This is a genomic window from Vibrio sp. Vb1755 (genome assembly GCF_033338635.1).
In the GTDB taxonomy this organism is placed as follows: domain Bacteria; phylum Pseudomonadota; class Gammaproteobacteria; order Enterobacterales; family Vibrionaceae; genus Vibrio; species Vibrio alginolyticus.
This window is the reverse complement of sequence record NZ_JAWOTA010000018.1, coordinates 1-57,671: the sequence shown is the minus strand read 5'-3', so window position 1 is coordinate 57,671 and position 57,671 is coordinate 1. Positions and strand designations below refer to the sequence as shown.

Genomic DNA, 57,671 nt, shown 5'->3' with positions numbered 1-57,671 from the left:
GGTTTAAACCAACTAGTATTAGTCGATCCACAATGTGAAGTGGATGAACAAACTCTTGCTTTAGCTGCGGGTGCTGGTGATATTGCTCAAAATGCAAAGATTGTCGGCACATTAGAAGAAGCGGTTGAAGATTGTGGCCTTGTTGTGGGTTCTAGCGCCCGCTCTCGTACATTAGAATGGCCAATGCTCGAGCCACGTGAATGCGGTGAGAAATTTGCAGTTGAAGGCCGAAAGCATCCGGTTGCGCTCGTGTTTGGCCGAGAAAGAACTGGTTTGACAAACGAAGAGCTACAAAAGTGCCACTACCATGTTTGTATTCCCGCTAATCCTGAGTACAGCTCGCTTAACCTAGCTATGGCTGTACAAACTCTCAGTTACGAAGTGCGAGTTGCACACTTGAACTTAGAGCAAAGCCAGTTTTCCCCAAATGAATCGGAAGAATACCCGCGTCATCGAGAACTCGAAATGTTCTTCGAGCATCTTGAAAAGGTGATGGTTGAGACCCAGTTTATTAACAAAGAGCAACCTGGACAGGTGATGAATAAGTTGCGCCGTTTGTTCTCTCGTGCTCGACCAGAAACCCAAGAACTTAATATTCTACGAGGCGTTTTGACTTCGATAGAAAAGAAGTTCTGAGTAAATAATAACCACTTTAGGTGTAAGGATGAATACCTGAGTAAAATGGTCAAATAAATACTTGACCAAATTACTCAGGTATGGAAAAATCTTAACCATTACAAACCATGTGGATACGGTGTGGTATGAAACTTACATCTAAAGGAAGATATGCGGTGACAGCCATGCTGGATGTGGCACTGCATTCGCAACAAAACCCTGTACCTCTGGCTGATATTTCAGAGCGTCAAGGGATCTCGCTCTCTTACTTAGAGCAGCTATTTTCAAAATTGCGTAAAGCAGGTCTCGTTGCCAGCGTTCGTGGTCCTGGTGGTGGTTACCGACTTGGTGCCGACGCTCACAGTATCGCTATTGGTACCGTGATTGCTGCCGTTGATGAGTCAGTAGATGCAACCAAATGCCAAGGTAAAGGAGATTGCCAAGGTGGAACACGTTGCCTTACTCACACGCTGTGGCGTGACCTAAGCTCTCGCATTAGTGACTTTTTGAATAACATCACTCTTGGTGAGTTGATGACAGACAATGAAGTACTCGAAATTTCTGATCGTCAGGACATTGATCTGGCGGTAACCCATGGGCTATCAAACAAAAATACAACCGCCGCGCCCATCGGTGTAAACGTCCGCTCTTAGCGGTCAGCTTTTTACATTGGAGTAGAGAATGAAACTGCCGATTTATCTTGATTATTCCGCTACATGTCCAGTTGATCCACGTGTTGCTGAAAAAATGGTTCAGTACATGACAATGGATGGCACATTTGGCAACCCAGCGTCACGTTCGCACCGTTACGGCTGGCAGGCAGAAGAAGCGGTCGATACTGCTCGTGAGCAAATTGCTGACCTTCTAAATGCAGATCCTCGCGAAATCGTATTTACATCTGGTGCGACAGAATCAGACAACCTTGCGATTAAAGGTGCAGCGCACTTTTACTCGAAGAAAGGCAAGCACGTAATCACTTGTAAAACAGAGCACAAAGCCGTTCTTGACCCATGTCGTCAACTTGAGCGTGAAGGCTTTGAAGTGACTTACCTTGAGCCAGAATCAAATGGCTTGATCGATCTAGAGAAGCTTAGAGCAGCCATGCGTGATGACACCGTGCTTGTGTCTATTATGCATGTAAACAACGAGATTGGTGTGGTTCAAGACATTACAGCGATCGGCGAACTGTGCCGTGAGCGTAAAATTGTTTTCCACGTGGACGCTGCGCAATCTGCTGGTAAATTACCAATCGACGTTCAAGAGATGAAAGTTGATCTAATTTCACTTTCTGCTCACAAAGTTTACGGTCCTAAAGGTATCGGTGCACTTTATGTACGTCGTAAGCCTCGTATTCGTCTTGAAGCGCAAATGCACGGTGGCGGTCATGAGCGTGGTTTCCGCTCTGGTACACTACCTACTCACCAAATCGTAGGTATGGGTGAAGCATTCCGCATTGCAAAAGAAGACATGCAAAAAGATTACGATCATGCTTTAGCGCTTCGTAACCGTCTTTTTGATGGCGTGAAAGACTTAGAAGCAGTGACGGTAAACGGTGACTTTGAGCAGCGTGTACCACACAACCTAAACATCAGTTTCGCATTCGTAGAAGGTGAATCACTACTAATGTCGCTTAAAGATCTAGCGGTATCTTCTGGTAGTGCTTGTACGTCTGCAAGCCTTGAGCCTTCTTACGTTCTTCGTGCCCTAGGCATGGATGACGAATTGGCTCACAGCTCGGTTCGTTTCTCGTTTGGTCGTTTCACGACTGAAGAAGAAATTGATTACGCAATTGAACAAATCCGCGTTGCAGTGACTAAGCTACGCGACATGTCTCCTCTATGGGATATGTACAAAGAAGGGATTGATTTGAGCACTGTTGAATGGGCTCACCATTAATCTCAGGGATTGAAATAGAGGATTCGAGGTAATTTATCATGGCATACAGCGAAAAAGTAATTGATCACTACGAGAACCCACGTAATGTTGGTTCATTCGATAAAGAAGATCCATCAGTAGGTAGCGGCATGGTTGGCGCTCCTGCGTGTGGTGACGTAATGAAGCTTCAAATCAAAGTGACACCTGAAGGTATCATCGAAGATGCGAAGTTCAAAACATACGGTTGTGGTAGTGCAATCGCATCAAGCTCACTAGTAACTGAGTGGGTAAAAGGTAAGTCAGTTGATGAAGCGGCAGCAATTAAAAACTCTGAGATTGCTGAAGAGCTAGAGCTTCCACCAGTGAAAGTTCACTGTTCTATTCTTGCTGAAGATGCAATCAAAGCAGCGGTTGCTGACTACAAGAAAAAACACCAAGAATAATTATTCCGTAATATAATGGGAGCTTTGACGCTCCCATTCCAATCGAAATTTAGACAGACTAAGGTGCAGTATGGCCATCACAATGACAGAATCAGCGGCAAGTCGCGTAAGAGCATTCCTAGATAACCGAGGCAAAGGTATCGGTTTACGTCTTGGAGTGAAGACGACTGGTTGTTCCGGCATGGCATACGTACTTGAGTTTGTTGATGAGCTCAATGAAGAAGACGAAGTATTTGAACTCTCTGGAGTGAAAATTATCATCGATCAAAAGAGCTTAGTGTACCTAGATGGTACTGAATTGGATTACGTGAAAGAAGGGTTGAATGAAGGTTTTGAATTCAACAACCCTAACGCGAAAAGTGAATGTGGTTGTGGTGAAAGCTTCAACGTCTAATTGATTGTCCTTCTGGGCAAACGAGTCCGGAAGGCTTTACTAGGACCCGAACTTAATGAATCACTTTGAATTATTTGGGCTACCAAGTCAGTTTAAGCTGGATGGTAGCCTTCTTTCTTCTCAGTTCCGAGAACTACAAAAACGCTTCCACCCGGATAACTTTGCAACGGGCTCAGAACGTGACCGTTTGATGGCGGTGCAAAAGGCGGCGCAAATCAACGATGCCTATCAAGTTCTGAAAAATCCTATTTCTCGCGCCGAGTATATCCTCGCTGAGCAAGGTGTTGAGATCCGAGGTGAACAGCAAACAATGCAAGATCCGATGTTCTTAATGGAGCAAATGGAACTGCGCGAAGAACTGGAAGAGATTGCTGACAACTCCGATCCTGAATCGGCGCTTTTTGACTTCGACTCTAAGGTCAGCAAAATGTACAAACAGCATCTGGCAAGCGTCGAGCAAGAGCTTGATGATGGTCTATGGGCTGAAGCCGCAGACCGAGTTCGTAAGCTAAAATTCATTGCCAAACTAAAGAACGAAATTGAGCTAGTCGAAGACAAACTCCTCGGCTAGTAAGCGTGACAAGGACCTATCATGGCACTACTTCAAATCGCAGAACCGGGCCAAAGCTCGGCACCTCATGAGCATAAGTTAGCAGCGGGTATCGACTTAGGTACTACCAACTCTTTGGTTGCTTCTGTACGTAGCGGCGATGCAACTCCACTTGCGGACGAGCAGGGCCGTACTATTTTACCTTCAGTCGTTAATTACGCTGAGGAAACGTTAACGGTCGGCCACGAAGCCAAAGCCAAAGCAGAGTTTGAACCAGAGAACACGATTATCTCTGTAAAACGTTTGATCGGTCGTTCATTAAAGGACATTCAGTCCCGTTACTCTTCACTTCCTTATCGTTTTAAAGAGAGTGAAAACGGCCTGCCAATTTTGCAAACACCTCAAGGTGACAAAAACCCGATTGAAGTATCTGCGGACATCCTAAAAGTATTGGGTAAGCGAGCTGAAGATACGTTAGGTGGTGAGTTAGCAGGTGTCGTTATTACCGTTCCTGCTTACTTTGATGACGCGCAACGTGCAGGTACAAAAGATGCGGCGAAATTAGCTGGTCTTCATGTTCTCCGTCTACTTAACGAACCAACCGCTGCGGCAATTGCTTATGGCCTAGACTCAGGTCAAGAAGGTGTGATTGCGGTTTACGATCTAGGTGGCGGTACTTTTGATATCTCTATCCTACGTTTATCGAAAGGCGTATTTGAAGTATTAGCAACAGGTGGCGACTCTGCATTAGGCGGTGACGACTTCGACCATTTATTTGCCGATTATTTAATGGAGCAAGCGGGTCTAGAAGCGCCGCTTTCTGCAGAAAAGAACCGTACACTGTTGAACATTGCTACTGAAGCTAAGATTGCTTTCTCTGAGCAAGACAGTGTTGACGTTGACGTTTTTGGTTGGAAAGGCACCGTGACTCGCGAGCAGTTCGAAGATCTGATTCGTCCGCTAGTGAAGAAAACACTGATGTCTTGTCGTCGCGCATTAAAAGATGCGGATGTCGACGCAGATGAAGTACTCGAGGTCGTCATGGTTGGTGGCTCAACCCGTACATTGCTGGTTCGTGAAATGGTAGGCGAGTTTTTTGGTCGCACACCCCTGACAAGCATTAACCCTGATGAAGTTGTTGCAATCGGCGCGGGTATCCAAGCAGACATTCTCGCGGGTAACAAGCCTGACTCTGAAATGTTGCTTCTTGATGTGATTCCACTGTCGCTCGGTATTGAAACCATGGGTGGTTTGGTCGAGAAGATCATCCCCCGCAACACTACGATTCCCGTTGCGCGTGCGCAAGAATTTACCACATTCAAAGATGGCCAAACGGCGATGAGTGTTCATGTGGTACAAGGTGAACGTGAAATGGTTGATGACTGTCGTTCACTTGCTCGCTTCTCGTTAAAAGGTATTCCTCCGATGGCAGCGGGTGCGGCACATATTCGCGTGACTTACCAAGTTGACGCTGATGGCCTTCTTTCTGTTACGGCAATGGAGAAGAGCACTGGTGTTCAATCAGAGATTCAAGTAAAACCTTCTTACGGCTTAAGTGACAATGAAGTGGCGGATATGTTGCGTGATTCAATGACGCACGCAAAAGAAGACATGCAAGCTCGTGCCTTAGCTGAGCAGCGTGTTGAAGCCGACCGAGTGATAGAAGGTTTGATTGCAGCGATGCAAGCTGATGGTGATGACTTACTATCAGAACAAGAGAAACAAAACTTGATTAAAGCCATCGAAGCCTTGATTGAGCTGCGTAATGGTGATGATGCAGATGCGATAGAGCAAGGCATTAAAGATACCGATAAAGCGAGCCAAGATTTCGCATCACGCCGTATGGATAAATCGATTCGAGCTGCGTTGTCAGGTCAATCAGTAGACGATATATAAGAGATAAGTAGTTATGCCTAAGATTATTGTATTACCACACGACGATTTGTGCCCAGAAGGTGCAGTGTTGGAAGCAAACTCTGGTGACACCGTTCTAGACGTAGCGCTAAAAAACGGTATCGGTATTGAACATGCGTGTGAGAAGTCATGTGCGTGTACTACCTGCCACGTAATCATCCGTGAAGGTTTTGATTCACTAGAAGAAAGTGAAGAACTAGAAGACGACATGCTAGATAAAGCGTGGGGTCTAGAGCCTGAGTCACGCCTAGGGTGTCAGGCGAGAATTGCTGATGAAGACTTGGTGGTAGAAATTCCTAAATACACACTAAACCACGCTTCAGAAGATCACTAAAACTATCTTCCCAATATAGGGAAGAAGCAAAAGGAAGATGAGCAATGAAATGGACAGATTCTCGCGATATCGCGATTGAACTTTGTGACAAGTTTCCAGATGTCGATCCAAAAACAGTGCGTTTTACCGATCTTCATCAATGGATCATGGAGTTAGATGAGTTTGACGATGAGCCAAACCGTTCTAATGAAAAGATTCTAGAAGCCGTTATCATGTGCTGGATGGACGAAGCGGACTAAGTCTGTAAAACACAGCCTAGTTAACAATTCTTACTAAAAAAAGCGGACCTTTAGGTCCGTTTTTTTATCCAATTGACATTTTTGCCCTACATAATGCTAACATCCGTGAGTTATTAAAAAGAAGCAGCGTAGGCAACGCTGCTATAAGACAAGGAGAAACCATGTCTACACAGATGTCTGTATTTTTAAGTCAAGAGTCGGCAGCACCACATTGGGGTGAAAAAGCACTGCTTTCATTCGCTGAAAACGGCGCAACTATTCACTTAGGTGAAGGTCATGATCTCGGCGCAATTCAACGTGCAGCTCGTCAGCTAGATGGCCAAGGAATTCGTTCTATTTTTCTTTCTGGTGATAACTGGGATCTAGAGAGCGTATGGGCTTTCCACCAAGGGTTCCGTAACCCTAAAAAACATGGCTCAGTTGAGTGGGCAGCATTGTCTGATGAAGATCAAGCAGAGCTTCAAGCTCGTATTACTTCGACTGATTTTACCCGCGATATTATCAACAAAACGGCAGAAGAAGTTGCTCCTCGTCAGCTAGCGACAATGGCTGCTGAATTCATCAAATCTGTTGCGCCGAAAGGCACGGTGACAGCACGTATCGTCAAAGACAAAGACTTGTTGGCAGAAGGTTGGGAAGGTATTTACGCAGTAGGCCGTGGTTCTGAGCGTACTTCTGCGATGCTTCAGTTAGACTACAACCCAACTGGTGACGAAAACGCACCTGTATTCGCATGTCTTGTGGGTAAAGGCATCACCTTTGATTCCGGTGGTTACAGCTTGAAGCCTTCTACCTTCATGAGTGCTATGAAAGCAGATATGGGTGGCTCGGGTACTATCACTGGTGGCCTAGGATTAGCTATCTTGCGCGGTTTAAACAAGCGCGTAAAACTGATCTTGTGTTGTGCTGAGAACATGGTTTCTGGCCGTGCCCTTAAGCTTGGCGACATCATCACTTACAAAAACGGCAAAACCGTTGAGATTATGAATACCGACGCGGAAGGTCGCTTGGTGCTTGCAGACGGTCTTATCTACGCCAGTGAGCAAAAGCCTGAGTTAATCATTGACTGCGCGACGCTAACAGGCGCAGCGAAGAATGCGTTAGGTAACGATTACCATGCGCTAATGAGCTTTGATGATGAGCTATCGCATCAAGCGCTTACGGCGGCAAGCCAGGAAAAAGAAGGCTTGTGGCCGCTACCACTTGCTGATTTCCATCGAGAAATGTTGCCATCTAATTTTGCCGATTTATCGAATATCAGCTCTGGTGATTATTCTCCAGGTGCAAGTACTGCAGCTGCGTTCTTGTCTTACTTCGTTGAGGACTACAAAAAAGGCTGGTTACATTTCGACTGTGCGGGTACGTATCGTAAAGCCGCTTCTGATAAATGGGCTGCGGGAGCAACGGGTATGGGTGTCCGTACACTTGCTCGTTTCCTCAATGAGCAAGCTGGAAAATAAGATTGATTGCAGCACTCTCTTGTTTGAGTGCTGCTCTTACCCAGTAAGTCACTTTAAAAGCACAACTATTATTACAAGTACAGAAAGGAAATTTTATGGCTCTAGAAAGAACATTTTCAATCATTAAGCCTGATGCTGTAGAGCGAAACCTAATTGGTGAAATCTACAATCGTATTGAAAAGGCTGGCCTACGTATCATCGCTGCCAAAATGGTTCACCTGACAGAAGATCAGGCAAGCGGCTTTTATGCAGAGCATGAAGGTAAAGAGTTTTTCCCTCCTCTAAAAGAGTTCATGACATCTGGTCCTATTATGGTTCAGGTATTGGAAGGTGAAAATGCGATTGCACGTTACCGCGAGCTAATGGGTAAAACCAACCCAGAGGAAGCGGCATGCGGCACTTTGCGTGCTGATTACGCACTCAGCATGCGTCACAATTCAGTTCATGGTTCCGATAGCCCTGAGTCTGCCGCTCGTGAAATTGAGTTTTTCTTCCCTGAATCAGAAGTTTTCTCTCGCTAACTCGTTCATGCATCACTTTTGCGTGATGATCTAGTTCGTAACAACCTCGGATTTGTCCGAGGTTTTTTATTCCGTGTTCTCCATTTCATCGGCGAGTTCATTCGTAAGTACTCGCGAAGACGTTGGCTAATCTGAGCACCTTACAGGGGGAAAGCTTAGTTACGTGTGTTTCTTCTCACTGCTTTCTCTGCACCACTTCTACGCTTTTGCTGTCGGTTGTCTAATCATTATTCTCACCGTAAAGTCTGATTAAAATTTAATCGTTTTTATTTTAATGCCTTAGCAAACTCAGGGTCTTACACCCCTTGTTGTAGCTGAATAAAGGCTGTACAATTCGCGCCCTTATTCTTGTTTCAGTCATTGAGAGGCAACATGACCACTGAAAAAATCAATCTACTCGACTTTGATCGCAAAGGCATGCGTCAGTTTTTCGCGGAAGAACTTGGCGAGAAAGCGTTTCGTGCCGATCAGGTTATGAAGTGGATCTACCATTTCGGTGTAGATGACTTCGAAAAAATGACAAACATCAACAAGAAGCTGCGCGAAAAGCTTTTACACAAGTGTGAAATTAAAGCACCAACTGTAGCAGAAGCTCAGCATTCTTCAGACGGCACGATCAAGTGGGCAATGAAGGTTGGTGATCAGGATGTAGAAACGGTTTACATTCCAGAAGATGATCGCGCAACGCTTTGTGTATCTTCTCAAGTAGGTTGTGCATTGGAATGTAAGTTCTGCTCAACAGCACAGCAGGGTTTTAACCGTAACTTGAAAGTTTCAGAGATCATCGGCCAGGTGTGGCGTGCTGCACGTGAAATTGGTCTTGAGAAAGAAACAGGCCGTCGCCCAATTACGAACGTGGTGATGATGGGCATGGGTGAGCCGCTTCTTAATATGAAGAACTTGATTCCAGCACTGGAGTTAATGTTGGATGATCTTGGCTTTGGTTTGTCGAAGCGTCGCGTAACCGTATCAACATCAGGTGTGGTTTCTGGTCTTGATCAGATGACGGGCAAAATCGACGTTGCGTTGGCGATCTCTCTTCATGCGCCAAATGATAAGCTGCGTAGTGAAATCATGCCGATTAACGATCGTTGGGATATTCAAGATTTCCTAGCATCCGTTCGTCGTTACATTGCTTCATCGAATGCAAACCGTGGCAAGGTAACAGTCGAGTACGTGTTGCTTGATCATGTGAACGATGACATGGACCATGCACGCGAGCTGGCTGAATTGATGAAAGACACACCATGTAAGATTAACTTGATTCCGTTTAACCCGTACCCAGGTTCACCTTACAAGAAACCAAGTAACTCACGTATTGATCGCTTCCAAAAAACATTGATGCAATACGAGCACACAGTTACGGTTCGTAAAACACGTGGTGATGACATTGATGCCGCATGTGGTCAGTTGGTCGGTGATGTAATTGACCGAACTAAACGTACGGCAATGCTGAAAGCGTCACGCGGTGCCGATACCATTGAAGTGAAAGCTGTATAAACGACCGGAATTCAAAAATAGCCAGAGCCATTCGCTCTGGCTATTTTGTTTATTGTTTAGGACATTTTCGCCAAGATTTGGGACTATCACTCTTCAACCTAAGGTTATTTGGGTATAATTTCGAATTCCTTTGTCAAAGTTTGGACAAAAGCTTGAGCTATCTGTTAGTTTGAGTGTAAAGAGTTTTTGTCTTCGTTGCGCATTCGCTTATCATGATATGTAACACTAACGATGACACCGATAATTCTCAGCACTTTCTCACATACGTTTTGCTGATTTTTGCAAAACGGGTATTCGCACTCAGATCGCTGAGAGTTTCTTAAAATTATTATTTTTGGTTAACGCGTTTAGGCTAGCTATCTTTTAAAGAGGCTTAAGAACAATAACGAAAATACATGACCACGTTAGCCACTAAAACAGATTAAATACCGCCATTATGACAGAACACGAAAATACGAATGAAGTGCCACTCTCTATTGAAGCTGGCACATTACTGAAAAACAAACGTGAATCCTTGGGAATGAGCCAAAAGCAAGTTGCCGATCGCCTGAGGCTTCGCATTTCTGTGATTGAAGATATTGAAAATAACCGATTTGAATCTCAACAAGTCGCGACATTTACGCGTGGTTACTTACGCTCTTACGCTAAATTCGTAGGTCTTGATGAGAAGGTGGTTTTGACGGCGTTAGAGCAGACTGCCGATGCTCAGCCTCAAGAGCAAGAAATTGAAATGCAAAGCTTCTCTCGTAAAACAAAAGACGAGAAGCACAATAGCCGTATTATGCTCCTTACTTGGGTTATCGGGCTAGTCATTATTGGCATTTCAGCTGCATGGTGGTGGCAAAACCAACAAGAGAATAGCCTAACTAAGGAAGTAACGGATTCAAGTGTTGAAGCGCCGCAGCCCACTGCTCAAGAATTAGCTGATATCGATTTGATGACGGCTGAAGAGTTAATCGCAAGCACTCCTGAAGAAGTTGCTTCAACTAATGAAGGTGTTGCTGAATTGACTGAAGCACCCGTTGAGCAAGGGGCGGATCCTTTGCTGACTGAAACTGAAAATACAACAAGCGTAGATTCTGAAGAACCTGTTGCCGTGATTGAAGCGGCGGAAGAGGAACAGCCTGCGCCAGTAGTACCTGAAGGCATGACACTTCTTACTATGAAGTTTAAAGCGGACTGTTGGATTCAAGTAAAAGACACCAATGGTAAAACGCTGGTAAGTGGTACTCATAAGCCAGGACAAGATGTAGAACTTACCGGAAAAGCGCCATTTAAAGTGATATTAGGCGCACCGGAAGGGGTTACAATGACATTTGCAAGTGAACCTGTCGACCTTTCTGGGTATACTTCAGGCAAAGTAGCTAGATTCACTCTACCGTTATAAAAAATTATGCAACACGAATCTCCAATTATTCGTCGTAAATCGACGCGTATTTATGTGGGTGATGTGCCAATTGGTGATGGTGCGCCAATTGCAGTACAGTCAATGACTAACACTCGCACGACTGACGTAGAAGCGACAGTCGCTCAAATCCGAGCACTAGAAAAAGTCGGCGCAGATATCGTTCGAGTTTCTGTACCTACGATGGACGCAGCAGAAGCTTTCAAACTGATTAAACAGCAAGTTTCTGTACCATTAGTGGCTGATATTCATTTCGACTATCGTATCGCGCTGAAAGTTGCGGAGTACGGAGTTGACTGTTTACGTATCAACCCAGGTAACATCGGCAATGAAGAGCGCATTCGCGCTGTTGTTGATTGCGCTCGCGATAAAAACATCCCGATCCGTATTGGTGTCAATGGTGGATCTTTGGAAAAAGATCTACAGATGAAATACGGTGAGCCTACGCCAGAAGCCTTGGTTGAGTCGGCGATGCGTCACGTAGATCATCTCGATCGTCTTAACTTTGACCAATTTAAAGTTAGCGTGAAAGCTTCAGACGTTTTTCTTGCGGTGGATTCATATCGTCTGCTGGCGAAGAAAATCGATCAGCCTCTTCATTTAGGTATCACAGAGGCGGGTGGTGCTCGAGCTGGCGCTGTTAAGTCATCTGTTGGCTTAGGTATGCTGTTATCTGAAGGGATAGGCGATACGCTGCGTATCTCTTTGGCTGCCGATCCAGTTGAAGAAATCAAAGTTGGTTTCGACATCCTTAAATCTCTGCGCATTCGCTCTCGAGGCATCAACTTTATTGCGTGCCCAAGCTGCTCACGCCAAGAATTCGATGTGATTGGTACGGTGAATGCACTGGAGCAACGTTTAGAAGACATCATCACTCCAATGGATGTGTCTATCATCGGTTGTGTGGTAAACGGCCCTGGTGAAGCAGAAGTTTCTCACTTAGGTCTAGCAGGTAGTAACAAGAAGAGCGCATTCTACGAAGATGGTAAACGCCAGAAAGAGCGCTTTGATAACGATGACCTTGTGAATAAGCTAGAAGCTAAGATCCGTGCGAAAGCAGCTATGATGAATGGCGAAAACCGCATCGAAGTTAAAGTACAAGATTAATCTCAACGAGAATTACGGTAAGTATTGTGGCAAAAACAATTCAAGCAATTCGAGGCATGAACGATTGCCTCCCAACTCAGTCGCCACTGTGGCAAAAATTAGAAAACACAGTGAAAAATGTAATTAGCGCATACGGTTATAACGAAGTGCGCATGCCAATCGTTGAAGAAACAAACCTATTCAGCCGCGCTGTTGGTGAAGAAACAGACGTCGTTTCAAAAGAAATGTACACTTTTGATGACCGTAACGGCGACAGCCTAACACTTCGCCCAGAAGGTACGGCGGGTTGTGTACGTTCATGTATCCAAAACAGCCTGATCAACCGTGATGAACAGCGTCTGTGGTACATGGGGCCTATGTTCCGCCATGAACGTCCGCAGAAAGGTCGTTACCGTCAATTCCACCAGTGTGGTGTTGAGGTGTTTGGTCTAAATGGTCCAGATGTTGATGCAGAGCTTATCATGATGACGGCGCGTCTATGGCGTGAGCTAGGTATCAATGAACATGTTCGTCTTGAGCTGAACTCTATCGGTTCTCAAGAAGACCGCGCAGACTACCGTACTGCACTGGTTGCATTCCTTGAGCAACATATTGATGTGCTAGATGAAGATTGTAAGCGTCGCATGCACACGAACCCACTGCGTGTTCTGGATACGAAGAACCCAGACGTTCAAGCTATTTTAGGTGATGCGCCTCGCCTTTCAGATTACTTGGGTGAAGAATCTAAAGCACACTTCGCAGGTCTATGTGAACTTTTAGACGCCGCAGGTATCAAATACACAGTTAACGAACGTCTAGTTCGTGGTCTGGATTACTACAATCGCACGGTATTTGAGTGGATCACCGAGAGCCTAGGTGCTCAAGGCACTGTATGTGGTGGTGGTCGTTACGATGGCCTTGTAGAGCAATTAGGTGGTAAACCAACACCAGCGGTTGGCTTTGCAATGGGCCTAGAGCGTCTAGTACTGATGCTAGAAACGTTGGAACTGACAGACGTTCGTCGCAGTGTTGACGTGTACGTAGTCACAGCGGGTGAAGGCACCATGATGGCAGGAATGAAGCTAGCAGAACAGCTTCGCGAGTCTGTTCCAGGCGTTCGTGTGATGAATCACTTCGGTGGCGGTAACTTCAAGAAACAGTTTAAACGCGCAGACAAAGTTGGTGCTGTTGTAGCATTAGTTCTGGGTGAAAACGAAGTTGCGGATAATACCGTAGTACTGAAAGACTTAGCTGGTGGTGAGCAAGAGACTTACAACCAAGCAGAAGTTGCAGAAAAGATCGCAGCACTGATTTAAGTCTTTTAGTAATCTAACAAAATTACATCCTAGTTCGTAAGCTAAGGCTCCCAAATGTGGAGCCTTTAAACGAAATAGGAACAATGGCAGCTAAGCTGCCATTTACATGTTTTAAGAGGACAGGAAGTGGAACTTTACGATACTGAAGAACAACAAGTTGAAGCCATTAAAGACTGGTGGAAGGAAAACGGCAAAGCCGTCATCATCGGTGCGGTTGTTGGTTTAGGTGGTCTATTCGGCTGGCGTTACTACCAGGATTCTGTGATTCAGGCGAGTGAAGCAGCTTCTCAAAGCTACACGACAGCAATGAATGCTTTGCAAGACAAAGGCACTGATGCTCAAGCTGACGTGAAAGCTTTCATTGAGTCAAATGAAGTAAAAGAATATTCAGTATTGGCTGCGCTACAACTTGCTAAAGCACAAGTTGAAGCTCAAGACCTTTCTGCTGCATTGGAGCAACTGAAGTGGGCGCAAAGCAACACTCAAGATGCTGCGTTGTTACCATTGATTAGTTACCGCATTGCGCGTATTGAGACGGAAATGGGTAACTTCGACTCTGCAACGGCAGAGCTAAGTAACGTCACTGATACAGCATGGACAGGTCGTATTGCTGAACTTCGTGGCGATATTGCGATTCGCCAAGGTGACAAAGATGCTGCGTACGCTGCGTATACTGAAGCTCAGCAAGCGGCAGATGCAAGCCCGACACTACAAATGAAATTGGACGATCTGGCGAAATAAGGACCGCATTGGATGAAAAGAGTCTTTAAGAAAGCCTTGCTAGGGGCGTTAACAATGGGAGTACTTGCCGGTTGTGCAGGTGAGAAAGACACCATTGTAATGGCGCCACTACCTCAGGTAGACAGTCAGTTTACAACCAGTAGTGAGTGGAGCACATCGGTTGGCGATGGTGTCGGTCATTACTTTTCAAAGCTATCCCCTGTATTTGCGAATGATACATTGTTCGTGGCAAGTCGTGATGGCTTAGTAAAAGCGCTGGATCCTGAGAATGGTAAACAACGTTGGCAAACGGACCTAGAAGAAGATGTCATTGCTCGTCTCTCTGGTGGTATCACAGCGGCATACGGAAACCTTTACATTGGCTCTGAGAATGGTGAAGTCATCTCTCTTGACCAAGAAACAGGTGAAATTGTTTGGCGTGTAAAAGTTGGTGGTGAGGTACTGGCGAAGCCAGTTGCAGATTCAGGCCTTATTATCATCAATACTAGCCGAGGCATGTTGATTGCCCTTAATGAGAGTACAGGTGAGCAACGCTGGGCATTGAGTACAGAAGTGCCGAACTTAACTTTACGTGGCGACAGTACTCCGACTGCAATTGGTGGCGGTGTATTTTGGGGAACGGCAAATGGCCGACTCGCAGCTGCTATCGTTGAGCGTGGCCAGTTGATTTGGCAACAGCCTGTTGGTACGCCAAAAGGCGCGACAGAAATTGATCGTTTGGTTGACGTTGATTCATCGCCAATTGTGCTAGGCGGTACTCTTTTCACCATTGGATACAATGGCCAACTTATCGCTATTGACTTGCGTTCAGCGAACCCGATTTGGAAGCGTAATTACTCATCTGCGACAGACATTTCTACAGATGGTAGTCGCATCTTTGTGATAACGGAAAAAGATCATGTTGTTGCCGTTGATTCACGAAGCGGAACTGAGTTGTGGGAAAACAGCTTGCTTGAGCACCGACAACTTACAGCGCCAGTTATTGTTGGCAATTATCTCGTTGTCGGTGACACGCTTGGTTACCTTCACTGGATGGATCGTTCAACGGGCGAATTTGTTGCGCAGCAGTTTGTCGATGATAGTGGCTTGGCAGTTGGCCCGACGTTATTGTCGGATGGTTATGTGATTACAACTCGCAACGGCGATGTAAAGAAACTAACCATTAACGAATAATATCGTGATATAATTCACATTCGGCTCCTGGCTGGTGACAGCTAGGAGCCGTTTTGTTGTTTGAATTTATTAACCCTGACGTGGTTATAGGTAAAAATCTGGTTTGATTTGGCATCGAGCAAGTCGTTACCTATAACTACAGAAGAAAGATTATTGTAGAGGTTGTTATGGTACCTGTTGTAGCTCTAGTAGGGCGTCCGAACGTAGGTAAATCTACACTATTTAACCGATTGACTCGCACTCGTGACGCGTTGGTTGCGGACTTTCCAGGCCTAACGCGAGACCGTAAATATGGCCAGGCGAGACTTGGTGAAGAGCACGAATTCATTGTGATTGATACCGGTGGTATCGATGGCACAGAAGAAGGCGTGGAAACAAAGATGGCAGAACAGTCATTAGCCGCGATTGATGAGGCTGATGTTGTGTTGTTCCTTGTTGACGGTCGTGCTGGTCTGACACCTTCAGATGAAGCAATTGCTGCGCATCTGCGTAAAATTGAAAAGCCAGCGATGCTGGTAGTAAACAAAATCGATGGTATTGATGCCGATGCGGCGTGTGCTGATTTTTGGCAGCTCGGAGTGGATGATATGTACCAGATTGCGGCTGCTCATGGCCGTGGTGTGACCGCTTTGCTTGAGCGTGCTTTATCTCCATTCTTTGATGATCTATTAACAAGTGAATCTGAAGACGGTGAGATTGAAGACCTGACTGGATTCGAAGACGAAGAGCCTCTTGTTGAAGATTACACTGAAGAAGACGCAGAAGCTGAATTCAAGCGCCTTCAAGAGCAGCCGATTAAGTTGGCGATCATCGGTCGTCCGAATGTAGGTAAATCGACACTGACTAACCGTATTCTGGGTGAAGAACGTGTAGTTGTATACGATATGCCAGGTACAACGCGCGATTCTATCTACATCCCGATGGAACGTGATGGACGCGAATACGTACTAATTGACACCGCAGGTGTTCGTCGTCGTGGTCGTATCAATGAAACGGTTGAAAAGTTCTCTGTTGTTAAGACGCTGAAAGCGGTAGAAGATGCAAACGTCGTTCTACTGGTGATTGATGCACGTGAAAATATTTCAGACCAAGACCTAAGCTTGCTTGGTTTTGCACTGAATGCTGGCCGCTCAATTGTCATCGCCGTTAACAAGTGGGATGGTCTAGACAGTGACGTGAAAGAAAGCGTGAAGAAAGAACTGGACCGCCGTCTAGGATTCGTCGATTTCGCGCGTATCCACTTTATCTCTGCGCTGCACGGTACTGGCGTTGGTCACTTATTTGAATCTATTCAAGAAGCATATAACTCGGCGACAACGCGTGTGGGTACGTCAGTACTGACGCGTATCATGAAGATGGCAGTGGATGATCACCAGCCGCCAATGGTTCGTGGTCGTCGTATCAAACTCAAATACGCACACGCAGGTGGTTACAACCCACCGATCGTTGTTATCCACGGTAACATGGTTCGTGAATTACCAGATTCGTATAAACGTTATCTGATGAACTACTTCCGTAAGTCTCTGGAAATTATGGGAACACCGATTCGCATTAACTTCCACAACAGTGATAACCCATACGAGAACCGTACGAATAAGCTTACGCTATCACAAGAGCGTAAACGTAAGCGTATGATGTCGATGGTGAAAAACCGCAATAAATAATGAAATTCGAATACCCAAGTTTCTACTTGGGTATTTTTTTATCAAAAGTAATCGTAAAAATGACTATCACAGCAACAAAGACTCGTTTTTGTCATCAAACATGGCAATTAGAAGCACAAATACAGCTCGTTCAATCTACGGAAGAAGTGACTTACGTTATTACAGATGTCACGCCGTTCCATCCCGTTAGTCACATATGGCCGGATCACCCTGCAGACAAAGGAACGTTGAAGGTGAATGGGGCTGAGCATGACGTAGTAGATTGCCAAGTTGGAGCAGTGGAGCAGGAGAGTGGTGCTTTGTATGTGGGTAGTGACATCCCTGTAAAGCGTGATGCTGAAGGTTGGGTGTTTGTCGTCGTGCATGTTTTATCACGTACGGAATCATTTGCAATTAATGACTTGGTAACATTAGCGGTAGATAAAGACTATCAAAATGCTTTGAGTCGAGGCCACACAGCAGGACACTTAGCGTATTTGGCGTTGAATAAAGTACTAGCGGAAGACTATTGGCGAAAAGACGCAGACCGCAAAGACCCACATGGTTATTATGACTTTAATAGCTATGCGCAAGTCACGAGTTATGTCACTCCAGACAAGTGCCTCGATACGTACCGTTTAGGCAAAACACTCCGTAAAAGAGGATTAAACAGTGCAGATATGCTGAATGACCTCCAGGCGATTGCAGAAAAAGTGAATGGCCAACTGGTTGAATGGCTTCAAAGAGATGCGATGATCACCATGGAATGCCACGGCGATAGATTAACGGATTCTCGCTATTGGAAGTGCGATTTAGGGGAAGGTCAATTAGCGGTAATCCCTTGTGGTGGAACGCATGCGAGCCATTTAAATGAGTTTGCTTTTATCCAAGTTAAACTCGTTGAGCTCGACGCTCAAACTATCGAAATGCACACCAATGTAAACACTGCTTTTTGAATAAGATCTTTTTATTAAATTCTGATTTTTCGTTTAATTAAATCTCTCTAAGGTTTTTTATTCTGTCTTAAATTGGAATGCAGAATATGTAACTTATGCTTTCGGTGTGTGGTTATATAAATATTCTTTTAAGGGGTGATCGCTGATCAAGGAGTAAATATCAGACGATCAGTATAAGATCCTACGTATCAAGTATGGTTAACGCCTCGTGAAACTTGTTGGGGCGGTGATGAAGATCAACATACTTGTTCGTTATTTTGAGTAGCATGCGTTACTCGAAATTGCTTAGTTTAGAGAGAGGAACGGGATATGCAGCAGAACATTTGCCCGACTTGCAATGTCGAACTGGAATGGACAGGACAATACCATTGTGCACAGTGTGAATCGGATTTTAAAAAAGTAGGTTTTTGCCCTGATTGTGAGGCGGAGCTGGAGAAGCTGCAAGCATGCGGTGCTGCGAGTTACTTTTGCAATGTGTGTAATGAACTCAAGTCAAAATCACGTGTCCGATTTGAGTTCCAGAAAATCAGTTAACCAGAGTTTGTATTCAGTTAACGGTAGAGCGAACGTCGCCTTCGGCTAATCGAGTAATCAATACATCTCCCGATTTTACATCTGAAGATTGCGTAATTACTTTTCCTTGCTCAGTTTGAGTAATTGAGTAACCTCGTTTCAATGTCGCTAGTGGGCTGACGGTGTCTAACTTCTCTGCAGCAATCGCGAGTTGATGGCGCATAGTCAGTAACTTGCGATCCATTGCATCCATGAGCTTTTGCTCAACACGTTCTAGCTTCGACTTCTGCTCGGCAAGGCGTGTTACAGGAGAATTTAATTGCAGCCGATAATGTTGACGCTCGATTCGCTGTTGACGCAAGGCAATAAAACGACTCATCGCTCGCTGTAAGCGCATGTCCAACTCATCTAACTGTTGCGTCTGACGTTGCAAGCGATAGCTTGGGTGCTGTCTCTCTAGACGGTGCACTAATTGAGCAGATTGCTGCTTTTGTTGTGCTAGGTAGTAACGCATCGCGCTCGCTAACTTATGCTGGCGGGTAACTAAAGCTTGATCTTTGTGGCTGTTATCACGGCTTACTAGCTCAGCGGCTGCTGATGGAGTAGGCGCGCGTACGTCGGCGACAAAATCAGCTATTGTCACGTCAACTTCATGTCCAACGGCGCTAATAATAGGAATTTGGCTTGCTGCAATCGTGCGAGCTAATATCTCGTTGTTAAAGCACCATAAGTCTTCTAATGAACCACCACCTCGGCCCACAATTAGCACATCACATTCATCACGGCTGTTAGCGCGACCAATGGCTTGTGCAATTTGAATGGCTGCGTCCTCACCTTGTACCACTGTCGGATAAATCACAACAGGTAGGGAAGGATCACGACGTTTCAATACGTCTAAGATATCGTAAAGCGCGGCACCAGTTTTCGATGTGATGACGCCAACACGTTTAGGGTGCTCAGGCAAAGATTGCTTATTGATTTGCGCGAACAACCCTTCTGCTGCAAGCTTCATTTTCAGCTCTTCAAACTCTTGTTGAAGACGGCCATCACCTTCCGGTTGCATGCTTTCGATGATCAATTGGTAGTCACCGCGAGGCTCATAAAGAGAAAGACGAGCTTTTACTAGGACTTGATTACCGTTAGCGGGCTTGAAAGTAACGCGGCGATTGTTACCACGAAACATGGCACATTTAACTTGAGCGCGAGAGTCTTTAAGAGTGAGGTACCAGTGACCAGAGACAGGAGCTGAAAAGTTGGATATCTCTCCGACGAGCCAAACGATCCCCATTTCGTTTTCAAGGAGTAAGCGAACTTCTGCGTTGAGACGAGAAACAGTAAAGATGTTTTGATTGGTCTTGGAGAGCACAGCTAATCTCTTAGACGTGAGTATGGAAATTAGCGGCAATATAATACATAGCAAGGGGGTAATTGCAAGAAAAAAATTAAAAAATTTGTGGTCAAGCGATTGCGTTAACCGTATAATCCCTCCGCAATATCTAATCCAAATGTAGCCAACAACCTAAAACTGGTTACCCTCATTATGCGAAACGATGAGATTGGATTGTCTTTTTACTCCTCTAATTGTGAGATATTGCAAATGCTAAGAATTGCCAAAGAAGCGCTGACATTCGATGACGTACTACTTGTGCCAGCACACTCCACCGTTCTCCCAAACACAGCTGATCTTCGCACTCAGCTAACTAAGAACATCACCCTAAACATCCCAATGATTTCAGCGTCTATGGACACTGTTACTGAAGCTCGTCTAGCAATTGCGCTAGCGCAAGAGGGTGGCATTGGCTTTATCCACAAGAACATGTCTATTGAGCAGCAGGCAGCCGAAGTTCGTAAAGTTAAGAAGTTCGAAGCTGGTATGGTAACTGACGCGGTTACTGTAAACCCTGACGCGACCATCGCTGATGTTGTTGCACTCACTGAAAAGCATGGTTTTGCAGGTTTCCCTGTTGTCACTGAGAGCAATGAGCTTGTTGGTATTATCACTGGTCGTGACGTTCGTTTTGTGACGGACCTTTCTAAGAAAGTATCTTCAGTAATGACGCCAAAAGAGAAGTTGGCAGCAGTTAAAGAAGGTGCAACACGAGAAGAAGTGCAAGAGAAAATGCACGAAGCTCGTGTAGAGAAAGTATTGGTTGTGAATGATGAGTTCCAACTAACCGGTATGATTACTGCGAAAGACTTCCACAAAGCAGAACGTAAACCAAACGCATGTAAAGATGAGCGTGGTCGCCTACGTGTTGGCGCAGCCGTTGGTGCTGGCGCTGGTAACGAAGAGCGTGTTGCTGCTCTAGTTGAAGCAGGCGTTGACGTTCTACTTATCGACTCTTCACACGGACATTCTGAAGGTGTTCTAAACCGCATTCGCGAAACACGTGCAGCTTACCCAGATCTAGACATCATCGGTGGTAACGTAGCAACAGGTGCTGGTGCTAAAGCACTAATCGAAGCTGGCGTAAGCGCAGTGAAAGTTGGTATCGGCCCTGGTTCTATCTGTACAACTCGTATTGTAACGGGTGTAGGAGTTCCACAAATCACTGCAATCGCAGATGCGGCAGAAGTGGCTAATGATTATGGTATTCCGGTTATTGCTGACGGTGGTATCCGTTTCTCAGGTGATATCTGTAAAGCAATCGTAGCTGGCGCATCATGTGTGATGGTTGGTTCTATGTTTGCTGGTACTGAAGAAGCGCCGGGTGAAGTAATTCTATACAATGGCCGTTCTTACAAGTCTTACCGCGGCATGGGTTCTCTTGGTGCTATGTCTCAAGGTTCTTCTGACCGTTACTTCCAGTCTGACAACGCAGCGGACAAGCTAGTACCAGAAGGTATTGAAGGTCGTATCGCATACAAAGGCCGTCTAAAAGAGATCGTACACCAACAAATGGGTGGTCTACGTTCAAGCATGGGTCTAACTGGTTCTGCAACTATCGAAGATATGCGTACGAAAGCTGAATTTGTACGTATCTCTGGTGCAGGTATGCAAGAGTCTCATGTACACGATGTTCAAATTACTAAGGAAGCGCCGAACTACCGTCTAGGGAACTAATTACCCAACGGAAACGTTTGCTTTTTCCTTGAAGCATTAAGAAGAGGCGAGTACACTCGCCTCGGTTTTAATCACTTAGCCTTAAAAAGACTGCTCAAAATGACTAAAAATATCCATGACCAACGTATTCTGATCTTGGACTTCGGTTCTCAGTACACTCAATTAGTAGCACGCCGCGTACGTGAAATCGGCGTTTACTGTGAACTATGGAGCTGGGATGTAGAAGAAGCGGATATTCGCGAATTCAACCCAGATGGCATTATCCTATCTGGCGGTCCAGAAAGCGTAACGGAAGAGAACTCTCCACGCGCGCCTCAATATGTGTTTGATTCTGGTGTTCCTTTGCTTGGCGTATGTTACGGCATGCAAACCATGGCGGAACAGCTAGGAGGCAAAGTGGCGGGCTCTAACGAACGTGAGTTTGGCTACGCTCAGGTTAAAGTTTCTGGTGAATGTGCTCTATTTAAAGACCTTGAAGCAACTCAAGACGTTTGGATGAGCCATGGCGACAAAGTAGTAGAGATCCCAGCCGATTTCGTAAAAGTTGGTGAGACAGACACTTGTCCTTACGCTGCGATGGCGAATGAAGAGAAGAAATACTACGGCGTTCAGTTCCACCCAGAAGTGACACACACAAAAGGTGGCCTACAAATGCTTGAGAACTTTGTTCTTGGCGTATGTGGCTGTGAGCGTCTATGGACATCGGAATCTATCATCGAAGACGCGGTTGCTCGCATTAAAGAGCAAGTGGGTGACGACGAAGTTATCCTAGGTCTATCTGGTGGTGTTGATTCATCGGTAGTTGCGATGCTGGTTCATCGCGCAATCGGCGACAAGCTAACGTGTGTATTTGTTGATAACGGTCTACTTCGTCTAAACGAAGGTCAACAAGTAATGGATATGTTCGGCGACCAATTTGGTTTGAACATCATCAAAGTTGACGCTGAAGAACGCTTCCTAAAAGCACTTGAAGGCAAGTCTGACCCAGAAGAGAAGCGTAAGACTATCGGTCACGTATTCGTAGATGTATTCGATGAAGAGTCTAAGAAGCTGAAAAACGCGAAATGGCTAGCTCAAGGTACGATTTATCCTGATGTAATCGAGTCAGCTGCATCTAAGACTGGTAAAGCGCACGTGATCAAATCGCACCACAACGTGGGCGGTCTTCCAGATGACATGGAAATGGGTCTTGTTGAGCCACTACGTGAGTTGTTCAAAGATGAAGTTCGTAAGATTGGTCTAGAATTAGGCCTGCCTTACAACATGCTTTACCGCCACCCATTCCCGGGTCCTGGTCTAGGTGTTCGTGTTCTTGGTGAAATCAAGAAAGAGTACTGTGACTTGCTACGCCGTGCTGATGCTATCTTTATTGAAGAGCTTCACGCAGCTGATTTATACAACAAAGTATCTCAAGCGTTCACGGTATTCCTACCAGTACGTTCTGTTGGTGTAATGGGCGATGGCCGTAAGTACGATTGGGTTGTGTCTCTACGTGCGGTAGAAACCATCGACTTTATGACGGCACACTGGGCGCACCTACCATACGACTTCCTAGGTAAGGTATCTAACCGTATTATCAACGAAGTTGATGGCATTTCTCGTGTTGTTTACGACATTTCAGGTAAGCCACCAGCGACTATCGAGTGGGAATAATTTTCCTCTAGACAGTTGAGTTTATAAGAACCAGCCTTCGGGCTGGTTTTTTTGTACTTCAAGTTTGTGAAGAGGTGGCTCAACTTTTTTGTGAGAGATATATACATGCGGTTAAATTAAATATATATTCATTTTAATTGTTTGATTATCATAAATGGTATTACTATGGAACAGGCTGACGTTACCTCTCTCATTCCCATCCTTATTACTCTTTTCCTCGCGCTGACCACAAGAAATGTCGTTGTTGGTTTATTCGCCGGTGTGGTGAGTGGTGTCGCTATGCTCGAAGGGACATTTGTCGAAAAAGGGCCACTAGACTCGTTTAGTGCATTGATGAAAAGCTATCTACTGCCGCAATTAACTGACAGCTACAATGCGGGCGTCATTTTGCTCTTGGTCTTTATTGGTGGCTTTGTTGCCTTGATGGAGAAATCTGGCGGTGGTGTGGCGTTTGCTAAAAAGGTTACTCAATGGGTTGCGAGTAAATGCCAAGCTCAACTGTCCGCATGGTTCGGTGGTGTGGTTATTTTCTTCTCAGACCTTGGTACACCACTGATTGTTGGCCCTGTTTTTCGCCCTTTATTTGATAAGTTAAAAGTATCACGCCAAAAATTAGCTTTTATTATCGATTCGACTTCCTCTCCGGTGGCAATCTTGATCCCTTTTATCGGATGGGGCGTTTACATCATGGGATTGATTCAAAAAGAGTTTACTGCCCTGAATGTCAGTATGAGTGATTGGGATGCTTTCATTGGTGCGATCCCGTATCAGTTTTACGCCTTTCTTGCGATCGCGATTGTGCCGATTGTCTCTTTCTTCAAATTAGATTTCGGACCGATGGCGAAGGCTGAACAACTAGCAGAGCAGGGCTCTGACTTTGGGAAAGTGCAGGAGTCCATGAATGTGTTTACGCATAAAGATGCAAAATCTAGTTTTGTATGGGCACCTTTGCTCGTTATGCTGGTGGTTCTATGTACCATCCTCGTGCCACACGGTTTTCCATTTCAAAAAGTGGCAGGATCAACGTTTAGGGCTGCACTTTCTTCTGCATATTTCTTCGCGGCCTTCACTTTAATTGCGCTGATGGCGTTTTATGGCGTAAGAAAGCTTTCGGATGGTATTCAGGTTTATCTGAAAGGGATGTCAAACATGATGTCAGTGGCGGTGATTCTGGTATTGGCTTGGGCGCTTAGCTCGGTTGGGAAAGAATTAGGTGCAGCTGCATACATTGCTGAACAAGCTCAAGCCGGTTTCCCTTACTGGTTATTGCCAGCGGTTGCGTTTTTACTGGCCGGTATTATCTCGTTCGCTACGGGATCATCTTGGGGGACGTTTGCCATCATGATGCCATTAGTGATCCCAACTGCCGTCGCGATTGATGCACCACTGTTGGTTTGTATTGGTGCGGTATTATCTGGTGGCTTGTTTGGCGATCACTGTTCTCCCATCTCTGAAACTACGATTTTGTCGTCGACAGGAGCGGGGTGTGAACAGTATGAGCACTTCCGTACACAATTGCCTTACGCATTACTCAATGGAATGATCGCATTGGGGTGTTTTCTTTTAGCTGGAATCAACGCCTCACCAGTGATTGTGCTTGCCGCAATTATTTCTCAGTGTGTGGTTTATTTTGTGCTGTCTAAACAAAAGTCAACCGCGAAGCTAGAGGTGGTTTCGGCAGAACAATAAAGAGAGAAACATCACAAAGCGGAGGCTCACAGGGTCTCCGCTTTTCTTTTGAGTCAAGGTAACATTTTTCTTGTGACAAAATGTGTGTGAGGACCTATTTATTCATTTTGTCTCGCAGAATCAACGTACTTGGCTCGGTGTTTCGTATATATGATCCACTATATGTCTAGTTATTCCTCGTATATTGTATTGTTGAAATCCGGAGACTAGACATGTTTGCACTCAAACATCTTCCTCTTGCATTGAGTTGTGTCTTAGCAGCACAAGTGAATGCGAGTATGAATATTCAGCCCGATCCGCAAAATCCGAATGGTTATGTTATTGCTCGTGGTGACGTTCAAGCCGTAGAGCAAAGCAAAACTTCTGATCCTATGTATGCCATTTGGTCACAAGCATTAGAGACACGCCCGAACTCAGTGGTTGAAGCGATTGTTCCAGGGGCGACAACCAACCCAGAAAACGTGAAGCGTGTAGAGCGTGTATTCCCCGAAAGTGAGTGGGACTTCCTGACTCAAATGGCGGCACCTGAATACACTTACACGCGTTTCCTACGTGCAATTGGTAAGTTCCCTGCATTCTGTGGTGAGTACACAGACGGTCGTGATTCGGATGCAATTTGTAAAAAATCGATCGTGACAGCGTTTGCTCACTTTGCACAAGAAACCGGTGGCCATATTTCGATTGATAACGTATCGGATAATCCGCTAGGGTTGGAAGAGTGGCAGCAAGCTTTGGTTCATGTGCGAGAAATTGGATGGTCTGAAGGGCAAGAAGGTTACACAACAGGTTGTGGTCAAAATGACTGGCAAAACAAACGCTGGCCATGTGAGTTTGGACAAGGTTACTTTGGACGTGGTGCAAAGCAGCTTTCTTACCATTTTAACTATGGCGCGTTCTCTGAAGTGATGTTTGATGGCGATGCATCTGTATTGCTGAAAAATCCAGGCTTGGTTGCGGATTCGTGGCTGAACTTAGCATCGGCTATCTGGTTCTTCCTAACCCCACAAGCACCGAAACCTGCAATGCTACATGTGATTGACCGTACTTGGGTGCCTTCACAGCGTGAGCTTGATGCTGGCATTGGTTACGGCTTTGGTACCACCATCAACGTGATCAATGGTGGTATTGAGTGTGGAGAGCAAAACAAAGATAAAGGTCAACCTGTTAACCGTATTCGCTATTGGGAAGGACTTGCCGCTCATTATCAAATTCCAATTGAAGCCGATGAGACCAATACCTGTTGGCAGCAGACGCCTTACGGCAGCTTAAATCTGAATGGTGCGACAGACGTGTTGTACACCAACTGGGATGGGAACTGGAAATACTACTCAGATCGTCCGGGAGGCCACTCTTTTGAATGTGAACTTGTTGGTTTCCAAACGGCTTACTCTGCGCTAGTTGCGGGTGACTATGAGAAATGTGTAACTAACTTCTACCAATCTCATGCGGGTTGGCCAGAAGTTCGTGTAGTTGACAAGTTAGACCCAGTGGATCCGGTCGATCCGCCTGTAGGTGGTGTGGCAGCTTGGGATTCTGGCAAAGTATATAACACGGGTGATCAAGTTTCTTACCAAGGTGCTGTTTACGAAGCGAAATGGTGGTCACAAGGTAATGAGCCAACGAAAGGAGACCCTTGGAAGCTGGTTTCAGGCACTCCTACGGAGCCGCCTACAACGGAACCTGAACCACCGGTGACTGAGCCAGAGCCGCCAGTAACCGAGCCAGAACCACCAGTGACAGGCAATTTTATTCAGTGGGAGCCGGGTGTAACGCAAGTCGCTAACGGCGATAAAGTGACGTACCAAAACAAATGTTTTGTTGCGAAAAATGGCCCAGGAGTGTGGGAAAGCCCAACGCAAAGCAACTGGTTCTGGGACGAGATTTCTTGTCAGTGATCGAGTAAAAAACAACCTAACCATCTATAAAGACTCTGCTTTTTTGCAGGGTCTTTTTTTATATATGTAGTGGTTTATTTATGGAATCTAAGTTTTCAATAACAGCTTTTCTCTTTTGTTCTGGAGCCCATTAAAATTCGCGCGCATTTTTTATCAACATTTTTGAAAAAAGGTATTTGTACATGTCGACAAAACTGGCTAACCCAGCACCGCTAGGTCTTATGGGTTTCGGTATGACCACTATTCTGCTCAATATTCATAATGCAGGATTTTTCCCAATTGACTCTATGATTCTAGCGATGGGCATCTTTTACGGTGGCCTTAGCCAAGTAATCGTTGGCATCATGTGCTTTAAACGCGGTGATACATTCGGCACAACTGCGTTTACTTCTTACGGTCTATTTTGGCTAACATTGGTTGGTCTAATCGTAATGCCTCACATGGGTCTTCCTGCAAGCCCTGCAAGCTTTATGGGTTGGTACCTAGCGCTTTGGGGCATCTTCACTGGTTTCATGTTCATTGGTTCTCTATGTTACCCAACAGCGAAGCAAGTGGTATTTGGCTCTCTAACTATCCTGTTCTTCTTGCTTGCTGCTCGTGATTTCACTGGTAGCGAAGTGATCGGTGCTATCGCTGGCTTCGAGGGTATCTTCTGTGGCGCAAGTGCAATTTACTTCGCAATGGCACAAGTACTGAACAACGAATTTGGTCGTGAAGTGTTACCTGTAGGTAAAGCAAAAATCGCTCGTAAAGTTGAAGCGGTTATCGCCTAAGCTGCTACTCATAATGAAGAAAGGGGGATTAACCATTGGTTAATCCCCCTTTTTTATGTCCTCAATCGGACCACTGCTTTTTCTTATTTATGTGATAACGCTATGTTGATGGTTGCTCAACAGTTTCTGCGCTATTGCTGTCTGCCGTTGGTGCTTTACCCGTTTTACGTCGGTACTTATCTTCCCAGTAATCTGCGCCTTTAATGCCCAGTGCAACAGGGTTAAATGTAAAATCGGTCACACCACGTTTTTGTTGCTCTTCGTAGTCGTTCAGTGCTTTGAGTGCAGGCTTCGACATAAAGAAGATGATCAAAATACCGATGATGTTTAGCCACGCCATCAGTCCTACGCCTACATCACCCATCGCCCATGCTAAGTTGGCGGTTTTCACGGTTCCGTAGAACACGGATGAAATAATGATGACTTTCAGAATAAACATCAGTCCATTTACTTTGAACGTACGACGAATGTAAGCAATGTTCGTTTCTGCAATGTAGTAGTAAGCCAGAATGGTCGTAAACGCGAAGAAGAATAGAGCGATTGCGATGAATGGTTTACCCACGCCAGGTAGTGCGCTTTCGATCGCCATCTGTGTAAACACAGGACCATTTGCACCAATATCCGCTGGTAGGTTTTGAACCAGGAATGTACCTTCAATCGCACCATTTACGTTGTACGCGCCAGTGATAAGAATCATGAACGCGGTTGCTGAACACACAAGTAGTGTATCGATGTAAATAGAGAAAGATTGAACAAGACCTTGCTGAGCTGGGTGATCAACACTCGCTGCTGCTGCTGCGTGAGGACCAGTACCTTGACCTGCTTCGTTGGAGTAGACACCACGTTTTACACCCCAGCCGATTGCTGCACCAACGCCTGCCATTGGTGTGAACGCGTCACCAATGATCATGCCGAAAATGCGTGGAACCTCACCAATGTTTAGAAGGATGATGACAAACGCAGTAATGATGTAAGCTAACGCCATAAATGGCACAACGACTTGGGTAAAGTTCGCGATACGCTTTACGCCACCAAAAATGATGAAAGCCAAAATGACACAAACAACCGTACCAGTGAAAATTTTAGCAAAACTGAAGGTACCAATAGCGGTTTCAATCATGTCACCTGAGCCAAATGCGGCTTCTACTGCGTTACCGATACTGTTCGATTGAACGCCAGGAAGTAGAACACCACAAGCAAAGATGGTCGCGATAGCAAAGATCCAAGCGTACCATTTTTGTCCCATTGCTTTCTCAATATAGTAAGCAGGGCCACCACGGAACTCGCCTTCGTCTTCTTCTTTATAAATTTGTGCAAGTGTTGATTCTGCGTATGCGGTTGCAGCGCCAAAGAAGGCAACGACCCACATCCAGAATACGGCACCTGGGCCACCGAAACCGATAGCAGCAGCAACACCAGCAATGTTACCTGTACCTACACGGCCAGATAGTGAAACGGCAAGTGCCTGAAATGATGATATCCCTTTTGTTGAACTCTTCCCTGAAAGTAATAAGCGCCACATCTCAAAGAAGTGACGAATTTGTACAAAACGCGTCATGATTGAATAGAACAAACCTGCGCCAAGGCACAAATAGATCAGTACCGGGCTCCAAATAATTCCATTCAGAAAATCAACTAATGACTGCATGAGTATTTTCCCTGTTAGTTGTGTTTGTGGTTGTTTTTCACACAATACATTACCCTTTATGTAATGCAATTGTTAACTTTTTTAGCTACAAATCCTTTGTAGCGTGATGATGAACACAGAATGGAGAGTAGTTGTTAAAATTTGGTTCTTGTTGCTTATTTGCTCCTTTTAGGTAGAAGATTTGCCTGATGATTAATTATGCAGCACATTGTCATTTAAATGTGCTGCGATTTTGATGAGTTAAAAATGCCAGTGGTTATGCATTTTGTGGAGTAAGTGTCTGCCTGTTTTTTGTTCAGTGATGTCCTCAGGCGTAACGACAAAGGTTAAGCTCCGCATTATCCATCACTTTTGCTTTTTCACCTTTCATTACGCTTGCTAGCAATTGACCTGAACCACAAGCCATCGTCCAGCCCAGAGTTCCGTGTCCGGTGTTAGTAAAAAGGTTATCGTATTTAGTCGCGCCGATAATTGGTGTGCCATCAGGCGTCATTGGCCTAAAGCCGCTCCAAAACTCAGCTTGGCTGAAGTCACCACAACGAGGAAAAAGATCACGGATGACCATTTCGATGGTGTTTTTGCGCTTTTGTGGAAGGGAAGCATCAAACCCTGCTAATTCTGCGGTGCCAGCTACGCGAATTCTGTCATCAAATCGAGTCATAGCGACTTTATAGGTTTCATCCATCACAGTAGATCGAGGAGAGAAGTGTTCATCCTCCATCGGGATGGTGAGTGAATAGCCTTTGACAGGGTAGACCGGAATATCAATATCGAGTTGCTTGAGTAGCGCTGTAGAGTAGCTGCCAGAGGCCACTACATATTGGTCTGCTTTAAATTGTCCTCGGTTCGTTTGGACACCTATGATCTTTTTGCCTACTGTAACCCAATTGCTTACTTCAGTATCGAACTCAAATCGGACATCGTGTGCCTTAGCAAGCTCCGTTAGTTGTTGGCAAAATTGATGGCAATCGCCCGTTTCGTCATCAGGTAGATGCAAGCCACCAACCAGTTTGTCTTTCACAAGTGCAAGCCCTGGCTCTTGTTCAATACATTGTTCGACGTCCATTAGCTTAAATCGGGTTCCGCTTTGTTCAAGGAGCTGCATGTCCTTTTCAATGGCTTGCAGCTGTTGATGTGTTCGGAATACTTGCAAGGTCCCAAACTGACGTCCTTGATACTCAATGGCGTGTTCTTGGCGTAACTGTTCTAAGCAAATACGGCTGTGGTTAGCGATCGAAAGCATGCGAGCCTTGTTAACTTGATAGCGAGGTAGGGTGCAGTTCGCGACCATTTTACTCGCCCAGCGGATCATGTCGGCATTCAGAGTGGGTTTGATTTTAAGTGGAGCATGCTCCTCCATTAACCACTTAATGGCTTTAACAGGAACACCAGGCGCAGCCCAAGGCGAAGAATAGCCATATGAGATCTGCCCGGCATTGGCGAAGCTCGTTTCCATGGCACTGCTTGCTTGGCGGTCAATGACGGTAACTTGATAGCCTGCTTGAGATAAATACCAAGCAGAGGTTAAGCCGATAACGCCGCTGCCTAATACGATGACTTCCATTGATGCACTCCACACATTTATCAGAGTGCTCAGTTTCTTTTCTTTACCTTTTGTTAACAATCGATATAAATTACACACTGCGTTTAGAAAAACTATAGGCTCAAGGATGAAAAGTAATCTGATAAGTGGTTTGTGCCTATTTAGCCAAGTCGCGGAGTACAGCAGCTTTACTGGTGCCGCAAGACATTTACACCTCACCACTGGTGCCATAAGCCAACAAATTATTCATTTGGAAGCGTTATTAGGTTTTACTTTATTTGAACGCCACTCTCGCGGTATTCGTTTAACCGTAAAAGGCACTCAGTTACACCAAGCGACGCAGTTTCACTTTTCGGAACTGAGCAAATTGCTTGATGAGCTCAAAGTAGAAAAGCAAACCAATGAAATTCGTTTGAAGTTGACGCCTTCTTTTGCTTTCAAATGGTTAGTCCCAAAGCTCGAAAGCTTCCATCATGATAATCCGGATATCCAAGTACAAATCTTTGCGGAAGGTGCGCTGGTAAATAGTGAGATAAAAGACTATGACGTCGCAATTGACTATGGTCTTCATCCTTATAGAAATGCTAACGCGGAGCTGATTTTGGATGAGCATCTGCTACCGGTGATGAGTCCAAAATACCTTGAGGATCATGGCTGGCTAAAAACGTTGTTTGGTGAGCAAAAAAACTCAATGCCAGTGAAGCAATGGCAAGAGGCGACGCTACTACACGATGCGATGCCATGGGAAAAAGCGACGCGTGACTATGAGTGGCTATATTGGGCGTCAGCGATGGGGTTGGATTTTAAAACCGATATCGGACACTTTTTTAATCGAACGGATATGGCGATGTCTGCAGCCGAAGCTGGCGTTGGGATTGCGATGGCACGAATGGCACTGATTGAGGATGAATTGACGACAGAGCGTTTGGTTTCTCCATTCAAACCGATTCCTGCCAATGCAGGGTATTACTTGATCATGAACACACGTACGAATGCGACAGAAACGTTTCGTCACTGGTTACTTGGACAGTTGAATTAGCGTTTTATCTCTGTGATTCGCCCCTACGTTATTTGTTGAAAAATTGGGCAATATAAGTTTTAAGCAAGGTAAGTGCTTTTCTTGCCGCTATTTGAGTGATGAAAGACAGGGAAGAACATGAAAGACGAAACGCTATCCATCCATTTTGGTTACGAAACTGACCCGACCACCAAATCTGTCGCGACACCGATTTATCAAACGGTTGCGTACGAGTTTGATAACGCGCAGCATGGTGCTGATCTGTTTAACTTGGAAGTGCCGGGGAATATCTACACTCGCATCATGAATCCGACTAATGACGTGCTGGAAAAACGCATGGCAGCGTTAGAAGGCGGCATTGCCGGGTTGGTCGTGAGTGCGGGGAGTGCAGCGATTAACTATGCGATTCTGACGTTAGCGCAAGCGGGCGATAACATCGTTTCTACGCCGCAACTTTATGGCGGTACTTACACCTTGTTTGCGCACATGCTGCCAAATCAAGGTATTCAAGTGAAGTTTGCCAAAGATGACAAGCCAGAAAGTTTGGCCGAGTTAATTGATGAAAATACCAAAGCGGTGTACTGCGAGAGCATTGGGAACCCTGCGGGTAATATCATCGATTTAGAACGTGTGGCGGAGCTTGCTCATGCACAAGGCGTACCTGTGATTGTGGATAACACTGTTGCGACGCCAGTGCTTTGCAAACCCATCGAATTTGGTGCGGATATCGTAGTTCACTCTCTCACTAAATACGTTGGTGGGCATGGCACCACATTGGGTGGCGTGATTGTGGATTCCGGTAAATTCCCTTGGGCACAGCACAAAGACCGCTTTCCTGTTTTCAACCAACCAGAACCTTCTTACCACGGCGTGGTGTATACCGAAGCGTTTGGTGAGGCGGCATTTATCGGGCGTGCGCGTACCGTACCACTGCGTAATACCGGAGCAGCATTATCACCGATGAATGCATTTATGCTTATGCAAGGGTTAGAAACGTTACCGCTGCGTATGGAGCGCCATACCGAGAACACACTCAAAGTGGCTGAATTCTTGGAACAGAATGACAAAGTCAGTTGGGTAAGTTATGCCGGATTGCCAAGTTCTGAACACTTCCATCTCGCCGAAAAATACATGAAAGGTAAGCCTTCTGCGATTTTGTCGTTTGGTTTAAAAGATGGTTATGACGCTGGTGTGCGTTTTTATGATGCTTTGAAAATCTTTAAGCGTTTGGTGAACATTGGCGATGCAAAATCATTGGCTTGCCATCCTGCATCGACGACTCATCGTCAATTGAGCGAAGCAGAACAAAAACAAGCTGGTGTGTCTCCAGAGATGATTCGTTTATCGGTGGGTATTGAACATATTGACGATATTCTAGCCGATTTAGAACAGGCACTAAACTCGTAAAACGATTCTGTTTTTAGCTTTGGGTTACCCATAGGCCAGCCTTTAAAAAAGCTGGCCTATTTTTATTTTATTGTTTAAATATCAAGGGTTTTGGTGTTTTTGGTTTGTGGCATTCCAAAAGCTCATAGAGGGTGAGATTTATTCTCTTGTCACGTTTGGGTTTGTTCCTGATGATGTGTGCAAGTATTACACATTGGAAGGGACTCAAATGTCTTACGTATTTCACCGTCATTGCCATGCCACGCTACCAATCATCGATAGAGGTGAAGGTGTTTATCTATTCGATAAGCATGGAAAGCAGTATCTCGATGCTTGTGGTGGTGCTGCGGTATCAAACCTTGGCCACAGTCATCACGCCGTTAAAAAAGCCATGTTGGAACAGATCGAGCGAGTGCCATTTGCTCATACTGGATTTTTTACTAGTGACAACAGTGAGCGCCTAGCAGAATTGATTTGTCAGTACATGCCTGAACAGTTCAACCATGTGTATTTAGTCAGTGGAGGATCAGAAGCGGTGGAGTCGGCACTAAAAATGGCGCGGCAGTATTTCGTGGAATCAGGTAAGCCAGAGAAAAAGCAATTCATCGCGCGTCAGCAAAGTTATCACGGTAATACCTTGGGGGCTCTGGCTGTCGGAGGTAATGAATGGCGACGTGAACCGTTCAAACCCATCTTACACCCGAGCCATCATATCGCCCCTTGCTATGCTTATCGTTATCAGCAGAGTCATGAGTCGGAATTGGATTACTCATTGCGAGCGGCGAATGAGCTAGAGGCAAAAATTCTTGAGTTGGGGGCTGATAATGTCATGGCTTTTGTCGCTGAGCCCATTGTGGGAGCCACCGCTGGAGCTGTGCCTGCCACACAAGGTTACTTCAAGCGTATTCGCGAAATATGCGACCAATACGATGTGTTATTGATCTTGGATGAAGTCATGTGTGGCGTTGGACGCAGTGGCAGTTTTTTTGCGTTTGAGCAAGAAGAGGCAGAACCCGATCTGGTGTGTATGGCTAAAGGGCTTGGTGCGGGCTATCAACCTATTGGCGCGGTGGTTGCGAATGATCGAGTCTATCAAGCTATTGCTGATGGAAGCGGTTTTTTCCAACACGGTCATACCTTTATGGCGCACCCTGTGGCGTGCGCTGCTGCCGTGGCAACAATTGAAACCATCTTCCAAGATGATTTATTAACGGCGGTGAATCAGCAAAGTGCTTTGCTGCGTAATGAGCTTACTTCTGCATTGGCCCATTTACCGTACATTGGCGACATTCGTGGTAAAGGCTTGTTTTTTGGCATTGAGCTGGTGGCGGATAAAGAAAGCAAGGCGCCTCTGAGTAAAGCCACATTGGCAGACAAACGCATCAAACAGCGAGCAATGGAAAATGGCTTAATGTGCTACCCAATGGGCGGAACGATTGATGGCGTTAATGGGCACCATATTTTGCTCGCACCGCCATTCATTATTCAGTCTCATCATATTGATGAACTAGTCGGTAAACTCTCATTAACGTTAAAAGAGGTGGCGGAGACATGGAAGTAGCAAACCAATATTTGCGAGAACCTATCGCCATTATCGTGGCCCCAAACGGTGCAAGAAAAACTAAGCACGATCACGCCAGCTTACCCATGACAACAGACGAACTGGTTGCAGAGGCTATCGCTTGTCAAACGCTAGGGGCTGCCATGATCCATTTACATGCTAGAGACGCCAACGGACGTCATTCATTAGACATCGACGACAACATGGCAATTTACCATGCCGTGAAAGAAGCGGTGGGACAAAACATGATGGTACAGCTCACCACAGAGGCGGTGGGCTTGTATTCTCCGCCACAACAGATGGCGTTAGTTAAAGCTGTGAAACCAGAAGCGGCTTCTTTTGCATTGAGGGAGTTAATCCCTGATCGCGCAAGTGAGAAAGAAGGGCATGCCTTTTTCCATTGGGTGGCAGAACACAACATCGTGAGCCAAATTATTCTCTACGATGCAACCGACATTGAACGTTATTTCCAACTGCGTGATGCGGGCGTGTTACCTAAAACGCATCAGCATGCATTAGTGGTGTTAGGGCGTTATCACCAAGCTCAACAGTCTTCGCCATGGGATTTACGAGGTTTGAATTTGGCGCGTTTTGTCGAGGAAGAAATTCGATGTGCCATTTGTGCTTTTGGTGCGCGAGAGCAAGACTGTTTAGCGAGTGCGATGTTACTTGGATTCGATGTTAGAGTGGGGTTTGAGAATAACCACTTCGATGTGGCAGGCGAATTAGCAATCAGTAACGCGGCTCAGGTGGAAGCTCTACGCGATGTGGCGCATCGCTTTGCGATTCCTTTACGCAGTGCGCAAAGTTTGCGTTCAGCTTTGAAGTAAATCTGCTCGCGGAAAAGAAAAAAAGAAGAAAGGAAAGTAAAAAGGCTCCATCGGAGCCTTTTCGGTATTTGTCGTTAGTTCTCAGTTTGCGCTACAGGTTGACGAGCGGGATGTTTGATAAACACCGCGACAACAGCCGCTATCGCTAATGCAAAACAGTAGTAAGAATTGGCAACTACTTCAAGTGGCGAGAGGTTGAACACGGAACCAAGCAGTAGTACTTGAGCACCGTAAGGCAACACGCCTTGCACCACGCATGAGAAAATGTCTAACAAGCTTGCTGAGCGGCGAGGAGAGACATTATTCTCTTCCGCCAGTTGGCGAGCAACGCTGCCCGATACAATGATGGCTACGGTGTTGTTTGCCGTACAGCCATTGACCATTGATACCAAACCTGCAATACCTAGCTCGCTTGCACGACTGTTCGCATGCTTAGAGTGACTAGAGCCAAACGCGTGGATAAGGCTACTAACGAAATTTGTTAGAAAAGCAAGACCACCTTGGCGACGCATCAGTTCACTCAAGCCACCAATCAGCATGGATAACAAGAAGATCTCTTGCATGTTACCAAAGCCTTTGTATACGTCTTGGGCTAGATTAGTTAGTCCGTAATTGTCAATCGATGCCAAGCTCACGCCGCCAGCCAAAAGAATGCCAATCGACAGAACCACAAACACATTCACACCAGATACCGCTAGGATCAAAATAGTGATGTACGGCAAGACTTTTAGCCACTCAATATCGCCAGTTGCAGGCACTTGAGTCGCAGTACTGTTGAAAGCGAACACTGCAATCGCGATCAACGCCGCAGGTAAAGCAATACGAATGTTCTCTTTAAACTTGTCTTTCATCTCACAACCTTGAGAGCGTGTCGCCGCGATGGTGGTGTCAGAGATGATAGAAAGGTTATCACCAAACATAGCGCCGCTCAGTACAACGCCTGCGGTTAACGGTAAGCTCATTCCTGCTGATTCAGCAATACCCAACGCTACGGGGGCAACGGCTGCGATGGTACCCATCGAAGTCCCCATTGCTGTTGCGATAAAAGCAGAAATCAGAAAAATGCCCGGTAAAATCATGCTGGTTGGAATAGCGGATAAACCAAGGTTCACTGTTGCATCAACACCGCCAGAGGCTTTTGCTACCGCAGCAAAGGCACCTGCAAGCAGATAGATCATACACATTGCGATGATGTCTGGGTGGCCAACACCACGCATGAAGTGTTCGATTGAGCGGTTAAGTTTCTCTTTACTTAAAAGAAACGCAATGATGATGGCTGGTAATACCGCGATGGGTGCAGGCAGCTGGTAGAAGGCAAATTCCACGCCTTGCAAAGATAAGTAAGTGCCTACGCCAATAAATAGCGCAAGGAATACAATTAATGGGATCAGTGCGACCGCAGACGGTGCAACTGTTTTAGTAGTTTGTTGGGAACCGGACATGTAAACGACAATGTTAATGATAAGAGAGAAGAGCAGACTAATATCACATTTCTACATTGTCAACGTCTAGACGTCTAAATGGCTGTTTAAATTTTACACGTAAAGAAAAAGATAAAAGCTCGTGTTGCGTATCTCACTGATACCACGAGCTTTAGTTATGCGCTAATGAAGAGACTGTCGTTATTGCATTGATTTGGCTTTTTTGCGTTTAACAATACCTAAAACCATCCACGTAAATAAGACAGCAGCAAATGCCCATACCAGATATTTGTATTCGGTGTACAGGTTGCTCAACACGCTTAAATGTTCAAATGCAAAGTGAGTTAACAAGCTGAATACCAATACCCAAACCGTCGCCGCGAGGGCGTTACCGAGCAAAAACTCTCTACGTGGCATTTTCGCGATACCGCATGCAAGAGGCATAAATTGCTTCATTCCTTCAATAAAGCGGCTGACCACCAAGCACGTAGGGCCGTATTTCTGGATAGTCAATTGAAGCGTTTGCATCTTCGGGCCGGAAATGTAGCCTTTTTTATCTAACCACCCCTCAAAGTAATAACCGATTAAGTAGCCACAGGTATTACCAAAAAAGCAGCTCAGCCACGATACCATCATTACCATACTTAGGTTCATGACTTGTTCTGACGAGAGCAAAGATGCCGCGATCATCAGTGATTGACCAGGCATCGGGATACCTATCCCTTCTAGAAATATACTGACAATCAGCGCAACGTAGCCGTATTGCTCAAGCAAAGGCTTCATTGACATGAGAAGTTCGTTAATATGTTCCAAAAGCTTTCCCCTAATAAAAGCGGAACGAAGTTGGAGTGATACTCCGAATGTCCTATTGGGTCAATTCTTGTTTCTCACCATTGAGAAAAACTGACATGCCTCTGATAATTGCGCAGAATCAACCTGCAGCAGGCTTTATTCGCCGCCACGCTCTTTGGTAGCGGCGAATTAGGGAGATCCTTATGACTCTTTGGCTTTGGTGAATGCACCATACAAATCAAGGCGGCGATGACGTAAGTTGGTGACAGAGCCTTCGGTATTAAGCTGTTTCAACTTAGTCAAATCAACATCAGCGAAGATTATCATTTCGGTGTTGGCGCTTGCTTCTGTCAAGGTCGCATCGTGTGGAAAATAGATATCCGACGGTGAAAATACGGCAGATTGTGCGTACTGGATATCGACATTATCAACACGAGGTAAGTTGCCGACACTGCCCCCAATTGCAACGTAGCATTCGTTTTCGATGGCTCGTGATTGGGAACAGATTCGTACTCGTTGGTAGCCATTTTTTGTGTCTGTCCAGAAAGGAACGAACACAATTTGTGCGCCTTGCTCGGCGAGCATTCTTCCCAACTCTGGGAACTCGCTGTCATAACAAATCAGTATGCCGACTTTGCCTGCATCGGTTTCGAACACTTGAACATTGTCACCACCGTCGATCACCCAGTCTTTTTGCTCATGGGGCGTGATGTGGATCTTATATTGAGCGTTTATTTCACCATCTCGTTGCAGCAAGTAGGCCACATTATACAACTTGCCATCCTCGATGACGGGCATACTGCCTGCAATAATGTTGATGTTGTAGGTGACTGCCATCTGCGAGAAGCGGTTTTTGATCTCTTCTGTAAAGCTAGCCAAAAAGCGAATTGCTTCGACGGAATTTTGGTCGTTTTGCAATCCCATCAGCGGCGCGTTAAAGAATTCAGGGAATAGGGCGAAATCGGCTTTGTAGTTCGCAAGAGAAGAGATGAAGAACTCAGCCTGATCGAGCAAGTCCTCTAAGTCATTCATAGCACGCATTTGCCACTGCACAACACCAATACGAATCAGCGTTTTTTCTACATCATGTACGGATTGAATATCCTCTTCGTAGAAGAAGTTATCCCACTCCAGCAGAGTTGCGTAGCCTTTAGAAGCACTATCCTCTGGCAAGTAACCACGCATAATACGTTTGACATCGAAGTCGTTTGCAAGCTGAAAAGACAAAATAGGATCGTGAAGCTCACGGCGTTTTATCTTGTCGATGTATTCAGCCACGCTCAGTTCGTCAGCATATTTGTGGTAATTCGGGATGCGACCACCGGCTAAAATTGCTTTGAAATTCTTACTCCGGCAAAGTTCTTTACGCGCATCATACAGACGGCGACCTAAACGCAGCCCACGGTAGTCCGGGTGAACAAATACATCGAGACCATACATGGCGTCACCGGTCACTTGGTTTTGGATGACGTTGTTCTCGGTGATGATGTCGGTGTACAGGTGAGGAAGTGAAAATCGGTTGTAGTCCACTTTGATTGTTAGCGCTGCGCCGACAATTTTTCCGTTATCCTCAATACAGATTTGTCCATCAGGAAACTGATGAATAAGATCCATGATGGTCAGGCGTGGCCATGAGCCACCAACATCAGGAAAAACAAGGTCCATTAATTCCGCGAGCTCTGGGTAATCGGTCGGCTCAATGGTGCGTAAAGAGAGTCTTGGCGTGTTGCTGTCCATATCGTACTATCCATTTATCCTTTTTAAATAGTATGGATGAGAATGCCATAAATTTGAGCAGACAGATACCGAAGTCTTTGAGTTGTTTTGGTTTACCTAAACGAGTTTAAAGAAACAACATTAACTTAGCTTGCTCTTCAGCCATTCGTGAAATGCCACTACTTTTTTAGCTGAAAGTCGATAATTTGGAATCATCACGTAATAACCATAACCGCTCTGTAAAGTTAGGTTGAGAACATGCTGAATGTCCCCTCTTAAAATCGAATACTGCGCCATAAAATCAGGAAGCAAGGCGAGCCCTTTTCCCATTCTGACAGCTTCGCAAGCTAGGTAAAAATGTTCGACGCCTACAGGTTGATAGGTAACGGGAGATTCTACAGTGTAGACAGTTTTAAATTGCTCCCATAGCTGAGGGCGAGTGATTTGAGGTATAAACGGATAATTACTAACAGCGTGCACACTCTCAATTGCAGGAGCATTTGTGCAACCGACTAATAACAATGTTTCTTCGCACAGTAAGTGGCTGTATTCATAATGTGTGGATAATGGAAGGCAGCGAATATGTAAGTCACTTTCGTTGCTCGAATCTTTGACGTTCCCATCCCCGGTACAGACTCTTACTCGGATGTTAGGATGTTGCTGGTGGAAGTCATCAATATTAGGTATCAACCAAAGGCTGGCAAAAGAAGGGGTTACGTCCACGGTGAGTAATTCTTGCTTTGAATCTGACTGGATTAAGTTGGCAGTTGCATGCTGAATAAGCTCCAAAGCTTCTGTGACTTGCGGCAGATAACGCTTGCCTTCTTCGGTTAACTCAATACCACTCGCCCTTCTTTGTATTAAAGGTAAACCCACCAATTGCTCCAGCGATGCGATTTGTTTGCTTACTGCGCTTTGCGTAATACATAGGGCATCCGCTGCTTTAGAGAAACTGAGGTAATTAGAGACCGCGACAAACGTCCTTAATGCTCGAATAGAAGGGTATTCACTGCCTTTTAACATACTTCAGTTCCATTAAACTCTGCTTAGGCAAAGAGTAGAGTATTCACGGCTTGAAGCAAAGTAAGATGCAACGTATGTGTGATTAGCTTCCTTTCTTATAAAAACTAGCTAAGCGTTTTTTGACTGATTAATCTACAAGAGTATTTTAGATGTTTATTTAATTTCTTTGAAAAATCTACAAATTAACAAGAATCTTTTTCACATCATCGATTAACCTCAATTTAGTATTGTTTATATAAAGTAAACAGACAGATCTTTTTTTCTGTTTTTGTTCGGCGTTCTTTAGAGGATTGTCAGTATTCTATAAAATTAAATATATTTTTCATTAATTTAAAGTTGGCATTGCATTTGCTCTTTACTATTCGAACCTTCAATGGAACTTATATTAGGAGAACGAAATGAAAAGCAATGTTGTTACTTTGATTAGCCTTTTTTCTTTAGCAACGTTTAGTACTTTATCACATGCTGCGGACTCCAACGATCATGGTGTATATGTTGGCGCCAACTACGGTTACTTAAAAGTTGATGGACAAGATGACTTTGATGATGACAGCGATGTTATTCAAGGTTTAGTTGGTTACCGTTTTAATCCTTACTTAGCGTTGGAAGGTGGTTACATTGATTTCGGTAGCTATGGTAATAACCTAGCAAATGCCGAAACGGACGGCTATACAGCGGCTCTAAAAGTTACCGCTCCCATTGCTGATCGTGTCGACCTTTACGCAAAAGGCGGTCAAATGTGGTACTCGACGGATTACAACGTTGCGGGCTTCCAAGGCAACAAAGATGATGAAGGTGTATTCGCTGGTGTCGGTGTGGGTTTTAAAGTTACTGATAACTTCTTAGTTAACGCAGAATATATGTGGTACGACGTAGAACTCAATGCGGAGAATGTCGCGAACGGTGCAAACACGGAAACAGACTTTAACCAAGCATCACTAGGTGTAGAGTATCGCTTCTAATATAGTTAGCCGTGCTGGACTCAATAAAAGTGCGAAGCAAAATAGCTTCGCACTTTTATTATTTATCATTCAAATAATTTAAGACCGATGAAGCGTATATATAAAACGATGGCTAATTTATTTTATTGTTACTCCAGGGTATTTAATACGTTACTAGCATGACTGTCTAGCCTTTTTACTAACCTTGAAAAACAAAGCTTTATTGCTCTACAAGTAATATTAGATAGGTTAATTTCCGCATTGCCTGACATTACATTTATGTGGCCTATAATACCGCGTACGTGTTCGTTACGTTCATTTTTTAGCTCTGAAATTAGCTAATTGAACCCAAGTAGCAAGGCCTACGGTCGCATCTGTTGTATTATATGACCCAGACCTGAAATTCTTAGTAAAGTCAAAGTTGAAGAGACTATTTTACTTACCCAACCATCAGTCATCCGAGCGTTATATCTCTTGTTGAAGTCAAGAAATACGTTGCGTTCTAGATAAGTTTAAGGCTTAGATTGTAGTGCCGATCACTCATTACTTGTAGCGTTATTGACATAACCCGGAACAGATTTTTTCCTAGTCCATGAGCGTGGAAGTCGATACCAGAACCTCCTTCTAACCGATACTCAATGCCCCCGTGAATGAATGGCCAAAGAGGAGGCATAGGAACTGGAGTTGCATCATGAGTGCATTATTTAATTTCCATACAAGTCAGAGTCTATATAACCAAATAAGTTACATTGGCTGTTCACGTAGTAGTCATCGTTTTCTTCATCATCAATTGAAAAAGCAAAGTACTTAAGAGGGTTCTCAGTGTCACAAGCAAGGTTAGCCATGTTATTTTTTACGTAATCCTCTATTTTATAACCATCAAAGCTTCCTTCCCAAATAATAGTACTTTCATCATTGCTGAGTTCTGCGACTAAAACAATAGTTACATAGCGATCAATGAGAGGAGTGCTTATGACGTCTTTATTTTCATAGACTGGAGAAAACTCAAAGCGACCAGTACTGTCTGTGAATGTTGATAAGTCTATTGATTTCCCTGACATGCTTAAACCAATACTAAGGCTAACCTTTAGGCTACTAAGTGGTTTTCCTTTCTTTGTTAACACACCATTGATTTGCGGTGTGTATTGATTAACGTGTTCGTCATTCAATTTACTTTCTTCAAAATTCATTACAATGCTCACTAATATGACTGTAATAATTCCAGCAACTTAATTTTTCACAACAATATTTTCATTTTGAAATTTAAAAATCTATATATGTTGTGTTTCTGTTCAATATCTAAGGTTAACTTTGTGATTAGAGTTACATTATTTTTTGTAACTACTGTTTGTAGTCATTACATCTATAGAGTTGTAATGAAACAAGCGAGTAGGGACTAACAATGAATACATCAATCAATTCATCGAGGGAGATGAGTATAGACTTTAGACTTAGATCTAGTTATCTCTTAGAAAGGATAGGTAAGCAGAAGACTTTTAAGTTGCAGGGCTTTTAGTACCATGCTTTCTGCCTTTTTGATTAGTACTTATGAACTTCTTGTTTACTGATTAATACTCAACGAGTTTGTAAACCTACATGGGCCAAAGGTATGCGGTAATCCATGTAGTAAGATTTCAGAAAGCATGAATGTTTGAAAAAAGAGACTATTTTAGTTGATACAAAAAAGGCCACCCGAAGGTGGCCTTTTCCAAACGTTTGGTGGAGCTGGCGGGATTCGAGAGTTCGTCGCCTTTCCTTCTGTAAGTCTCTGATATACAAGGAGGGTACACCAGTGGTTTACTCGAAATGTAGCACACCTTGTAGAACACTGCTAGTTCAGTTCAGTTCCCACTTTGGGAGTTGAATTACTTGATTAGAGAGCTGTTGAGTTTCGAACCATTCTAGCTTTTGCGCGATAGCGTTTATCAATTACTGACATCGAGTAAAGTCGGCCAAGCATACGATTTGTTATGTTTAGATGAAGTGCTCTTGGTGAGTCTTTGATTGATAGCCATTGCGTCATTTCACTCAAGAGATATTGGTGTTGTTGGTTCCGGACTTTTAGTAAGCTTCCTTGAACAACTACGCCCGTGATTAGCTTTGGTGATGTTGCACTATAAAGCTTAGTTTTGTTTGGGTGCATGCAGTGGTCGTACTTAGATATTATCCTTCTAGCACAAGAAGAAAATAGACGATTCACTTCCTTTCCTGAGAATGTTAAGTCATCGACGTAAACGGTCATTTTAACGTTGTGCTTTATGGATAGTTCGTTTAGCTCATTGAACATCGTATGATTTGCCCAGAACGCTAACGGCATACTCAGACGACTTCCTGTGGGAATGTGTGAATGAATAGTGCATAGGTCAGCTAATAGATCTGCCACATCAGGAGCGCACTTCATAACACCATAAAAGAAAGAAAAGACCATCCTCCTAGTTGTTGAAGGAAAGAATGAGCGAATATCAGTGGTCAGGACGTTGTGACTATCTATGTGTGCTTCTGCATTCGTTACGTTTGAAACCCCTTTCTTTCCTGAATGTAAGTAATCAGGAGTGTCGATTCGACATAAAAGGCTCGCGATTCGAGTATGCACCATGTCTAAACTTCGAGCTGGTTGCTGTATCTTTCTAGCTTTACCCCCTGAATTATCTTCGAATTCTTTGTAGTTTCCTTGGTCTGTGCGTAAAGCTCTAAGGGTCTGTAGGGAGTGATTTAGCACCTCTGCGAGACGCCGTTTAGTTCTGAGTTTATATAAGGGAGAGTCTTTAAGAGCGTAGAACTTGCCTCGCGTATCAATTTTGAGCTTTGTTTTTGTTTTGGGCATGTTCGTCAGTCATCCATTCCAAGATTTTTAAGGCTTTACCAGCGAGAGACTTTCTAATTATCTGACTATACTTCCTTTCCTTTTCTACAGTCTCTGAAAACAAGACTAAAGAAGATACTGGAAGCTCAAACATCAGCGCATATTTGTTTAGAAGTTCAGGGGATATTGGGCGTTGATTAGACTCTATTTCAGATAGCTCGGTCTTAGATATTCCTAGGGCGAAAGCAGTTTCCGAGGGGGACTTATTGTGGTACTTCCGTATCAGTCGCAAAGCTTTATGAAGCATGAAGTTTTCCTTTGAGTTGAAAGAGGGGAGAACACATTACTCACCGTCTCCCTCTAACCATCTTACGATGGCTACTAGAATGTTAAGAATCCTAGTGAGGGTAATGAAGCAAGTCCAAGCATAAGCTTTCCAGCTTTTCTTCGGCTTCTGGTTTTCCTGTGTCTGTTGTTCTGTATTTGTTTGGTTCATATGAACATCTCCTTGTGCCCTTGAAGCCGTAGACTTATGTCCACTGGAAAACTTCAAGGTTCGCCTCACAAAGAAGGGATGAACAACACTAGCTCCCATTTCACGAACCTTGTTCGTCAAAGGTTCGAAACCCGCCCGCGCTTTCGTTCTCAGTCTTATCCAGCAACCTGATGATGAACATCAAGCGACGGCGAAGGGAACACGCACGGGGGAAAAGGCAGAAAGTCCGAAACTTTCCTCGAGTTTGCACTCAGTTGATGGCGAGTTTCCCTCTTAACAAACACAATATTAGATTAGTTTATCTACTGATTGCATGTCAATGTGTTGAATATTAATTGGTGGATGAGGTTATGGCATATGTGATGTTGGGCGTTTTAGCTCTAATGATTTTGTGTAAAAAATCTGAGTGCTTGTATACATAATGCGCTTACTTGGTTTTCCCCCATGCCCCTTTAGCATACCTGCGGCTCTATGTTTCGATAGAGCTATTGCCAGCTTATGTCTAACTTTAAATGTATGAGTTGGAATACTCTTATCAAAGGTTGAGTGCAATAGATTATGCCCAAATGCATACACTCTAAGGGTGTTATTTTTGTATGCTTTAGGTGTTGACTTGTCGATATGCATATAGCAAGTTAAGCATACAGTAACCTAAAGCACTCGTTCGAGGTATGACAATGACAACTCAATCCAATGACAGCAACTCAATGGTCTTTGCTTATGTCCGTGTGTCGACTAAGGAGCAGAACGTAGATAGCCAATTGAGTGACATCTCAAAGCTCTACCCTGATGCGGAGATTACGACAGAGAAAGTGTCGGGTACTGTGCCAGCTAAAGAGAGGGCAGGGCTATCGGTTCTTTTTGGTAAGCTACGTAAAGGAGATACTCTAGTCGTATGGTGGGTTGACCGTTTAGGGCGTGACTATCGAGACGCTGAATCGACTATACGTGAGCTTCTCGACAGGGGTGTGTGCATTAAGACTATCAACCAAGGTCTGACGTTCTCATACTCAAGCAAAGATGATGAAATGCAGAACATGGTCACTGACATCCAGATTACCATGCTCACGGCTATGGCTGCGGCAGAGCGTAAGAATCGCTTAGCGTCGGCTGAGGCTGGAAGACAAGCGCTTAAAGCTAACCCTGCGAAGTGGGCTGAGAAGTTCCAAGGACGCAAAGCTAATACCAAGCAGCATCAGCGTATCATTGAGTTGTTACTTGAGGGAAAGTCTATCCGTGGTGTCGCTCAGGAGCTTGGCTGTAATGCAAGTACCGTACAGAGAGTGAAGAAGAAGGCGGTTGAAGCTGGCACCGTGTTCTAAGTGTCGGCTGTTTGAACAATAAGTACTCACTTAGCAAGCTCTTGCGTGACCATATTCAAGTTATTGCACTCACTAGTGACTACACATAACACAACCAAGTTGAGTTTCGGTATCTTTAGCTCACCTTAAGCACAAAGGAGCATTGATATGAACGACGTCTTAACTATTAAAGCCTCTAATCATCTTGATACTCAAACGCTGCTTACAACGCAAGACTCGCAGCTTCACCAAGAGGTGTGGGGGCATGTTAAAGCGTTAGTAGAGCTTGGTGTCTTTGAGGACGCTACAAATGGCATTGAGAATGTCTTAGCGCCTTACATGGCGGAGGTTAACGCCGAGCTTATCTAGGTCACTTGGGCGGGTGCAACGCCTGCCCTTGTCTGTCTTAGTTGGGTCAAACCATCGAGGTATCAACGCTCTCCTCCCCTGCCTTTACGCTCTCTTTGAGTCTCAACGCAATGCCAATCGAATTACGACTGCCTATAGGGCGCAGCCCGATACGGTGAGTCTGACAGGATGTTAATAACCTGTAATTACGACTGCCTATAAGAACAAACCCAATGCGGACTGTAGCCGCCAAACCACAGCAAGAAGTCACACATCAGAGTCACGCACTGAGTGGGCTTCAAGGCCATCACCTCGTTACCTCTCGGCTTCATAGAGAGTGAGTCTTAATGCCTTGGGCAAGCAGAGAGACAAAGAGCAATACATGCACCAGACGCAAAGCTTAAGAGTTCTCTTTATCTTTAAGGGAAGCTTTAAGCTTGTAAGACGTGCTGGTGTAGGGCGTGGATACTTAAAGTCTGTCTTTAAGATGTGATTGTAGTTATTAACAATAACAATCACTTACTTAGAGCTTAACTTAAAGTAGTTCTTAGAGAGACTTTAAGCTCTGCGCCTTCCTATCAATCATCGTCCTTTCTACCCAACCCTAAGTAACTACTCAATGCCTTTCTTATATATGTTGCAGTCTTGCAGGATTGTTCTGTAATTTATTGTTTTTAAAGGACTTGATATGACGTATGTAAACAACTCAAAGCTGAAAGCTAAGCTTGCTTGTGCACTTGAGTACTCAGACCTTAGTCGTCGCCAGATGGCCGTCTTTGATAACGCCTGTCGTTTGTCTGGGGTAGGTCGAGGGCTGTCTAGAAGCCGAATCTTTCGATTGCTTCAGACGCTCGATACACTTACCTATGACAGTCTTGAAAGGCGTCTTAATGTCAGTCTCAAAGCACTAAGCCGCGAGTCGTATTCAAAGCGCACCATTGCGTTGTACTTATCTGTTTGCCGTAAGGTAGCGTCTCAGTTAGCACAAATGTATGGGATACCTCGTCATGAGACAACAATCCCTGAAAGTGAGTCTCAGTACTGGCTCAGTGTTAGCGACAAGCGAGTCTTTACTGTTGCTGAACGAATGCTACCGAAAGGGGCAAAGTATCTTATCGTGTCGATGTCGACGCTTGAAGAAGCTCTAAGGCTCAAGCCTCGTACTATTCGAGAGTCGCTAAAGCGGCTTGACCACCACGGCTATATCGTGTGTTTAGGTGGTGATGAAGGTGCGAACTACAGCATTACCTTTAAACGCTCGATACATGCCACATCAGCGCTATCACTCCAAGCAGCCTGATTAACCCTCAGATCTCCACAACCCACAATAGGCCACCACAAGGTCTACTTCACTTCAAACCCAACGCTTAACCGCAAAGCCATGCTGTCAGCTAGTCACTACGAGTCTTTCGTTGGTGTAGTTGGCTATGTGGGGCTTTCGGTGTGGCTTTACGATTAAGGACTCAATATGAATACACAGCTTCAAACGATACATCTATTACACAACGCTCAGCACCCACTAAGTATCTATTGCGATGGTTCAGCACCAGACAATCAGCACGGGTGTCTTCAAGGGGGTGTTGGTGTCGCTGTTTACGACGCTCTTGGACATTGCATTCAGGAGTACTCATCCTCCGTTCGCAGGGCTGGTGGTGTCACCAGTCAAAGGGCTGAGCTTCTGGCTCTCATCATTGCCTTACTTGTAGCTGGTGAGGGGGACAATGTCTTTAGTGACAGTCAGTACTGTGTGCGGGGCTTCAATGAATGGCTTGATAGCTGGAAGCGTAACGCTTGGCGCAACTCAAGCAAGAAGCCTGTCGCTAATCAGGACTTATGGATGCTGATAGATGAGCTTAAAGCTATTCGTCCACGTGTTAGCGTTGAGCACGTAGCTGGTCACTCTGGCGTCAAAGGTAATGAGCATTCAGACTGCTTAGCGAGACAAGCAGCCGAAGGTAAAATGTAAAATGAAAGGTAACACTTGGGTAGACGTCAGGTGTTACCTTTTAATTCGTACTAGTTAGATAGTACATAGGGCTTTATGTCGAAGTCGAACGTAATGTTGTCCAATATAGGAGCTAATGCTGATGCGACATAAGCTTTACCATACCGTCCAAACGTTTCACTTCCGTCCCCATGACCCACATAGGCTGCTGCATGACTGCGGGATACGCCTGATTGCTTCAGGGCGTTGATGAAAGTGTGCCTGAAAGAATGGTAAGCCTTATGTTCGTTCTTGGCGTTAGGCAGCACTTTGTCGCGGAAGCGAGCAAACCATTTGGATGGTGCTTGTCCATACCCATCTCTTCCTCTCTTAAGCTCAGGAAAGACGCGCTCATGAGTGAGGTTCTGTACGTAGTCAACGAATCCTAGTTCAATTAATTTAGGGTGCAGTGGAATAGTGCGAATTGAACTCATATTCTTGGTTTTCTGGTCTTCTTGAGTATTGGTGATGGTCATAGTCCAAAGTCCGCTCTCATCATCTCTACGAACGTCACATACATGCAACTGACACAACTCGTTGAGACGAGCACCTGTATAAAGCCCTAGTACAGGTAGCCAGTAATAGTGTGGGTGTTTACTCTTACCTCCTTGGAAGTATGGATGCTGAAATAGGGTCTTTAAGTCAGACTCAGTGAAAGCGCTACGCTCAGCAGATGCCTTTTTCTTGGTCTTTACTTTGAGTCCTTTAAAGGCATTCTTGGACGCGTACTCATTCAACACGCACCAGTCGAAGAATGAGCTAACACCAGTCATTGTGTCATTTGCTGTGCTTACTGCCATCGGTGTCGGTTTGAGAGCAATGACATCATCAACAGGTAAGCCCTTAAAGCTCGACACTTTGTTGAGGTTCGCTGGTAACTGCAAGAGTTTATCCTTGAACATCAAAGCATCAGCACGCTTGAGAGAGTCAATAGGACGGTCGCCCAAGATGTATAGCATGAGTCGCATACGAGCCTTGTAGCTTTCAAAGGTCTTGGGTTGCATGTTGTCTTTTTCTCTATCCTTGAGGTAAAGCTCTACGCATTCAGATAACAGCAAGCTTTGATGTTCGCTCTCCGTCGGAGCTTGCGTTCCCCTTAGCTCATGAAGGTAGGTATCAGACGCATTAGGTAACTCAAGACGCTCTGCCATCACATCCGTGAGCTGAGTAGTTAATGAGGATAGTCCTTGTATCGACTTTCTACAGCTCTCGATGACAAGTTGTCTTTGATTTTCAAATGGTTGCTCTACAAAGTACTCGTAGTGCTCTGACTCCATCGCACCCTCAATGATACGCCACGAGCGCGAAAGCTTGGCGTCATACTCACTCAATCTATTTTCGGCAAGGTCGCACATGAGTTCGCATAAATCATCTCTCATTGCCTCAATACCCGTAAAGACGCTCTCACGCTCCTTTAGTGGCGCAGTAAAGACTTGTGCGTGTAGTAAGCTCTGAGTTCCTACTAGGTTGCCAGACGTCGCTTGAGTGATTTCTTTGTGTTGAGCTTGGCTAGCTTTGACGTCAACGAGCACCTCAAGTGGGTTACTTGCGTAGCCTTTAGGTTTGCTTGTCGTTGTTGCGAGAGTCTCATGCTGCGCAAATAGGACGTCATGCTCTACAGATAGCTGACGCGCTCTAACACGAGCTTCTGCGACAGACTTGGTGCGCAGTGAGATTTTGATGGACTTTTTGTTGCCAAAGAATGGCTGAGAGTGGGTTGGGATACGGCGTTGATAGTACCAGTTACCGTTTGCCCGTTGTGTCATGTGCAAAGTGTCATCTCCGTCCATATGTAGAACAGGATGTACCTCAATTTCTCTTTTCATAGGCATATATAAAAAGAAAGCCCCTGAAAAATCAGAGGCTTACATGATGTTTGGTGGAGCTGGCGGGAGTTGAACCCGCGTCCGAAAACCGTTCATCATTGGTACTACATGCTTAGTCGATCTTTAATTTCGCCATCCACCTGCGAACCGACACGCTAATGAATGACTAGCCTGAATTAAAATTCGCCGTTCATCTCTCAGGCGGGAGAATCCGGGCTAGCGCGTTTGGGTTTGATCCCTCGTTATTCCCCGTCTTACGTGCGGAAGCTAGGGCGAGAGAGCTCTTAGCAGGTTATTAAGCTGCTAGTGCGTAGTTTTCGTCGTTTGCGACTATTTTTTTGCGGTTTGTTAACGAGGCCTACCGCACCTCGGCATGCACCTCAGACTTCTGAATTCCCGTCGAATCCTAAATCAGCCCCAGGTAATATTCGCATAGTAACAGAAAAGCATTGGCTGTCCAGTACTATGCGTTTAAGTGGTCAAGATTAACGCAGCGCGCTCTTCATTACGCGTGCTTTTTCTCTTGCCCAGTCTTTTTCTTTTAGATCCGTACGTTTATCGTGCAGCTTTTTACCTTTTGCTACGCCAATTTTTAGTTTCACCCAAGAGCGAGACCAGTACAGTGAGAGGGCCGTTAATGTCATACCTTCACGGTTTACACGTCCGAATAGGTTATCCAGCTCACGACGACTCATTAGTAGTTTACGCACACGTGTAGGGTTCGCCACAACGTGTGTCGATGCCTGATTTAAAGGAGTGATTGTCATGCCACTCACAAAGGCTTCACCGTCACGCATAAATACGTAACTTTCAGAAATATTGGCTTTACCTTGGCGAAGGGCTTTCACTTCCCAACCTTGGAGCTCCAAGCCAGCTTCGATTTCATCATCGATGAAATACTCGTGGCGAGCTTTTTTATTCAGCGCGATAGTATTGCTACCCGCTTTTTGTTTCGTTTTTTTCTTTGCCATAATAGCGACATTATACGGGTTGGATATCGGATAGGAAATCCTTTTATTTGCGCAATCGTGGAATAAAAGTAAAATTGGCAGGAGCTTTAAATCTGTACATGTATCGATAGGAGTATGTATGAAGCAAGTCAGCCGTTCTGCGCTTGTGTCTTTTAGTGCTGAACAGATGTTCAATCTGGTTAACGATGTTGCTAAATACCCTGAGTTTCTGCCTGGTTGCTCGGGCTCTAGAATCATTGAGTCTTCGGGTAATGGTATGGTGGCTTCTGTCGATGTGGCGAAGGCTGGTATCAGCAAAACGTTTACTACTTCAAATGAGCTGATCCCAGGCCAAGCAATTATGATGAACTTGGTGGATGGCCCGTTTAAGACGTTGCGTGGTGGTTGGATTTTTACCGCGCTAGATGAGCAAGCTTGCAAGGTTGAACTAAAGCTTGAGTTTGAATTCTCAAGTAAAATGATTGAGATGGCCTTCGGTAAGATTTTTAACGAGCTTACTAGTAATATGGTAAATGCATTTACTAAACGCGCAAAACAGGTCTACGAGTGTTATGAGTATTGAGTCAGATATGATTCACGTTGAGGTTGTCTATGCTCTTCCTCATGAACAGCGTGTATTTAACTTAGTGGTAAATAATCACGCAACGGTAGAAGAGATCATTCGACAATCCGGTGTATTGGAGTTGTACCCTGAAATTGATTTGTCCAAGAACAAAGTGGGTGTGTTTAGTCGTAACGTGAAGTTGGATGCGACCGTTCGAGATCGAGACCGAATAGAGATTTATCGTCCGTTACTCGCCGATCCGAAAGAGATTCGCCGTAAACGGGCGGAGCAGGCTAAAGCCGAGGGGAGTGCAGACCCAGTCACCGGTGGCAAGCCTAGTTCTGTACGTAAAAATAAGCAGGATTAATATAAACCCAATAGCTCATGTGAGTTACTCAAAGTTTGACTAACGTGATTTCTATATAATAAAAAACCTCCCAAACGGGAGGTTTTTTTGCAAAAGTCAGTTTACTGAATTTGCTCGTAAAATGCGTCACTTTTTGGAAAGTCACCACTGATGTCTGCGAGTGTGCCTTGGTCATTAAAGTTTACAATCAGATCTTTCTGTACTGGTTCGCCATGGCCAGGAGTATGATGATAGATGTAATACCAAGTGTTTGGATAGCCGTTTTCAATAAGCATTGGCGACCCTAATACGAAGCGAACCTGTGCTTTAGTCATCCCAAACTTTAATTTATCAACCGCACTTTGTTCTACATAGTTGCCTTGGTTGATATCAATACGATAAACCAGTCTTTCCAATACCGAACATCCTGTCAGCAATGTCATTGCTAATGGTACGGCAACTAACCACTTCTTTAATTGCATAATAATTTCTTAGTAACCTTTAAAATACTGCGCTGATAATAAACAAGCTCGACGCAGATGTAAAAAGCTATGCGTCGTATGGTAGACAATCTGACAACGAATTTTGAGTTGAGTTGCATTTATTCACCGATATTAGGCGGTAAATGTCACCACATGACGTATTAGTTAGGTGACGAAGAGCACATTTCAATCGGAGGTAGGGTGATGGACGCTTTCAGCGGTGAGCCAAGCCTAGTGACTCGTTAGTCGGTTTTGGCGAATTCGCGTAATGCATCACCTGAAAAACGATAATACTCTTTTTCATGAATTAGTGTTGCACCAATTGAGCGGTAAAACTGACCTGCGGTAGGGTTACTACTTTCAGCTGTCCAGTCCAACCTTTGGCATCCACACTTGATCGCCAAAGATGCCAGATACTTCATTAACTTGAGACCAACCCCTTTTCCTCGAACCTTCGAAGATACGAACAGATCTTTTAAGTACATCTGTCCTGAGAGTTTTGGGGCAGGGAGCATGACGGTATAAGATGCAAAGCCTACGACGTCATCATTATCGTAAACCGCAATGATATTAACACCAGAATGTTCAGAGAAGACTTGGCTCTTTAGATAATGGACCAGATCGTGTTTTGATGAAGCTTTTTCTTTGAAGTAGTAATGTTCTAACTCAATAAAAATAGGGATGAGATCTAAGCAGTTGGTTTTGTGTATTGCTCTGATATCCATATCTCATCCCTTGTCGATTTATTAAGCGGCGATAAGCAGTTCTTTTGCGTTTGCCAACGTTGAGTCGGTTATTTGACTACCACCAAGTAAGCGAGCTAATTCTGCCACACGTTGTTGTTCATCTAATGCGTGCATTTGGGTTTCGGTTTGGCCTGCTTTGGTTTGCTTAGCAACAAACATTTGTTGATGGCCGCATCCGGCAACTTGAGGGAGGTGAGTGACACACAATACTTGAGTAGATTCGCCAAGCTTGCGTAGCATTTTGCCCACTACGGCAGCTGTTGGGCCACTAATACCTACGTCCACTTCATCGAAGATTAAACTTGGTGTATCTACTTTCTGAGCGGTGATCACTTGGATAGCTAGAGAGATACGTGATAGCTCACCGCCTGACGCAACTTTTGCTATAGGTTGCAATGGTTGTCCCGGGTTGGTCGATACTAAGAAGCACACGCTGTCCATGCCAAGCGGCGATGGGTGCGTGTTGTCATTGCTAACTTCGATACTGAATACTGCTTTCTCCATGCTCAATTCGTGCATGCTTTGTGTGATCAGTTTGTTCAGTTCTTTTGCGTAACGGCTGCGTGATTTGTGCAGTTTTTCTGCTTGTGTTAGAAAGCTTTGGTACTTGTGTTCTACTTCTTGAGCAAGTTCATCTAAACGTTCATCGGAGCAATCTAACGCTTCTACTTGGGCCAGAAGATCTTGATGATGCTGGTAGAGTTCTTCTGGCATTACGTGGTGTTTACGAGCTACAGACATCACTTTAGAAAAACGTTCTTCTACATAAGCCATACGAGCTGGATCAACATCGATGCCATCTAAGTAGCTGCGTAATTCATTCTTCGTTTCTTCAAGTTGAATCATCGCTTCTGACAGCATGTTAGGTAGCTCAGATAGCTTTTCATCTAATTCGGCTAATTGAATTAGGGAGTGATTGGCCGATTGCAAAATACCAAGCGCATTGACTTCTTCACCTTCGTAAATAAGTTCGATGGCTTGCTGACAGGTAGTGGCGAGTTCACCACTGTTGGATAGTCGTTTATGCTCTTGCTCGAGCTCTGCAAATTCTTCTTCACCTAGCGATAACTCATTCAGTTCTTTGATTTGGTATTCAAGCAACTGTTTTTGCGCCTGGTTTTGCTGGCTATTTTCTTTTAGCTGCTTGAGGTTATTATCCGCCTGACGCCAATGCTGGTAAGCACTTCGTGTGCTTTTTAGTAGGTTTAAATGCCCAGCATATTGGTCGAGCATGGCCATTTGGTGCTCACTTTTCATCAATTGATGATGAGCGTGCTGCCCATGGATATTGATAAGTAGCTGCCCTAGAGATTTGAGTTGTGATAGTGGAACAGGGCTGCCATTAATGAAGGCTCTTGAGCGGCCTTCTTTTGTGATAATACGACGCAAAATACACTCACTGCCATCTAGCAGATCGTTATCTTCTAACCAACGTGTTGCATGTAAGTTGTTGTCCAATAAAAAAGCGGCGCTAACTTCGGTTTTCTCTTCACCTTGTCGCACCATGCCGGCATCGGCTCGTCCGCCTAAGCAGAGCCCTAAAGCATCGATAGCAATGGATTTACCCGCGCCTGTTTCACCTGTAATGGTGGTCATGCCCTTAGAAAGCTCGAGTTGTAAAGACTTAACAATCGCAAAATTATTAACACTTAGATGAGCCAGCATTTTATTTACCTGTATAACCGAACAATACTGTATAAGAGAACAGTATATACTGTTTCTTTATACAGTAAAGTCAGGTGAGGAAAATTTTCTTTGTAGGCTGTTTTTTTGTGATGAAGTGGGAAAAATGAGCCGATGTGATTACAACGACTCATTAAAATTGAACAGGTTACGGACGAGTTGGGTTAATCGTTAGTGGTTTTAGTGTGACGACTGCATTCACACCTGCACCTGGGTGATCTACGTATGAAGTATCTTGCATTAGAGTGTAGTAAACGTCGACGAAGTCATCATCATTCGTGAGTACACCATCGGGGATAGTGTCGATGATCTTGTTCGTGATTTGCGGAATAATCGCGTAAGCCTGAACTTCTGGATCTGGAATCGCTTTCAATACTTCTTCGGCAACTTGAACAAGGAGTTTTGCCAATTGTTTATAGTCTGTGCCGTCATCTTGCTCCATGAGCACAATGTCTGCCGCACCCCAGCGGTAACGAGACCAGTGAATAATGATCTGATTTGGATAGTAATCTTGGTTATCGTAGTCTAAGTATGGAAGCTCCACCAAATCGAGAGTAGGTTCATCACGACTTGGATTGACGCCCGTTACGATAGCGTAGATTTCTGCCTTGCCAGAGATCCAAGGTTCTTTGTCATCGGCTAGACGGATCTTTTTCAACTGCGTGGTTTGAATTGGAGCCGCTTCGCCCACTGCGCTACTTGACAATAACGGTGTATTTTGGCGTTGTTCATCAGCAATATATGGTTGAACTAAAGCTGGTTGACCGAGTTTTTTCATCTCAGCTTGCATAGCTTGCAAGCCTGCTTTTAGCTCTGCAGAGCTATTGTTATCAACGACAAGTACAGGTACCTCAGGGAGCTGGTAAACATCGAGTTGATGGATGTTGCCATAAACATCAAATGCTTCGATGTATTGCCAATTCTCATCATCACCACTTGGTTCAAACGCAAATAATGGCTCGACCTCGCCACTTTGCCATGCTGTTATCATGGCTTCATTTGCCAAGCGAACTTCTAACAACTGATCTGAGTATTCAGAAATACCTTTCCAGCTACGAATTTGAGTGTCAGCTTGTACAAGCTGGCGGCTGAACTCTGAGTTAGGGTTTTGCTTAACAAATGCTGATACAGACACGTTAGTCTGTTGCGGAGTAATATCTCTTCTCAACATGGGTTCAATGGCAGCATAGTTCTCACTCAATTGTTGAGCTAGGGCACGCTTCGTCTTAGTGATATCTTCCGCTTTTGCGTTGGATACACTGTTGACTTGCGTTTCCTCTGATTGACAGCCAATAAGTGCTAATGTACTGAGAACAGACAGAATGATGGTTTTCTTCATAATATGTCCTTTATTGATTGTATGAAATAGAGTTAATACTCTATTCATGGTGAGAATATCACCGGACATAGATCATTGAATTTGCTTTTCTATCTTTTGTGTAAAGTTTGCCCACAGGATCAAAATTTATAAGCTTCTCTTTAATGATGACAAATATCGTGTCGCCTCACTACTTTGTGTCTATTTCTTGTCTAAGAAAGCCAAAAGCCAGTAGCAATTGAGCTGCTGGCTTTTTTATTGAAGTTATTACCCTGAGTAACAAGTGTTAGAACAATTTACTAGACCAGCCAAGCTTATTCCGTAAGACGTGATAGTAGCTGTAGTCTTTTGGATGGATGAGCTTTAGTACATTTGGACTTTGATAGATGTGAATTTCGTCGCCAGGGGTAACTGGAAGTGAGACTTGTCCATCACAGCTAACTTCTTGTGTTCCACGGTTTTCTGGTGATACCACCAATTTAATTCGACGTTTTCCATCAACCACCAAAGGTCGACTCGACAATGTATGAGGGAACATTGGCACGAGTGAAATGGCATTCAAGCTAGGAGAAAGAATTGGGCCGCCGCCAGAAAGTGAATATGCCGTCGAGCCAGTCGGAGTGGAGACAATCAAACCGTCGGCCCGTAAAGAGAAGGCGAAGCTTTCATCAATATACACTTCAAATTCAATCATATGAGCAATTTGCCCTGGGTGAAGTACGGCTTCGTTTAGCGCAGCGTTATGGCTCTTTATTTGTCCGTGGCGGTGTACTTCCGCCTCTAAAAGAAAACGCTCCTCTTCAATGTACTCACCGTCGAGTACCGCTTGCAGAGACGCTTGGAAGTCGTCTGGGTTCAAGTCAGTTAAGAAGCCCAAATTTCCGCGGTTCACGCCTATAACTGGTACATCAAATCGGGATAAAATTCTTGCTGCACCTAGCATGTTGCCATCGCCACCAACCACAATGGCTAGATCGGCATTTTTTCCTAGTTCAACTAAGCTAGCAAACTGACTCTGTGGGATATCATCCAGTATTGCGGCAAGGCGATCGTCAATGAATACTTTATAGTCCTCAGAGGTCAACCATTGGTACAACTCTTTATGAGTTTGAATTGCTTGTTGATCTCTTGGTTTTCCGATAATCGCGATCACGTTACATGGATTTTTCATAGCATTTCCGCATTAAAGAGG

53 protein-coding genes and 1 other RNA gene (1 of these 54 running past the window's edge) are annotated in these 57,671 nt (G+C 44.7%); 36 read left to right on the top strand and 18 right to left on the bottom strand.

Annotated elements, in window-relative coordinates; translation table 11 throughout:
• The 20 genes from trmJ to R7E00_RS15720 form a co-directional block, all read left to right on the top strand.
• Positions 1-636, top strand: the 3' portion of a protein-coding gene (gene trmJ, locus R7E00_RS15815) for a tRNA (cytosine(32)/uridine(32)-2'-O)-methyltransferase TrmJ (protein ID WP_005383693.1). Its footprint begins 84 nt before the window's first position; 636 of the gene's 720 nt are visible here — the last part of the coding sequence; its start codon lies off the left edge, out of view; its stop codon occupies positions 634-636.
• 125 nt (positions 637-761) lie between these two features.
• Positions 762-1,268: a Fe-S cluster assembly transcriptional regulator IscR gene (gene iscR, locus R7E00_RS15810; RefSeq protein ID WP_005381720.1), complete on the top strand. Its 507-nt coding sequence runs from the start codon at positions 762-764 to the stop codon at positions 1,266-1,268.
• A 28-nt stretch (positions 1,269-1,296) separates the two neighbouring features.
• A complete protein-coding gene (locus R7E00_RS15805) occupies positions 1,297-2,511 on the top strand; it encodes an IscS subfamily cysteine desulfurase (RefSeq protein ID WP_005381719.1) in 1,215 nt (404 codons plus the stop codon).
• A gap of 38 nt (positions 2,512-2,549) precedes the next feature.
• Entirely contained in the window at positions 2,550-2,933 is a 384-nt protein-coding gene (gene iscU, locus R7E00_RS15800) for a Fe-S cluster assembly scaffold IscU (RefSeq protein ID WP_005381718.1), read from the top strand.
• A gap of 70 nt (positions 2,934-3,003) precedes the next feature.
• A complete protein-coding gene (gene iscA, locus R7E00_RS15795) occupies positions 3,004-3,327 on the top strand; it encodes an iron-sulfur cluster assembly protein IscA (RefSeq protein ID WP_005381717.1) in 324 nt (107 codons plus the stop codon).
• Between the two features lie 55 nt (positions 3,328-3,382).
• Positions 3,383-3,898 (top strand): co-chaperone HscB, encoded by a 516-nt coding sequence (gene hscB, locus R7E00_RS15790; RefSeq protein WP_042521163.1) that lies wholly within the window; start codon positions 3,383-3,385, stop codon positions 3,896-3,898.
• Between the two features lie 21 nt (positions 3,899-3,919).
• Positions 3,920-5,773, top strand: a complete 1,854-nt coding sequence (gene hscA / locus R7E00_RS15785) for a Fe-S protein assembly chaperone HscA (RefSeq protein WP_017820567.1) — start codon at positions 3,920-3,922, stop codon at positions 5,771-5,773.
• Between the two features lie 13 nt (positions 5,774-5,786).
• Complete coding sequence (gene fdx, locus R7E00_RS15780; protein ID WP_005381713.1) at positions 5,787-6,125, top strand: ISC system 2Fe-2S type ferredoxin; 339 nt, start codon at positions 5,787-5,789, stop codon at positions 6,123-6,125.
• Between the two features lie 44 nt (positions 6,126-6,169).
• Entirely contained in the window at positions 6,170-6,364 is a 195-nt protein-coding gene (gene iscX / locus R7E00_RS15775; RefSeq protein ID WP_005381711.1) for a Fe-S cluster assembly protein IscX, read from the top strand.
• 161 nt (positions 6,365-6,525) lie between these two features.
• Positions 6,526-7,824: an aminopeptidase PepB gene (gene pepB, locus R7E00_RS15770; protein ID WP_151514537.1), complete on the top strand. Its 1,299-nt coding sequence runs from the start codon at positions 6,526-6,528 to the stop codon at positions 7,822-7,824.
• Between the two features lie 95 nt (positions 7,825-7,919).
• On the top strand, positions 7,920-8,345 hold the full coding sequence (ndk, locus tag R7E00_RS15765) for a nucleoside-diphosphate kinase (RefSeq protein ID WP_042521171.1): 426 nt from the start codon (positions 7,920-7,922) through the stop codon (positions 8,343-8,345).
• A gap of 372 nt (positions 8,346-8,717) precedes the next feature.
• A complete protein-coding gene (locus tag R7E00_RS15760; protein WP_017633913.1) occupies positions 8,718-9,845 on the top strand; it encodes a bifunctional tRNA (adenosine(37)-C2)-methyltransferase TrmG/ribosomal RNA large subunit methyltransferase RlmN in 1,128 nt (375 codons plus the stop codon).
• 436 nt (positions 9,846-10,281) lie between these two features.
• Positions 10,282-11,232: a cytoskeleton protein RodZ gene (gene rodZ / locus R7E00_RS15755; RefSeq protein WP_005383707.1), complete on the top strand. Its 951-nt coding sequence runs from the start codon at positions 10,282-10,284 to the stop codon at positions 11,230-11,232.
• Positions 11,233-11,238: 6 nt separating this feature from the next.
• A complete protein-coding gene (ispG, locus tag R7E00_RS15750; protein ID WP_005381699.1) occupies positions 11,239-12,357 on the top strand; it encodes a flavodoxin-dependent (E)-4-hydroxy-3-methylbut-2-enyl-diphosphate synthase in 1,119 nt (372 codons plus the stop codon).
• 26 nt (positions 12,358-12,383) lie between these two features.
• Positions 12,384-13,652, top strand: a complete 1,269-nt coding sequence (hisS, locus tag R7E00_RS15745) for a histidine--tRNA ligase (protein ID WP_005381698.1) — start codon at positions 12,384-12,386, stop codon at positions 13,650-13,652.
• Positions 13,653-13,778: 126 nt separating this feature from the next.
• Entirely contained in the window at positions 13,779-14,393 is a 615-nt protein-coding gene (locus tag R7E00_RS15740) for a YfgM family protein (protein ID WP_262606321.1), read from the top strand.
• A 12-nt stretch (positions 14,394-14,405) separates the two neighbouring features.
• Positions 14,406-15,566, top strand: a complete 1,161-nt coding sequence (gene bamB / locus R7E00_RS15735) for an outer membrane protein assembly factor BamB (protein ID WP_005381696.1) — start codon at positions 14,406-14,408, stop codon at positions 15,564-15,566.
• Between the two features lie 167 nt (positions 15,567-15,733).
• The gene (gene der / locus R7E00_RS15730) at positions 15,734-17,230 is read left to right on the top strand and encodes a ribosome biogenesis GTPase Der (RefSeq protein ID WP_005381694.1); all 1,497 of its coding nucleotides are present in this window, start codon (positions 15,734-15,736) and stop codon (positions 17,228-17,230) included.
• A 59-nt stretch (positions 17,231-17,289) separates the two neighbouring features.
• The gene (locus R7E00_RS15725) at positions 17,290-18,165 is read left to right on the top strand and encodes an alanyl-tRNA editing protein (RefSeq protein WP_115386389.1); all 876 of its coding nucleotides are present in this window, start codon (positions 17,290-17,292) and stop codon (positions 18,163-18,165) included.
• Positions 18,166-18,474: 309 nt separating this feature from the next.
• Positions 18,475-18,699 carry a zinc ribbon domain-containing protein gene (locus tag R7E00_RS15720; protein WP_012842112.1) on the top strand — a complete coding sequence of 75 codons (225 nt, stop codon included), beginning with the start codon at positions 18,475-18,477 and terminating at the stop codon, positions 18,697-18,699.
• A 13-nt stretch (positions 18,700-18,712) separates the two neighbouring features.
• Here the strand turns inward: R7E00_RS15720 and xseA are convergent, their stop codons facing one another.
• Positions 18,713-20,044, bottom strand: a complete 1,332-nt coding sequence (gene xseA, locus R7E00_RS15715; RefSeq protein ID WP_017633909.1) for an exodeoxyribonuclease VII large subunit — start codon at positions 20,042-20,044, stop codon at positions 18,713-18,715.
• Positions 20,045-20,275: 231 nt separating this feature from the next.
• Between xseA and guaB the strand changes: the two genes are divergently transcribed.
• The 5 genes from guaB to R7E00_RS15690 all read left to right on the top strand — a co-directional run bounded on the left by guaB (position 20,276) and on the right by R7E00_RS15690 (position 27,752).
• Complete coding sequence (guaB, locus tag R7E00_RS15710) at positions 20,276-21,742, top strand: IMP dehydrogenase (protein ID WP_042521181.1); 1,467 nt, start codon at positions 20,276-20,278, stop codon at positions 21,740-21,742.
• Positions 21,743-21,841: 99 nt separating this feature from the next.
• A complete protein-coding gene (guaA, locus tag R7E00_RS15705) occupies positions 21,842-23,395 on the top strand; it encodes a glutamine-hydrolyzing GMP synthase (protein WP_005381685.1) in 1,554 nt (517 codons plus the stop codon).
• A 165-nt stretch (positions 23,396-23,560) separates the two neighbouring features.
• Positions 23,561-25,084: a Na+/H+ antiporter NhaC family protein gene (locus tag R7E00_RS15700; RefSeq protein WP_213867002.1), complete on the top strand. Its 1,524-nt coding sequence runs from the start codon at positions 23,561-23,563 to the stop codon at positions 25,082-25,084.
• 212 nt (positions 25,085-25,296) lie between these two features.
• Complete coding sequence (locus R7E00_RS15695; RefSeq protein WP_262606320.1) at positions 25,297-26,979, top strand: chitinase; 1,683 nt, start codon at positions 25,297-25,299, stop codon at positions 26,977-26,979.
• Between the two features lie 182 nt (positions 26,980-27,161).
• Positions 27,162-27,752 (top strand): acetate uptake transporter, encoded by a 591-nt coding sequence (locus R7E00_RS15690; RefSeq protein WP_005381682.1) that lies wholly within the window; start codon positions 27,162-27,164, stop codon positions 27,750-27,752.
• Between the two features lie 100 nt (positions 27,753-27,852).
• Here R7E00_RS15690 and R7E00_RS15685 read toward each other — a convergent pair whose 3' ends face one another.
• Both R7E00_RS15685 and R7E00_RS15680 read right to left on the bottom strand, forming a co-directional pair.
• Positions 27,853-29,400, bottom strand: a complete 1,548-nt coding sequence (locus R7E00_RS15685) for an alanine/glycine:cation symporter family protein (protein WP_005381681.1) — start codon at positions 29,398-29,400, stop codon at positions 27,853-27,855.
• 307 nt (positions 29,401-29,707) lie between these two features.
• Positions 29,708-30,964 (bottom strand): D-amino acid dehydrogenase, encoded by a 1,257-nt coding sequence (locus R7E00_RS15680; RefSeq protein ID WP_171344843.1) that lies wholly within the window; start codon positions 30,962-30,964, stop codon positions 29,708-29,710.
• A 106-nt stretch (positions 30,965-31,070) separates the two neighbouring features.
• Here R7E00_RS15680 and R7E00_RS15675 point away from each other — a divergent pair, with 106 nt between their 5' ends.
• From R7E00_RS15675 to R7E00_RS15660, 4 genes are all read left to right on the top strand, one after another.
• The gene (locus tag R7E00_RS15675; RefSeq protein ID WP_137281744.1) at positions 31,071-31,982 is read left to right on the top strand and encodes a LysR substrate-binding domain-containing protein; all 912 of its coding nucleotides are present in this window, start codon (positions 31,071-31,073) and stop codon (positions 31,980-31,982) included.
• A gap of 117 nt (positions 31,983-32,099) precedes the next feature.
• Positions 32,100-33,368: an O-acetylhomoserine aminocarboxypropyltransferase/cysteine synthase family protein gene (locus R7E00_RS15670; RefSeq protein WP_205460833.1), complete on the top strand. Its 1,269-nt coding sequence runs from the start codon at positions 32,100-32,102 to the stop codon at positions 33,366-33,368.
• Positions 33,369-33,576: 208 nt separating this feature from the next.
• On the top strand, positions 33,577-34,908 hold the full coding sequence (locus R7E00_RS15665) for an aspartate aminotransferase family protein (RefSeq protein WP_031780846.1): 1,332 nt from the start codon (positions 33,577-33,579) through the stop codon (positions 34,906-34,908).
• Entirely contained in the window at positions 34,899-35,738 is an 840-nt protein-coding gene (locus R7E00_RS15660; RefSeq protein ID WP_005383736.1) for a 3-keto-5-aminohexanoate cleavage protein, read from the top strand. Before R7E00_RS15665 ends, R7E00_RS15660 begins: the two co-directional genes overlap by 10 nt.
• 74 nt (positions 35,739-35,812) lie before the next feature.
• Here the strand turns inward: R7E00_RS15660 and R7E00_RS15655 are convergent, their stop codons facing one another.
• The 4 genes from R7E00_RS15655 to R7E00_RS15640 all read right to left on the bottom strand — a co-directional run bounded on the left by R7E00_RS15655 (position 35,813) and on the right by R7E00_RS15640 (position 40,690).
• Positions 35,813-37,180, bottom strand: a complete 1,368-nt coding sequence (locus R7E00_RS15655; RefSeq protein WP_005381672.1) for a Na+/H+ antiporter NhaC family protein — start codon at positions 37,178-37,180, stop codon at positions 35,813-35,815.
• A 180-nt stretch (positions 37,181-37,360) separates the two neighbouring features.
• Complete coding sequence (locus R7E00_RS15650; protein ID WP_005383738.1) at positions 37,361-37,948, bottom strand: DedA family protein; 588 nt, start codon at positions 37,946-37,948, stop codon at positions 37,361-37,363.
• 204 nt (positions 37,949-38,152) lie between these two features.
• Positions 38,153-39,688: a bifunctional GNAT family N-acetyltransferase/carbon-nitrogen hydrolase family protein gene (locus R7E00_RS15645; protein ID WP_005381670.1), complete on the bottom strand. Its 1,536-nt coding sequence runs from the start codon at positions 39,686-39,688 to the stop codon at positions 38,153-38,155.
• 120 nt (positions 39,689-39,808) lie between these two features.
• The gene (locus R7E00_RS15640) at positions 39,809-40,690 is read right to left on the bottom strand and encodes a LysR family transcriptional regulator (RefSeq protein ID WP_005383740.1); all 882 of its coding nucleotides are present in this window, start codon (positions 40,688-40,690) and stop codon (positions 39,809-39,811) included.
• 398 nt (positions 40,691-41,088) lie between these two features.
• Here R7E00_RS15640 and R7E00_RS15635 point away from each other — a divergent pair, with 398 nt between their 5' ends.
• Entirely contained in the window at positions 41,089-41,652 is a 564-nt protein-coding gene (locus R7E00_RS15635) for a porin family protein (RefSeq protein WP_238843017.1), read from the top strand.
• A 683-nt stretch (positions 41,653-42,335) separates the two neighbouring features.
• Here the strand turns inward: R7E00_RS15635 and R7E00_RS15630 are convergent.
• The 3 genes from R7E00_RS15630 to R7E00_RS15620 form a co-directional block, all read right to left on the bottom strand.
• Positions 42,336-42,821 (bottom strand): DUF6795 domain-containing protein, encoded by a 486-nt coding sequence (locus R7E00_RS15630; RefSeq protein WP_053302978.1) that lies wholly within the window; start codon positions 42,819-42,821, stop codon positions 42,336-42,338.
• 1,602 nt (positions 42,822-44,423) lie between these two features.
• Entirely contained in the window at positions 44,424-44,741 is a 318-nt protein-coding gene (locus tag R7E00_RS15625; protein WP_025625821.1) for a helix-turn-helix domain-containing protein, read from the bottom strand.
• 36 nt (positions 44,742-44,777) lie between these two features.
• Entirely contained in the window at positions 44,778-44,930 is a 153-nt protein-coding gene (locus tag R7E00_RS15620) for a hypothetical protein (RefSeq protein WP_155489880.1), read from the bottom strand.
• Positions 44,931-45,607: 677 nt separating this feature from the next.
• Here R7E00_RS15620 and R7E00_RS15615 point away from each other — a divergent pair.
• The 4 genes from R7E00_RS15615 to R7E00_RS15600 all read left to right on the top strand — a co-directional run bounded on the left by R7E00_RS15615 (position 45,608) and on the right by R7E00_RS15600 (position 48,545).
• Positions 45,608-46,252: a recombinase family protein gene (locus R7E00_RS15615; RefSeq protein WP_262606319.1), complete on the top strand. Its 645-nt coding sequence runs from the start codon at positions 45,608-45,610 to the stop codon at positions 46,250-46,252.
• A gap of 147 nt (positions 46,253-46,399) precedes the next feature.
• Positions 46,400-46,600 carry a hypothetical protein gene (locus R7E00_RS15610; protein ID WP_005479249.1) on the top strand — a complete coding sequence of 67 codons (201 nt, stop codon included), beginning with the start codon at positions 46,400-46,402 and terminating at the stop codon, positions 46,598-46,600.
• Between the two features lie 667 nt (positions 46,601-47,267).
• Positions 47,268-47,879: a hypothetical protein gene (locus R7E00_RS15605; RefSeq protein WP_029838792.1), complete on the top strand. Its 612-nt coding sequence runs from the start codon at positions 47,268-47,270 to the stop codon at positions 47,877-47,879.
• A gap of 168 nt (positions 47,880-48,047) precedes the next feature.
• The gene (locus R7E00_RS15600) at positions 48,048-48,545 is read left to right on the top strand and encodes an RNase H family protein (protein WP_151514555.1); all 498 of its coding nucleotides are present in this window, start codon (positions 48,048-48,050) and stop codon (positions 48,543-48,545) included.
• Positions 48,546-48,595: 50 nt separating this feature from the next.
• Here the strand turns inward: R7E00_RS15600 and R7E00_RS15595 are convergent, their stop codons facing one another.
• From R7E00_RS15595 to smpB, 3 genes are all read right to left on the bottom strand, one after another.
• Positions 48,596-50,329, bottom strand: a complete 1,734-nt coding sequence (locus R7E00_RS15595) for a site-specific integrase (RefSeq protein ID WP_262606318.1) — start codon at positions 50,327-50,329, stop codon at positions 48,596-48,598.
• A gap of 111 nt (positions 50,330-50,440) precedes the next feature.
• Positions 50,441-50,808: a transfer-messenger RNA gene (ssrA, locus tag R7E00_RS15590) on the bottom strand.
• A gap of 66 nt (positions 50,809-50,874) precedes the next feature.
• Positions 50,875-51,360 (bottom strand): SsrA-binding protein SmpB, encoded by a 486-nt coding sequence (smpB, locus tag R7E00_RS15585; protein ID WP_005381642.1) that lies wholly within the window; start codon positions 51,358-51,360, stop codon positions 50,875-50,877.
• Positions 51,361-51,478: 118 nt separating this feature from the next.
• On the opposite strand from smpB, the gene R7E00_RS15580 reads away from it, so the two are divergent.
• Both R7E00_RS15580 and R7E00_RS15575 read left to right on the top strand, forming a co-directional pair.
• Positions 51,479-51,922, top strand: coding sequence for an SRPBCC family protein (locus R7E00_RS15580; protein ID WP_005381641.1), 444 nt, complete (start codon positions 51,479-51,481; stop codon positions 51,920-51,922).
• Positions 51,912-52,271, top strand: coding sequence for an RnfH family protein (locus R7E00_RS15575; protein WP_005381640.1), 360 nt, complete (start codon positions 51,912-51,914; stop codon positions 52,269-52,271). The genes R7E00_RS15580 and R7E00_RS15575 overlap by 11 nt, the downstream gene beginning before the upstream one ends.
• A gap of 101 nt (positions 52,272-52,372) precedes the next feature.
• Here R7E00_RS15575 and bamE read toward each other — a convergent pair whose 3' ends face one another.
• The 5 genes from bamE to nadK form a co-directional block, all read right to left on the bottom strand.
• On the bottom strand, positions 52,373-52,732 hold the full coding sequence (bamE, locus tag R7E00_RS15570) for an outer membrane protein assembly factor BamE (RefSeq protein WP_017820585.1): 360 nt from the start codon (positions 52,730-52,732) through the stop codon (positions 52,373-52,375).
• A 242-nt stretch (positions 52,733-52,974) separates the two neighbouring features.
• Positions 52,975-53,457, bottom strand: a complete 483-nt coding sequence (locus tag R7E00_RS15565) for a GNAT family N-acetyltransferase (protein ID WP_154204810.1) — start codon at positions 53,455-53,457, stop codon at positions 52,975-52,977.
• A gap of 21 nt (positions 53,458-53,478) precedes the next feature.
• Positions 53,479-55,143, bottom strand: a complete 1,665-nt coding sequence (recN, locus tag R7E00_RS15560; protein ID WP_005383750.1) for a DNA repair protein RecN — start codon at positions 55,141-55,143, stop codon at positions 53,479-53,481.
• A gap of 166 nt (positions 55,144-55,309) precedes the next feature.
• Complete coding sequence (locus R7E00_RS15555) at positions 55,310-56,500, bottom strand: DUF3103 domain-containing protein (protein ID WP_258481648.1); 1,191 nt, start codon at positions 56,498-56,500, stop codon at positions 55,310-55,312.
• Between the two features lie 265 nt (positions 56,501-56,765).
• Complete coding sequence (nadK, locus tag R7E00_RS15550) at positions 56,766-57,650, bottom strand: NAD(+) kinase (RefSeq protein ID WP_053302984.1); 885 nt, start codon at positions 57,648-57,650, stop codon at positions 56,766-56,768.
• Between the last annotated feature and the right edge of the window lie 21 nt (positions 57,651-57,671).

Coding starts and splice junctions, on each gene's coding strand:
- R7E00_RS15665 (WP_031780846.1), top strand. CDS start 33,577: ATGTCTTACGTATTTCACCGTCATTGCCATGCCACGCTACCAATCATC.
- R7E00_RS15700 (WP_213867002.1), top strand. CDS start 23,561: ATGGAACAGGCTGACGTTACCTCTCTCATTCCCATCCTTATTACTCTT.
- rodZ (WP_005383707.1), top strand. CDS start 10,282: ATGACAGAACACGAAAATACGAATGAAGTGCCACTCTCTATTGAAGCT.
- iscU (WP_005381718.1), top strand. CDS start 2,550: ATGGCATACAGCGAAAAAGTAATTGATCACTACGAGAACCCACGTAAT.
- R7E00_RS15595 (WP_262606318.1), bottom strand. CDS start 50,329: ATGACACAACGGGCAAACGGTAACTGGTACTATCAACGCCGTATCCCA.
- R7E00_RS15695 (WP_262606320.1), top strand. CDS start 25,297: ATGTTTGCACTCAAACATCTTCCTCTTGCATTGAGTTGTGTCTTAGCA.
- ispG (WP_005381699.1), top strand. CDS start 11,239: ATGCAACACGAATCTCCAATTATTCGTCGTAAATCGACGCGTATTTAT.
- iscR (WP_005381720.1), top strand. CDS start 762: ATGAAACTTACATCTAAAGGAAGATATGCGGTGACAGCCATGCTGGAT.
- R7E00_RS15580 (WP_005381641.1), top strand. CDS start 51,479: ATGAAGCAAGTCAGCCGTTCTGCGCTTGTGTCTTTTAGTGCTGAACAG.
- R7E00_RS15620 (WP_155489880.1), bottom strand. CDS start 44,930: ATGAACCAAACAAATACAGAACAACAGACACAGGAAAACCAGAAGCCG.
- R7E00_RS15720 (WP_012842112.1), top strand. CDS start 18,475: ATGCAGCAGAACATTTGCCCGACTTGCAATGTCGAACTGGAATGGACA.
- iscX (WP_005381711.1), top strand. CDS start 6,170: ATGAAATGGACAGATTCTCGCGATATCGCGATTGAACTTTGTGACAAG.
- R7E00_RS15565 (WP_154204810.1), bottom strand. CDS start 53,457: ATGGATATCAGAGCAATACACAAAACCAACTGCTTAGATCTCATCCCT.
- der (WP_005381694.1), top strand. CDS start 15,734: ATGGTACCTGTTGTAGCTCTAGTAGGGCGTCCGAACGTAGGTAAATCT.
- guaB (WP_042521181.1), top strand. CDS start 20,276: ATGCTAAGAATTGCCAAAGAAGCGCTGACATTCGATGACGTACTACTT.
- R7E00_RS15645 (WP_005381670.1), bottom strand. CDS start 39,688: ATGGACAGCAACACGCCAAGACTCTCTTTACGCACCATTGAGCCGACC.
- fdx (WP_005381713.1), top strand. CDS start 5,787: ATGCCTAAGATTATTGTATTACCACACGACGATTTGTGCCCAGAAGGT.
- recN (WP_005383750.1), bottom strand. CDS start 55,143: ATGCTGGCTCATCTAAGTGTTAATAATTTTGCGATTGTTAAGTCTTTA.
- R7E00_RS15555 (WP_258481648.1), bottom strand. CDS start 56,500: ATGAAGAAAACCATCATTCTGTCTGTTCTCAGTACATTAGCACTTATT.
- R7E00_RS15600 (WP_151514555.1), top strand. CDS start 48,048: ATGAATACACAGCTTCAAACGATACATCTATTACACAACGCTCAGCAC.
- smpB (WP_005381642.1), bottom strand. CDS start 51,360: ATGGCAAAGAAAAAAACGAAACAAAAAGCGGGTAGCAATACTATCGCG.
- R7E00_RS15725 (WP_115386389.1), top strand. CDS start 17,290: ATGACTATCACAGCAACAAAGACTCGTTTTTGTCATCAAACATGGCAA.
- R7E00_RS15635 (WP_238843017.1), top strand. CDS start 41,089: ATGAAAAGCAATGTTGTTACTTTGATTAGCCTTTTTTCTTTAGCAACG.
- R7E00_RS15610 (WP_005479249.1), top strand. CDS start 46,400: ATGAACGACGTCTTAACTATTAAAGCCTCTAATCATCTTGATACTCAA.
- R7E00_RS15655 (WP_005381672.1), bottom strand. CDS start 37,180: ATGTCCGGTTCCCAACAAACTACTAAAACAGTTGCACCGTCTGCGGTC.
- hscA (WP_017820567.1), top strand. CDS start 3,920: ATGGCACTACTTCAAATCGCAGAACCGGGCCAAAGCTCGGCACCTCAT.
- R7E00_RS15630 (WP_053302978.1), bottom strand. CDS start 42,821: ATGAATTTTGAAGAAAGTAAATTGAATGACGAACACGTTAATCAATAC.
- R7E00_RS15650 (WP_005383738.1), bottom strand. CDS start 37,948: ATGTCAATGAAGCCTTTGCTTGAGCAATACGGCTACGTTGCGCTGATT.
- R7E00_RS15805 (WP_005381719.1), top strand. CDS start 1,297: ATGAAACTGCCGATTTATCTTGATTATTCCGCTACATGTCCAGTTGAT.
- R7E00_RS15575 (WP_005381640.1), top strand. CDS start 51,912: ATGAGTATTGAGTCAGATATGATTCACGTTGAGGTTGTCTATGCTCTT.
- bamE (WP_017820585.1), bottom strand. CDS start 52,732: ATGCAATTAAAGAAGTGGTTAGTTGCCGTACCATTAGCAATGACATTG.
- guaA (WP_005381685.1), top strand. CDS start 21,842: ATGACTAAAAATATCCATGACCAACGTATTCTGATCTTGGACTTCGGT.
- R7E00_RS15690 (WP_005381682.1), top strand. CDS start 27,162: ATGTCGACAAAACTGGCTAACCCAGCACCGCTAGGTCTTATGGGTTTC.
- iscA (WP_005381717.1), top strand. CDS start 3,004: ATGGCCATCACAATGACAGAATCAGCGGCAAGTCGCGTAAGAGCATTC.
- R7E00_RS15680 (WP_171344843.1), bottom strand. CDS start 30,964: ATGGAAGTCATCGTATTAGGCAGCGGCGTTATCGGCTTAACCTCTGCT.
- R7E00_RS15670 (WP_205460833.1), top strand. CDS start 32,100: ATGAAAGACGAAACGCTATCCATCCATTTTGGTTACGAAACTGACCCG.
- R7E00_RS15660 (WP_005383736.1), top strand. CDS start 34,899: ATGGAAGTAGCAAACCAATATTTGCGAGAACCTATCGCCATTATCGTG.
- R7E00_RS15675 (WP_137281744.1), top strand. CDS start 31,071: ATGAAAAGTAATCTGATAAGTGGTTTGTGCCTATTTAGCCAAGTCGCG.
- pepB (WP_151514537.1), top strand. CDS start 6,526: ATGTCTACACAGATGTCTGTATTTTTAAGTCAAGAGTCGGCAGCACCA.
- R7E00_RS15625 (WP_025625821.1), bottom strand. CDS start 44,741: ATGCTTCATAAAGCTTTGCGACTGATACGGAAGTACCACAATAAGTCC.
- R7E00_RS15615 (WP_262606319.1), top strand. CDS start 45,608: ATGACAACTCAATCCAATGACAGCAACTCAATGGTCTTTGCTTATGTC.
- R7E00_RS15685 (WP_005381681.1), bottom strand. CDS start 29,400: ATGCAGTCATTAGTTGATTTTCTGAATGGAATTATTTGGAGCCCGGTA.
- R7E00_RS15605 (WP_029838792.1), top strand. CDS start 47,268: ATGACGTATGTAAACAACTCAAAGCTGAAAGCTAAGCTTGCTTGTGCA.
- nadK (WP_053302984.1), bottom strand. CDS start 57,650: ATGAAAAATCCATGTAACGTGATCGCGATTATCGGAAAACCAAGAGAT.
- ndk (WP_042521171.1), top strand. CDS start 7,920: ATGGCTCTAGAAAGAACATTTTCAATCATTAAGCCTGATGCTGTAGAG.
- R7E00_RS15640 (WP_005383740.1), bottom strand. CDS start 40,690: ATGTTAAAAGGCAGTGAATACCCTTCTATTCGAGCATTAAGGACGTTT.
- hscB (WP_042521163.1), top strand. CDS start 3,383: ATGAATCACTTTGAATTATTTGGGCTACCAAGTCAGTTTAAGCTGGAT.
- bamB (WP_005381696.1), top strand. CDS start 14,406: ATGAAAAGAGTCTTTAAGAAAGCCTTGCTAGGGGCGTTAACAATGGGA.
- R7E00_RS15760 (WP_017633913.1), top strand. CDS start 8,718: ATGACCACTGAAAAAATCAATCTACTCGACTTTGATCGCAAAGGCATG.